The following is a 56,707-nucleotide window of genomic DNA, read 5'->3' as shown; positions in this document are numbered from 1 at the left end:
ACGGGGGCCGGACGGTCGGCGTCGCGCTCCGGCTCGCCCCGCGCGGCCCCGGCGCCCGGCACGGCTCGATGTGCTCGATCTGCCTGACCACCCACCCCGCGTCCGGGGTCGCGCTGATGACGGCCCGCCGGGCCGGGCGGACCGGCGGCGACGGGTACGCCTCGGCCGGCGAGTACTTCTGCGGCGACCTGGCCTGCTCGCTGTACGTGCGCGGCCTCAAGCGGGCCGGGGCGGGCGGCTTCCGGATGCGGGAGAGCCTGGGCCCCGAGGAGAAGGCGGCCCGGGCGCGGGCCAACCTGGCCGGCTTCCTGGCCCGCGTCCTGCGTCCCTGACGGCCCGGCGGACGACGGTCGGGTCCGGCCCCGGGGGGCCCGGGCCGGGGGTCTAGCCCTGCGCCGGGGCGGTGCGCGGCCAGCTCTCCAGGAGGCGGTGCAGGCCGGCGGTGATGCGCTGCCAGGAGTCGGCGGCGGGGCGCGGGTGCTGGAAGCCGCCGGCCGCCTCGATGGTGGCGAAGCCGTGCAGGGTGGCGCGCAGCAGGCGGGCGGCGTCGGTCAGGTCGGGCTCGTCGAGGCGGTAGTGGCGCAGCACCGCGCAGGTCAGTTCGACGCTCCGGGCGAACACCTCGGTGTCGGTGAACTCGGCCGGTTCGAGCGGGAGTTGGGTGGCGGCGTAGCGGCCGGGGCAGGTCAGCGCATAGTCCCGGTAGGCGTCGGCGAAGGCGGTCAGCGCCTCTGCGCCGGAGCGGCCGGCGATGGCGGTGGCGAGGCTCCGGTTGAGTTCGTCGGAGGCGAGCAGGGCGACCCGGATGCGGATCTCGCGCAGGCTCTTGACGTGCGAGTAGAGGCTGGCGTCCTTGACCCCGAGGCGGCGGGCCAGGGCGGAGGCGGTGACCTTCTCGATGCCGACCTCGTCGGCGAGGTCGGCCGCGGACCGGGTGATCCGGTCGACCGTCAAACCTGCGTGCGCAGCCATGGTCCCTGTTCCGTGCGGTGGCCCCTGCCGGGCGGGGCACCAGCCTAGCCGTCGCCCCGGGACCGCCGCGGGGGTCGGGGCAGGAGGGTGGCGAGGCCGTCGGCGAGGCGGTGCAGGCCGAATTCGAAGCGGGTGTCCATGTCGGGGTCGGTGAGGTCCTCGGCGAGGGCGACCAGGTTGGGGTAGGTGGCGGCCGGGAGGGCGCGGAAGCTGCGGCCGGCGGCACGGGCGACGTCGCCGCGGCCGGCCCCGGCGGCCTCGGCGGCGGAGAGCGGCGACTGCTCCTGGAGGACGAAGCCCTGGACGTAGGCGGAGAGCAGGTAGGCGGCCATCGCGGCGTCGGCGTCGGCGAAGCCGGCGGCGCGCAGCCGGTCGAGCTGGTCCTCCAGGACGGCGAGGACGGTGGGGCCGGTGGTGAGGCGGCCGGCGACGATCCGGGCCGCGTCGCGGCGGGCGAGCAGCAGGGCGCGGTAGCGGCGGCCGTACTCGAGGTACTGGGCGCGCCAGTCGCCCTCGCGGGGCGGGGCCTCGCCCTCGGCGACGATCGCGTCGACCAGCAGGTCGAGGAGGTCCTCCTTGCTGCGGACGTGCCAGTACAGCGAGGCGGCCTTGACGCCGAGTTCGGCGGCGACCTTGCGCATGGAGAGTCCGGCGAGGCCGTCGCGTTCGAGGACGAGCAGGGCGGCGGCGGTCAGGGACTCCCTGGTCACGGCAGGAGCAGGAGCAGGCGCAGGCGCAGATGCGGGGACGGGGACGGGGACGGGGGCGTCGGCCATGGGGCTCCTGTCCAAAGCTGCCGGGCGGATCTCGCTTGCAATCTAACACCGTTAGGGGCACGCTGGGGGCGCACCGGCGCCCCCTAACACTGTTAGGGAGCGCTCGACGTGCCCGTTCGACGTACCCGGAGGGGGAAGCGGTGGAAGCCGTGCAGGACCGGTACAGGTGGCAGGCGCTCGGCACGCTCTGCCTGGCGATGTTCATGGCCATGCTGGACAACGTCGTCGTCAACCTGGCGCTGCCGCGGATCGGCCGCGACCTGGACGCGGGGGTCAGTGGCCTGCAGTGGGTGGCCGAGGGCTACAGCCTGGTGTACGCGGCGCTGCTGCTCACCGGCGGCGCGCTGGGCGACCGGTACGGCCGGACCGGGGTGTTCCGGCTCGGGCTGGCGCTGTTCACGGCCGGGTCGGCGGCCGCCGCGCTGGCGGGCGGCATCGGGGCGCTGGTCGCGGCCCGGATGCTGCAGGGCGTCGGCGCGGCGCTGCTGACGCCGGGGAGCCTGGCGATCCTGCGGCACGTGTTCACGGACGAGCGGGAGCGGGCCAGGACGATCGGGCTGTGGTCGGGGGTGTCGGCGCTCGGCCTGTCGGTCGGGCCGGTGGTCGGCGGCCCGGTGGTGGACGCGTTCGGCTGGGCCGGGGTGTTCTGGATCAACGTCCCGGTGGGCGTGCTCGCGCTGGTGGCGGCCGGCCGGGTGCTGCCCGCGCTGCCGGGGCGGGCGCGGCGGATCGACCTGGCGGGCCTGGCACTGTCCGCCGCCGGGTTCGGGGCGCTGGTGTACGGGCTGGTCGAGGGGCCGGGCCGGGGCTGGACGTCCGCCCCGGTGCTGGGCTGCGGGGTCGCGGCGGCCGTGCTGCTCGGGGCCCTGGTCCGGGTCGAACTGCGGCTCGCCGAACCGATGCTGGAGCTGCGGCTGTTCCGCGACCGGACGCTCGCGGGGGCGCTGCTGAGCGGTCTGATGGTGAGCTTCGGGATGTTCGGGGCGATGTTCTTCCTGCCGCTGATGATGCAGGGCGTGATGGGCTGGGCGCCGAGCGACGCGGGGTACGCGGGGCTGCCGATGACCGCGACGATCGTGCTGGCGGCGCCGCTGTCCGGGTGGCTGACGAGCCGTCACGGGCCGCGCCCGCCGCTGGTGCTGGGGATCGCGCTGTGCGCGGCCGGGCTCGGCGGACTGTCGCTGTACTCGGGCCAGGCGCACTACTGGTCGTACCTGTGGACGCTGGTGGTGCTCGGCCTCGGCATGGGCCTGACCTTCACGCCGGTGTCGATCGCGGTGCTGCGGCGGGTCGCCCCGGAGCGGACCGGCACGGCCTCGGCGACCGTCAACACGCTGCGCGAACTCGGCGGCGTGCTGGGCATCGCGGTCCTCGGCGCCGTCCTGACCGGCCGGCTGGGGTCGGCGCTGGCCACCGCGTTCCACCGCCTCGGCCTGCCCGCCGACGGCGTCGGGCACGCGGTCGCCGCGCTGACCGGCCGCACCGCCCCCGGCGCGGCGCCCGCCCCGCCGGCCGTCCGGGCCGCCGTGGACGGTGCCTTCGTCGACGCGCTGCACCTGGCGCTGCGCTCCGGCGCGGCCGCCCTCGCGGTCACCGCGGTGCTGGTCGCCGTCCTGCTCCGCCCGGCCCCCGGGGCCGGTTCCGGTAAAGGGGAGCCAAAGGAGACGCCAAGCGAAGTCTTCGGGAGCGGCGTGCGAATCCGGTGAACGGGTGGGGTCGCGCCGTTCCGGTTCGCTAGCATGACCCGCTCAAGCGGTCGGAGCGACACCGGTACGGGGGAATGGCGTGCGGAGTGTGGAGCCAGGCGGGAGCGGCGGCGGATTCCGGGTCGCGCCCGAGGAGTTGGACGGGGCCGGGCAGACCGCCGGCCGCCTCGCCGAGCAGGTGCCCGGGGAGACCTCGCGGGTGCTCGGCGCCTCCGACGGGGCCGAGGCCGGACTGCGCGGGTGGCTGACGGGCAGCGAATTGAATTCCTGCACCGACGAGTGGAAGCGCCTGCTGGACGAGCTGTCCGCCGAGATGGACAAGCAGGGCGACAACCTGAAGCAGACCGCGGCGAACTACCGCCGCGCCGAGCAGGAGGCGGCCCGCGGCCTGGCTGCCCCGGCGGGGAGGTGAGCATGGACGTCCCCACCCTGCGCGACGCGGACCCGAACCGGCTGTTCGAGGCCGCCGACGCGTACGGCACGCTGGCGACGGCCTTCGGCGGGCACGCCGACGGTTGGCGCGACGGCGTCGACAACCGGGTCCGCAACTCCGGCTGGACCGGCTCCGCGGCCGACGGCGCCCAGCAGTCGCTGTCCCGGACCACCGGCAAACTCGCCGCCGCCCAGATGGAGTTGGCGCGGATCGCGCCCGTCCTGCGGGAGGGCGCGGAGGCGTTCGTGCTGGCCCAGGCGAAGCTCCGGGCCGCGCTCGCCGACGCCTCCGCGAACGGCTTCCAGGTCGCCGACGACGGCGGCGTGTCCTGGCCGCCGCCGAGCGCCGCCGAGCGGCACGACCCGGACGCGCCGGACCGCTCCCGGCAGGGCACCGAGATCCGCGACCGGATCGGGGACGCGCTGACCGAGGCCGCGCACGCCGACCAGGTCACCGCCGAGCGGCTGCGGCAGTACACCACCGACGCCCGCACCGGCGCCGGGCTGGACCCGGCGACCGCCGCGATGCGGCTCAACAGCGCGGTCATGGACGCGATCAACCCGTTCGGCGGCCCCGAGGACCTGGTCCGGGCCGGGATGCCCGGCAAGGACGCCCCGCCGACCGAGGTCAACGCCTGGTGGAAGGCGCTGCCCGCGGACGAGCAGCAGCGCCTGATCAAGGAGTACCCGGCCGAACTCGGCAGCCGCGACGGCCTGCCGACGCCCGCCCGCGACCAGGCCAACCGGATCAACCTGGACCGGCTGGTGGACGACCTGTCGTCCCGTCAGGACCTCTCCGACCAGGAGAAGAAGAAGCTGGAGGGCTTCCGCTCGATCCAGCACCGGCTGAACGAGGACCAGGGCAAGCAGCCCCCCGCGTACCTGATGCTGATCGGCGACCAGGGGCAGGGCCGGGCCGCGATCGCCTACGGCAACCCGGACACCGCGGACGACGTGGTGGCGTACGTGCCGGGCCTGAACACCGAGGTCAAGAACATGGGCGGCGGCGACGCCGACCGGGCCCGCGACCTGTGGCAGTCCGCGCACGACACCGACCCGAGCCGGTCCACCGCCTCGATCGCCTGGCTGGGCTACGACACCCCGCAGGCCAAGGGGATCAGCCCGGACGCGCTGGCGGTGGCCGGCGACGCCCGGGCCAAGCAGGGCGGCGAGGCGTACCAGGGCTTCCTGCAGGGCCTGCGGGCCTCGCACGAGGGCCAGCCCGCGCACCTCACCGCGCTCGGCCACTCCTACGGCTCGTTCACCGTCGGCCAGGCCGCGCAGCGCCCCGGCGGCATCCCCGCCGACGACATCATCCTGGTCGGCTCGCCCGGCACCGGCGCCCAGCAGGCGTCCCAACTCGGCGTCGGCGCCGACCACGTGTGGGTGGGCGCGGCCGAGCACGACCCGGTCTCGCACCTGCCGAGCAAGGGCGAGGCCAAGGGCATCGGCATCGGCGCGGGCGTCGGCGGCCTGCTCGGCGGCCCGCTCGGCGCCGTCGCCGGCGGCTTCATCGGCGACAAGATCGCCGGACACGGCGACCCGCACGAGCTGTGGTTCGGGCAGGACCCGGCGAGCACCGAGTTCGGGGCGCACCGCTTCGACGTCGCGGACGGCCCGCTGGGCTTCGAGTCGCACTCCGACTACTGGAACCAGGGCGAGGGCCGGGACGGCCACTCGCTGCGCAACATGGGCCTGATCGTCTCCGGTCACGGTGACCGGGTGTTCGGGCAGGAGGGCCGATGAACGACCACACCGCGGCGGAGCACCGCCCGATCGACCTGCTGACGGCGCGGGCCGCGCTGGACGAGCTGCTGGACGCCGGACCGGCCGCGCTCTCCCCCGCCGGGGTCTGGGCCGACGGCCCGTACCTGGCCGTGGAGCACGAGCACGCCTACACCCGGGAGCCGGACGGCACCGCGCACCTGGAGAAGCGCCGGTACCTGCTGACGGCGCTGGCCGCGCACCGCTACCCCGAACTGCTCGGCCAACTGGACCGGGCCTGGCGGGCCCGCGGCTGGGCGGTCTCCGGCGAGGACGACCCGCAACTGCCGGTGCTGCGGGCCCGCTCCGCGTACGGGACGGTCGAGTTCCGGATCGGCTTCGCGGGCAACGGCACCCTGCTCGGCCGGGTCGACGGGCTGGCGGCGACCGGCACGTCGTACCCGTTCGGCGGGGACAGCACCGTCCCGGTCGGCCCGGACGGGACGATGGACACGATGCCCCGGCACCGGGACGCGTTCTGGTCCGTCTAGGGCCGCCCGGGCCGTCCGGGGCCGTCGGCGCGAGGAGAGGGAGTCGGGGATGAGGGTGCGGGTGGCGGGCGCGGTCGCGGCGCTGCTGCTGGGCGTCGGCGCGGCGGGCTGCGGCTCGTCGGGCGGGTCGGACGGGGCGGGGCGCTCCGACCGGCCGGTGCTCGCGGCGGACCGGGCCCGGACGCAGTTGCAGGAGCTGGTGGACGGCACCACCGGGGCGCTGACCCCGGCGGTGCGGTCCGCCGACGACGCGTTCCGGTCCGTCCCGCACGAGGGCGGGCTGAGCCGGAAGAACGACGGCACCGCGCAGCTGACGCTCCGCCGGTACGTGCTGACGAAGATCGCCGCCGGGAAGCAGCCGCAGCTGCTGTCCCAGCTGCGGGCGTACTGGAAGGGCCGCGGCTACACCCTCTCCGACGAGTCATCCGGCACCGTCGCGGGCGCCCGCACTCCCGACGGCCTGGGCGTCTCGGTCACCATCGGCGTCCCCGGCAACGTCACCGTGGTCGCCGACGCCCTGGTCAAGGACCCCGGCAGCACCGAACCGTTCGGCCCCGCCCCCAGCCCGCTGCCCACCGGCAAGGACGGCGGCCCGGACGCCCTGCCCCGGTTCGAGGACCCGGCCTGGTCCTGACCCCCGTCCGTCCCGGCATTCGGGACGGGGGTGCTCTGGGCTGTCGTGGCCATGATGGCTATAGTCGGAATGATCTAGCCGGAACGGCGGCCGGCCGAGGGGTGCTCCCTCGGTATTGCCATGCCGCCGTTCCGTCGCCATGTTGCCGTGCCGTCCGCCGCCCTCGGGCCGTCGTGTTCCGCGTCGACCACGGGGAGAGACGACCATGGCTCAGTTGGCCGGGCGGGGGCGCACCGCGCTCGTCGCCGTCATCGGCGGGGCGCTGCTGCTCAGCGGCTGCGGCATCGGCGGTTCCGGGCGGGCGAAGGACGACCTGCACGCGCTGCTGCCGGAGTCGGTCCGCAAGGCGGGGGTGCTGACGGTCGGCGCCTCGTTCACCGCCGCGCCGGTGGTGTACCGCAACGACCGCAACGAGCCGGACGGGCTGGACCCGCACCTGGCCGAGCGGCTGGGCCAAGTACTGGGCGTGCAGCTGCAGTTCCAGGACGCCGGGCAGTTCGCCAACGTGCTGCCCGGGCTGCTGGCCGGCAAGTACGACATCGCGATGTCCGGGATCACCGACACCCGGGAGCGCGAGGAGGGCCTCGACAAGGACGGCAAGCAGGCCAACCCGGGCGTGGACTTCGTCGACTACTTCATGGCCGGCATCGGCATCGCCGTCGACAAGGGCAACCCGAAGGGCATCGTCGACATCGACCACCTCTGCGGGCACACCGTCACGGTCAAGAAGGGCACCACGCACGACGACCTGGTGCTCCGTCAGAAGCCGGTCTGCGAGCACGCGGGCAAGGCGCTGACCGTGCTGGAGACCGACTCCGACAACGCCTCGCTGGACAACCTCAAGGGCCCGGCCGACGCGTTCGTCACCGACTACCCCAAGGCCCAGTACGCGGCGCAGACCGCCGGCAACGGCAACCTGTTCGAGATCGGCGGCCCGCAGCTGCAGCCCCGCCCGTACGGCATCGCGCTGCGCAAGGGCGACCAGGCGCTGCGCGACGTGCTGATGCGGGCGATGAACCGGCTGATCACCGAGGGCGGCTACGACGACGTGCTGAACGACCACGGCCTGGCGGTCGGCGCGATCCAGAACTCGGTGATCAACGGCTCGTAGCGGGAACGGGACCGGCACCGGGAGCGGGAGCGGGGCGCGCCGGGGCCGCCCGGTCGGCGGCGAGGGCCAGCACGGCGATGTCGTCGGTGAGCGGCCCGGCGTGGCGCCGCACGTCCCGGTCGAGGAAGGCGACCAGCCCGTCCGGGTCGGTGGCGGCCAGCGTGGCGAGCCGGGCCGCGAGCGGGTAGAACGCGCCGGACCGGTCGCGGGCCTCGGTGACGCCGTCGGTGTGCAGCAGCAGGGTCCGGCCGGGCGGCAGGTCGAGCCCGGCCGGCGGTTCGGCGCCGCCCGGGGCCAGGTGGCCGAGCCCGAGCGGCAGGTCCTCGGCGCAGCGGACCGGCCGGACGCTGCCAGGCCCGACCAGCAGCGGCGCCAGGTGCCCCCGGTTCACCACCTCCAGCCGGCCGGTGTCCGCGCGGTGCTGCACCAGCACCGCGGTGACGAACAGCTCGCCGTCCCCGGAGTGCTCCGCGTCCCGGCGCACCTGCCGGTCCAGCTGGTCGGCCAGCTCGCCGAGTCCGGCGGTCTCGTGGGCGGCGACCCGGAACGCCCCGACCACGTCGGCGACGGTGCGGACGGCGTCCAGCCCCTTGCCGCGGACGTCGCCGAGCAGCACCCGGGTGCCCCAGCGGGTCTCCGCCACCTCGTACAGGTCGCCGCCCACCCCGACGTCGGCCTGCGCCGGGTGGTACAGCCCGGCGGCCCGCAGCCCGCCGGCCCGGGCCGGGACCGGGCGCAGCACGGTGTGCTGCAGGGTCTCCGCGACGGCCCGCACCCGGACCAGGTCGCGGGCCTGCCGGCGGCGCTGGCGGGCCAGCCCGACGCCGACCGCGCCGGCCAGCAGGGTGGCCAGGTACGTCCAGACGTGGTGCTGCTCGGTCAGGTGCCCGACCCGCAGGGCGAGCAGCGCCTGCAGCGCGACCGTCCCCGCCGTCGAGACCGCGACCGGGACCGGCCCGGCGCCGAACGCGACCACCACGGGGACGACGGTGAGCAGCACGCCCGCCGCGACCGAGCTCGGCAGCGACCACTCCAGGGCCAGGTCGACGACCAGCAGCAGCACCGGCAGCAGCCGCACCCAGGCGGGGGTGCGCAGCGCCTGCGCCATCGCGGCCGCCCACCGGTCGCCGGGCCGGTCGCGGCCGGGAGCGGCGGGCCCGGGGGCGGCGGGGGCTGCTGTCGTTGCCACTGCTGCGGACGCGGCCATCCGGACCTCCTCGGCGACGGGCGCGGCCACGGATGCGGCTACGGGCGCGACTGCGGTTCTCCCCCATCGTCGTCCCCGGCCCGGTCGGCCCACTGCGTACCGAAGTCCCGACGGCCGGGGACCTTCGGCCCGTTCCGCCCCGCCGCCGGGCGTGCCGTGAGCTGCGTCACCGCCCGGCGGCGAGGGTGACGGGCAGGCGGCGCGGCCCGCGCAGCACCAGCCGTCCGCCGGGTGCCACCGGGCCGGCCTGGGCGAGCCCGGGGAAGCGGCGCAGCAGCGCGGGCAGCGCGGTGACGGCCTCCAGCCGGGCGAGCTGGGCGCCCAGGCAGTAGTGCGGGCCGCTGCCGAAGCTGAGCGCCCGCGCGGGGGCGGGGCGGCCGGTGCCGGGGTCGGCGCCGGTGCCGGGAGCGGCGGGGCCGGGGGCGAAGCGGGCGGGGTCGAACCGTCCGGGGTCGGCGAAGCGGCGCGGGTCGCGGTTGGCGGCGCCGAGCAGCAGCAGGACGTCGGTGTGCCGGTCGACCGGCCGCCCGGCGACAGTGCGGCCGTCCGCCAGGGCGACCCGCGAGGTGAGCTGCACGGGCGAGTCGTGCCGCAGCACCTCCTCGGTGAACGGGGCCGGGTCGAGCGCGCCGGTGCGCAGCGCCTCGGCGGTGGCGGGTTCGGCGAGCAGCCGGACGAGCGCGTTGCCGATCAGGTTGCCGGTGGTCTCGAAGCCCGCGATCAGCAGCAGGGCGAGGTTGGCGACCAGCTCGCGCGGCGAGAGCCGGCCCGGGTCGGCGTCCGCGACCGCGACCAGCGCGCTGACCAGGTCGTCCCGCGGGTCGGCGCGCCGCTCGGCGGTCAACCGGTCGAAGTACTCGGCGAGCCGGACGGCCGCGCGGTCGGCGGCGGCCAGTTCGCTGTCCCCGTACATGGTCTCCAGGGTGACGGTCAGGTCGGCGGCCAGCGGCCGGAACAGGTGCCGGTCGGCCGCCGGGACGCCGAGCAGTTCGCAGATCACCCCGATCGGCAGCCGGAACGCGAACGCCTCCAGCAGGTCGACCGGCCGCCCCGGGTCGGCGGCGGCCGACGCGTCGAGCCGGTCGAGCAGGTCCTCGACGGCGGCGGTCACGGCGGGCGCGAGCGCGGCGACCCGGCGGGGCGTGAACACCGAGGCGATCGGCGCGCGCATCCGGCCGTGGTCGGGCGCGTTGCGCTGCAGCACGGACGGGGCCAGCAGGTGCTTGCCCGGGTGGTCGAGGAAGTCCGGTTCCAGCTCGGCCCGCAGCCGGGCGTCCGCCACCCCGAACCCCGGATCGCGCAGCACCTCGTCCGCCTCCTGGTACCCCGTCACCAGCAGCAGCGACCCGTCCACCGGCACCACCGGCCCGAACGCGCGCAGCCGCTCGTACAGCGGGTACGGGTCGCGCCGCCCCGCCGTCCCCAGCAGTTCCCCGACGACCTCGGCCAGGTCCATTCCGCTCCCCCTCGGTTCCCGTTCCGTCCCCTCCGCCCCGGCAACGGCCCGGCGGCGCGCCCGGGTTCCCGACGGACGGGCGCCCGTTAGGGTGGCCGGTCATGGAGATCTGGATCAACCCGCGGTGCAGCAAGTGCCGTACCGCGCAGCACGAACTCGACGCGGCGGGGGTGGAGTACACCGTGCGCCGCTACCTGGACGACCCGCCGACCGCCGCCGAACTCACCGAGGTCCTCGGCCGGCTGGGCCTGGAACCGTGGGACGTCGCCCGCCTCGACGAGCCGGTCGCCGGGGAGCTCGGCCTGCGCGAGTGGTCCCGCGACCCGGCCGACCGCCCCCGCTGGACGGAGGCCATGGCCGCCCACCCGGTCCTGATCCAACGCCCGATCATCACCGCCGACGACGGCTACACCGTGATCGGCCGCACCGAACAGGCCCTCCGCGACGTCCTGGACGACCACGTCTGAGGCACTTGCCCGGGCCCTCCGAGCCCGCTGGGCTTCGCTTCTCCGGGCCCGCCGGGCCCCTGATTCCCGTGTGCCGAAAAGGTCTTCCTTGGTAGGTTCCGCCGGTGACGAGTCTTCTGCACCCCCCGCTGCTGGAGCGCCTGCTGGGCGCCGAGCGGATTCTGATCGCCGGGGCCGGCGGCGGGTTCGACGTGTACGCGGGCCTGCCGATCGCGTTGGCGCTGCGGGCGGCCGGGCGGGAGGTGCACCTGGCGAACCTCTCGTTCAGCAACCTGTACGGGCTGGACCGGGAGGTCTGGTTCGCGCCGGACCTGGCCCGGATCACGCCGGACGTGCGGTCGGCGGAGCGGTACTTCCCGGAGCGGTCGCTGGCCCGCTGGCTGCGCGGGCGTCGACTGCCGGACACCGTCTGGGCGTTCCCGGGGACGGGGGTGCAGCCGCTGCGGGCCGCGTACCGGGAGCTGGTCGCGCACCTGGGGGTGGACGCGATCCTGCTGGTGGACGGCGGGACGGACATCCTGCTGCGCGGTGACGAGGCCGGGCTCGGCACCCCGGAGGAGGACATGGCCTCGCTGGCGGCGGTCGCGGGGCTGGACGAGGTCCCGGTCCGGCTGGTGGCCTGCCTGGGCTTCGGCGTGGACGCGTACCACGGGGTGAGCCACAGCCTGGTGCTGGAGAACCTGGCGGCACTGCAGCGCGAGGGCGGCTACCTCGGCGCGTTCTCGATCCCCGCCGACTCCCCCGAGGCCGCCGCCTACCTCGACGCCGTCGCCCACGCCCGGACGGAGTGCCCGGAGCACCCCAGCATCGTGAACGGTTCGATCGGCGCCGCCCTGGAGGGCCGTTTCGGCGACGCCCGGTTCACCGAACGCACCGGCGACAGCGCCCTGTTCATCAACCCGCTGATGACGCTGTACTTCGGCGCCACCGTCCGGGCCCTGGCCGCCCGCCACCTCTACCTGGACCGGCTGGAGCCCACCGTCCTGCTCGGCCAGGTGGCCTCGGCGATCGGCCGCTTCCAGGACGGCCTCCCCCGTCAGCGCCCGCCCCGGGCCTTCCCGCACTGACCCGACGTCAGCGGGCGGGCGGGCAAGCCGGTCGGCCGGTCGGGAAAACCCCTGCGGGAACGGCCCGCGCCGCTGCTACCGTCCGCCCCGATGACCACGAACCTGCTGCAACCACCGCTGCTCACCCGCCTGCTGGCCGCCGAGCGGATTCTGATCGCCGGGGCCGGCGGCGGCCACGACGTGTACGCGGGGCTGCCGATCGCCCTGGCGCTGCGGGCGGCCGGGCGGGAGGTGCACCTGGCGAACCTCTCGTTCGGCCACCGCTACGGGCTGGAGTCGGGCGCCTGGGTGGGCCCGCACCTGGCCCGGATCACGCCGGAGACCCGGGCCGCCGAGCCGGCGTTCCCGGAGCGGTCGCTGGCGCACTGGCTGCGCGAGCACCGACTGCCGGACACCGTCTGGGCGTTCGCCTCCGTCGGGGTGAAGCCGCTGCGGGCCGCGTACCGGACGCTGGTGCGGCGGCTCGGGGTGGACGCGATCCTGCTGGTGGACGGCGGGACGGACATCCTGCTGCGCGGGGACGAGGCCGGGCTCGGCACCCCGGAGGAGGACATGGCCTCGCTGGCGGCCGTCTCCGGGCTGACCTCCGTCCCGATCCGGCTGGTGGCCTGCCTGGGCTTCGGCGTGGACGCCCACCACGGCGTCAGCCACAGCCTGGTGCTGGAGAACCTGGCCGCGCTGCAGCGCGAGGGCGGCTACCTCGGCGCGTTCTCGATCCCCGCCGACTCCCCCGAGGCCGCCGCCTACCTCGACGCCGTCGCCCACGCCCGCGCGGCCGACCCGGCCGGGGCCAGCATCGTGCAGGGGTCGGTCGCGGCGGCGCTGCGCGGGGAGCCGGACGGCGCCTCGCTCGCCGAACGCACCGGCGGCGGCGGACTGTTCGTCAATCCGCTGATGGCGCTGTACTTCGGCGCCACCGTCCGGGACCTGGCTGCCCGGAACCTCTACCTGGACCGGTTGGAGGGCACCACCACCGTCCGGGAGATCGCCTCGGTGATCTCGGATTTCCGCGAGGAACTGCCCCGCCTGCGCCCGGCCCGGGCCTTCCCGCACTGACCCGACGTCAGCCGGCGTCAGCGGGCGAGCCGGGCCCGGGCGGCGGGGGTCGCCGGGGCGAAGAAGTTGACCAGGGTGCCGTCCGGGTCGCGGACCAGCAGGGAGCGGTTGCCCCAGGGCAGGGTGGCCGGGCCGCTGACGGGGGTGACGCCGGCGGCGGTCAGCCGGGCGGCCAGCAGGTCGACGTCCTCGACCAGGAACTCGACGATCGCGCTGCGGTTGGCGGCGGGTTCGGCCGCGCCGGGGGCGAACAGCGGCACGGTGCGGACGCTGCCGATCGCCAACGTCCCGGTGGGGGTGCGGAGTTCGGCGAAGTCGGGGGTGGGATGGTCGGCGGTCAGGCCGGTGGCGTGCTGGTAGAAGGCGACCAGGCGGTCGACGTCGGCGGTGATCAGGCGGACGGAGACGAGCTGCATGGCGGGGGCTCCCCTGGGGTGGTTCCGGTGCGGTCGGGTCCGACGCTAGGCGCGATACCGGACGGAATCCGCCCGGTATTCGCCCCGGGTCGGGGGAGAATGGCGCCATGACCCGCCCCGCGAGCCGCCTGCTGACCCTGCTGGAGCTGCTGCAGTCCGGCGGCGTCCGCACCGTCGCCGAGCTGGCCGGGCGGCTGGACGTGGACGGCCGGACCGTCCGCCGGTACGTCGCGCAACTGGTCGAACTGGACCTGCCGGTGGAGTCGGTGCGCGGCCGGCACGGCGGCTACCGGCTCGCGCCGGGGCACCGGATGCCGCCGCTGATGCTCACCGACGAGGAGGCGCTGGCCGCGCTGTTCGGGCTGGCGGCCGCGCACCGGGCGGGACTGTCGGCGGCCTCGGGGACGGCGGGCGGGACGGCCGCCGCGAAGATCCGGCGCGTCCTGCCCCGGCGGCTCGCCGACCGGCTGGAGACCCTGCTGGAGACGGTGGCGTTCACCGCCGCGCCCGCGCCCGCCCCGGCCCCCGACCCGGAGGCGCTGCTGACCGTCGCCGACGCGGTGCGCCACCGCCGCCCGCTGGCCTTCCGCTACACCTCCGCCGACGGGCGCGGCGGCGAGCGCTCGCTGCTGCCGTACGGGCTGGTCGCGCACGCGGGCCGCTGGTACCTGACGGGGTGGGACACCGCCGCGGGGGCCGAGCGGCTGTTCCGGCTGGACCGGCTGGCCGCGCCGCGCCCGCTGCCGGGCACCTTCGCCGCGCCCGGCGGGCCCGCGCCGGCGGCCCGGGTGCTGCGCGCGCTCGCGGACGCGCCGCACCGCCACCGGGTGCGGCTGCGCGTCCGGGCCGACGCCGAGCGGATCGGCGCGCACGTCCCGGCGGGGCTGGCCCTGGTCTCCGCGCCGGACGCCGGGGGCTGGCGCACCGTCGAACTGCGGGTCGCCGAACTCGACTGGCTCCCGGGGGTGCTGGCCGCCCTGGACCGGCCGTTCCGGATCGAGGAGCCTCCCGAACTACGGAGACTGGTGCGCGAGTTGGCCGAGCGTCTGGCCGGTTCGGCGGCAGAGCCGGAAAGTTGACGAGGCGTCAGTTCTTGCGGGCCGCCGCGACGATCTTGGCCGTGGTGTGGAAGAACCGCGAAGTCGCCTGCCCCCGGTAGGACTTGGGGAAGGCGGTGGCCGGGTTCCCGTTCAGCCGCCCGTTGCGCAGGTGCATCACCACGAACGCGGCGTCCGCCGTGGCGCCGACCATCTCCCAGTCGCCCTTCGGCGAGGCGGCGGGCAGCTCGACCTCCGCGGGCAGCGGCTCGGAGAGGAACAGCACGCACAGCCGCTTGTCCTCGCCGGGCTCGACCCCGGCGAACGGGTCCAGCGCGAGCAGCGCCTCGACCTCCTCGACGGTCCGCAGCATCACCGGCACCGGCCAGCCCAGCCCCTCCGCGAGCGCGGCCTCGATCCGGCCGGCCAGCGCCGCCCGGTCGGCCCCCGCCTCCGCCCGGAAGAAGACGTTCCCGCTCTGGATGTACGTCCGCACGTCCGCCAGCCCCAGCCCGGCGAACAGCTCCCGCAGCCGCTCCATCCGCACCGTCCGGCCGCCGACGTTGACCGCGCGCAGGAAGGCGATGTAGGTCTCCATGCCGGCGAGTGTAGGACGGCCGGGGCGTCCCGGTGGACGGCCGGCCCGGGTCGTGCTGCTCACGTCCCGGACCGGCCTGCTGTGGGGCCTACTGCGCGGACGGGCCCCACAGCAGGTCGGTGCAGCGGGCGTAGGTGTCGCGCCAGTGCGGCCAGTGCCGGGCGGTCTCGTCGTCGCAGTCGGCGAGCAGCCGCTCGACCTGGGCCGGGTCGACGCCCTCCAGCAGCCACACCAGGGCGTCGGAGGGGGCCGGGCCGTCGGCGAAGCGGAGCAGGTCGAGCAGCTCGGGCAGGGTGCCGATCCGCGAGCCGGGCTGGAAAACGCCCGCCATCCGGGGCAGCAGCTGGCGCTCCTCGATCCGCAGGTGGGTCTCGACCCGGGCGGCGAGCTCCTCGACCGCGTAGGAGACCGGCCAGGCGCTGGCGGGGTCGCGAGTGGCGATGCCGACCAGGGTGGTGGTGCGGGTGAAGCACTGGTCGAGGTTGTGGTGGTCGGACTCCAGCCAGTTGAGCAGCAGCCGCAGTTCGGGCGCGAAGCGGCGCAGCACCGGCCAGAGCCGGGTGTCCTGCTGCTCGTGGTGGCAGGTGACCATGGCGGTGACGAAGTCCCAGTGCCGCTTGAGCGCCTGGGCGGACTCGAAGTCGTCGGGCTGGAGCAGCCGCAGGGCCTGCGGGATGCGGGCGAGATCGCGCCGGACGGCGGCATGCACCAGGCGCAGTCCGGCGAACGGGATCGGCTCGACCGCCGGGACGGTGGGCTCGACGGCCCGCTGGGCGGGGATCGCGGGGGCTACGGGCAGCAGGTGACGGGACATGGCGCTCTCTTCGGGACAGGCTGGGGCTGGCCGGAGCGGGGGCCGCGGCGCGGCACCCCGGTCCTCTGCTCCGGTTCACGGCTCCAGGGTGACCACAGTCCATCAGGGGCGAATGAACGACCGATTGATGCGCAGGTCAGCGCGTTTCGGCCCTGATCACGACCACTTTCCGAAGATCACCGGCGACCGTCCGTGATCAGTCGGCCTCGGGCCCGGCGGTGTTGGCGGAGAGCCACTCCAGGGTGTTCGGGATCATCTTCTTGAAGTCCGAGGTGAGGTGCTTGCCGCCGGGCTGCTCGTAGTACTCGACGGTGGTGGGGGCCTTCGCCTTGGCCACCCAGTTCTTCACCAGCTTGATCTCGTACGGGTTGGCGCCGCCCGCGGTGGCCAGCATCTTCACGTCGGCGGTGCCGGCCCCGACCAGCTGGTCGGGGCTGTTGGCCAGGCGCTCCTGCTCGTGGCCCTTCCAGAGCGGCGAGTCGGGGTTCCAGTAGCCGTCGATCGGCACCGCGGCCCGGAACACGTCGGGGTGCTGGAGGGCGAGCTTGGCGCTGCAGAACGCGCCGGTGGAGGCGCCCATCACGGACCAGCCGTCGCGGCCCTTGACGGTGCGGAAGTTGGCGCGGACGAAGTCCGGGATGTCCTGGGACATCCAGGTGCCGATCTTCGGCTGGCCGGGGATGTCGGCGCACTCCAGCGCCTTGGCCTCGTTGGAGTCCAGGTTCTGCACCGGCATGATCATGATGAACGGGTGGGCCTTGCCCTCGGCCACCAGCTGCTGGTTCGCCTCCTGGATCGGCAGCTGGTTGTCGGTCCAGGTGTTGTAGCCGGCGCTCTGCCCGCCCGCGTACAGGGTGAGCACCGGGAAGCCGGTCTTCGCGTACTTCGGGTCGTTGTACTGCGGCGGCAGCCAGACCCAGACCTTGCCGCTCACCCCGGACTTCGGACCGGCCACGGTGGTGACCAGGATCGGCCCGGCGCCGGTGTCGCGGGCCTTGCCGAACTGGGCGGCCGGGCCGGTCGGCATCAGCACCTTGGACGGCTTGGACGGGGACGGCGGCGCCGACGGGCTGCCGCTCGCCGGGGCGGAGCCGCCGCCCTGGCCGGTGGAGATCGCCGCCCTGGCGTCGTTCGCGCTGCCGCCGGAACCACCGCACGCGGCGAGCGGGACGGCGAGGGCGAGCAGGGCGGCGGCCGCCAGCGGGCGGCGGGCGGCGGCGGATCGGGGCTGCGGCAGCACGGTCGGTCTCTCCGGGCGGGAGCCGGTCCGGCGGCCGGGCCCGGGCTCTGTTCGGTGGCGGTCCGGGGCGGCCTCGCTCTGGTCACCGGCTGCCCCGGGATCGGCCCTCCGTCGCGCGGTGTGCGAACGTCCGGCCATCCGGGATCTTACGACGTGCGGGAGTCTCCCCCGGTTGCGGCGGGGCCCGGTATCCGCCGGTCGGCGGGGGCGCTCCGGCCGACCGGCGGGGGTGGCCGCCGGGCGCGCGCGCCGGAGCGGCCGCCGGGCCGGACCCGATGGGGGCGGGTCCGGTCCGACGGCCGCGGCGGCGGGGCCGGTGGGGCTGCCGGGCGTCAGTTGCGCCAGGTGTCGTTCAGCGCGACCTTGCCGCTCGCCGGGACGGTCGCGGTCCGGTTGGCGCCGCTCTCCCAGGTGACGGCCCCGGCGGCGTCCTTGCGGATGTACTTGTACTGGATCGCGGTGCCGGCCCCGATCGCCACGTCCAGCTTCCAGACGGGGTAGGCGGCCGAGGAGAGCGGCAGCGCCTTCGAGGTGTCCCAGCCGCCGAGCGCGGCGGCGTCGCCGACCACGTAGATGTTCTGGCCGACCGCGGTGGTGGCGTTGACCGCGAAGGAGGCCCCGGCGGCGGCGGGGGTCGCGGTGGCGGTCGGGGTCGGGCTCGGGCTCGCGGTGGCGGTGGCGCACGGGTCGCCGCTGCCGACCACGCCGTCCTTGACGGTCACGTTGCCGGTGCCGAGGGCGTAGTTGGCGCTGTTGTTGTTGTCCCAGGTGCCGCTGCCGTTGTTGAAGGTGGCGGCGAGCCCGGTCGCGGTGCCGAGGTCGACGGTCTTCTTCACCCAGCCGGTGCAGGCCGCGCCCATCGCCACGCCGGGGGCGGTGGTCCAGCTGCCGCCGGTGGGCGCCCAGTGCAGGTCGTAGGCCGACCAGTTCTTGTCGGTCGAGTAGAAGACGGTGGCGCTGTTGCCGCCCGCCGGGGAGGTCGGCGTCGGCGTCGGGGTCGGGGTGGGCGTCGGGGTGGCGGTGCTGCCGCCGCCCGCGCCGACGTAGAGCGCCACGGCCTCGCCGGAGGCGACGGTGGCGGTGAACTTCCCGTCCGCGCCGACGGTGTAGGTCGGGCCGGTGCAGCCGCCGTTCACCGGGTCGCCGTGCTGGACGTCGCAGTAGGAGCCGGCCGGCAGCGAGGTCTGGAAGGTCTGGGTGATCGCGCCGGACTCCCGGTTGATCGCCACGTAGCCCTTGCCGCCGCGGCCGAAGCCGATCGCGTTGTTGCCGTTGGACCACCAGTTGGTCAGGCCGGTGCCGGAGACCGCGTTGCGGAAGCCGACCATGTTGGCGACCTGCCGCCAGGCGTGGGTGCAGTTCCAGCCGTCCTGGTAGCAGGCGTTGACGGTGCCGCCGTTCGGCGGGCCGTCGTCGTTGGAGCCGAACGCGTAGCCGGAGTAGACGTTCGGCGAGCCGTACGGGTTCGCCAGCATGAAGACGTTGGCCAGCGTGTAGGCCGAGCCGTACTTGTAGTTGAGGGTGGAGCCGTTGCGCTCGGTGTCCCAGTTGTCGACGAAGGTGCGGGCCTGGGCGGAGCCGAGCAGGCCGCTGCCCCAGCTCTGCAGGTCGGCGAGCTTGCCGCCGTTGAAGGCGCTCTTCAGCCAGGTCCCGGAGCGGAACTCGTCCACGTCGCCGTTGCCGGTGTACTCGGAGGGCTGGATCGGCTCGCCCGCGCCGTAGATCACCTCCTGCACCCAGTACGCGTGGGGGTTGCTCATCTTCGCCTTGATGGCGCCGAGTTCGCCCGCGTCGATGTGCTTGGCGGCGTCGATCCGGAAGCCGTCGACGCCGAGCGAGAGCAGGTCGCTGAGGTAGTTGGCGATGGTCTGCTGGACGTACGCGGAGCCGGTGTTGAGGTCCGCGAGGTTGACCAGTTCGCAGTTCTGCACGTTGGAGCGGTCGGCGTAGTTGCTGATCGCGCTCCGGCAGGAGTGGAAGTCCTGGTCCTGGTAGTAGCCGGGGTAGTTGTACTTGGTGTAGTTGGTGCCGCCGGTGCCGGTGCCGCTGCCCGCGGTCATGTGGTTGATCACCGAGTCGGCGATCACCTTGACGCCGGCCGCGTGGCAGGTGGCGACCATGCTCTGGAACGAGGCGCGGTCGCCGAGCCGGCCGGCGATCTTGTAGCTGACGGGCTGGTAGGAGGTCCACCACTGGGCGCCCTGGATGTGCTCCTGGGGCGGGGAGACCTCGACGAAGCCGTAGCCCTTGGGGCCGAGGGTGTCGGTGCAGGCCCTGGCCACCGAGTCGAACTTCCACTCGAAGAGGGTGGCGGTGACGTCCTTGGCGCCGGGCGGGGTGGCGGTGGCCGTCGGGGCGAGGGTCAGGCCCGCGCCGATCGAGAGTCCGAGCGCGGCGAGCGCGGTGCTGGCGGCGGCGAGGCGCCGTCCGGGGGCGGAGACGGGCAAGGGGGCACTCCTGGGGGAAGCCCGGACCGCGGGCGCAGGGCGCGGAACGGGGGGCGGCGGGGTGGGGGGCCGCGACGGCGTGGGGTGGTGCCGTCAGCGCGACGGGGGGAGGGTCGCTGCTGCAAAGTCCTGCAAAGACGTTGAAACTTGCTGGAAACTTGCAGTGGCATGACCATAGGGTCCGCCCGGGCACCCGTCAAGGGTTCCGGAGCCGGGCACGGCAACGGCCCCCGCCCCGGGGAGGGGCGGGGGCCGCAGCGGCCTTGACGGCCTTGACGGGGGGTCAGACGGCGTCGGGGCCGCGCTCCCCGGTGCGCACCCGGACGATGGTGTCCACCGGCACGGCCCAGACCTTGCCGTCGCCGATCTTGCCGGTGCGGGCGGCGGCCACGATCGCCTCCATCACCCGCTCGGCGTCCTCGTCCTCGACCACGACCTCGATCCGCACCTTCGGCACCAGGTCGATCCGGTACTCCGCGCCCCGGTAGACCTCGGTGTGCCCGTGCTGCCGCCCGTAGCCGCTGGCCTCGGTGACGGTCAGTCCGTGCACGCCGAGTTCCTGCAGCGCGGTCTTGACCTCGTCCAGCTTGAACGGCTTGACGACGGCGGTGATCAGCTTCATGCGGGGCGGGTCCTGTCGGAGGCGGGCGCACCGTGCGGGTGCACGCTGGCGTGGGCGGTGGCGGAGCCGAGGCCCAGGACGCCGTGATCGTACGCGGTCTCGGCGTGCACGGCGAGGTCCAGTCCGGTGCGCTCGTGCTCGGGGGCGGCCCGGAAGCCCATCACCCGGTCGATCGCCCGGCCGATGCCGTAGGTCATGCCGAAGGCGTACCCGGCCACCACCAGCACGGCGACCAGCTGCTTGCCGCTCTGGGCGAGTCCGCCGCCGTGCAGCAGCCCGGCGGGGCCGCCGGTCATCACGGCGGTGGCGAACACGCCGATCAGCAGGGTGCCGATCACGCCGGCCACGAAGTGCACGCCCACCACGTCCAGCGAGTCGTCGTAGCCGAAGCGGAACTTCCAGCTGACGGCGTAGCAGCAGACCACGCCCGCGGCCAGGCCGATCACCAGCGCGCCGAGCAGGTCGACGCTGCCGCAGGAGGGGGTGATGGCGACCAGTCCGGCGACCGCGCCGGAGGCGGCGCCGAGCGTGGTGGCGTGGCCGTCGCGCTTCTTCTCCACCACCAGCCAGCCGAGCAGGCCCGCGCAGCCGGCCGCCTGGGTGTTGAGGACCGCGGCGGCGGCCAGGCCGTTGGCGCCCAGCGCGGAGCCGCCGTTGAAGCCGAACCAGCCGAACCAGAGCAGGCCCGCGCCGAGCAGCACCAGCGGCAGGTTGTGCGGGCGCATCGCCTCCTTCCGGAAGCCGAGCCGCGGGCCGAGCAGCAGGGCCAGGGCGAGGCCGCTGGCGCCGCAGTTGACCTCGACGACGGTGCCGCCGGCGAAGTCGAGCGCGCCGAGGTGCTTGAGGATCCAGCCGTCGGGGGCGAACACCCAGTGCGCGACCGGCACGTAGACCAGCAGCGTCCAGACCGCGGTGAAGGCCACCCAGGAGCCGAACCTGGCCCGGTCCGCGATGGCGCCGGAGATCAGCGCGGCGGTGATGATCGCGAAGGTCAGCTGGAAGGTGGCGAACAGCAGGGTGGGGACGTGCCCGGTGAGGCTGTGCGGGGTGATGCCGGCCATCCCGAGGTGGTCGAGCGAGCCGATCAGGCCCCAGCCGGCGTCGGGGGCGAACGCCAGGCTGTAGCCGGCCAGCAGCCAGACCACGGTGACCACGGCGATCGAGACGAAGCTCATCATGATCATGTTGAGCACGCTCTTGGTGCGCACCATGCCGCCGTAGAACAGCGCGAGGCCCGGGGTCATCAGCAGGACGAGCGCGGTGCAGGCCAGCAGCCAGGCGGTGTCGCCGCTGTCCGGGGTGGGTGGGGAGTCAGCGAGGAGCATGCGGGGAGTGTCGCCGGGCCGGATTTCGCTCCGCCGACGCCGGTGTTTCCGGGGTGTTTCGTGTTGCCCGCGCGTTTCCGGGATCTCACCGTCCGGACACCCGCGCCCGGCTCCGGCCGCCCGCGGCCCGGCCCCGGACGTGCCGGGGCCCGGCAGCCGGATCGGCTGCCGGGCCCGGGCCCTGAGGGTGGGTCAGCTGGTCTGGACCGCGGTGTCGTCGATCACGAAGGAGGTCTGCAGCGAGGAGTCCTCGACCGCGTTGAACTTCACCGTGACGGTCTGGCCCGCGTAGGCCGACAGGTCGACGGTCTTCTGGGCGTAGCCGGTGGCGGCGTTGACGTTCGAGTACGTGGCGACCGAGGTGCCGTTGACGGTCACGGTCAGCTTGTCGTACGCGGTGCTGCCCGTCTCGGCGGTGTCGATGTGCAGCCAGTAGCTCAGGGTCGCCTTGCAGCCGGCCGGGATGGTGACGGTCTGCGAGATGCTGTCGGTGTGGGCGGAGCCGTAGCCGTCCATCCACGCCTTCCAGGTGCCGGAGTGCGCGGCCTGGGAGGAGGAGCTGTCGACGACGCCGGAGGTGGCGGTCCACGGGCTGGCGGAGCCGGTCTCGAAGCCGGGGTTGCCGAGCAGGTTGGTCGGGGTGCAGCCGCCGCCGCCACCGGAGGTGACGGTCCAGGTGAAGGAGGCGGTGCCGGTCTTGTTGGCGGCGTCCTTCGCGGTGACGGTCACGTTGTAGGTGCCGGCCGTGGTGGCGGTGCCGGTGATCTTGCCGGTGGAGGCGTTGATCGACAGGCCGGTGGGCAGGCCGGTGGCCGAGTAGCTGAGCGGCGCGGTGCCGCCGGTGGCCGCGATCTGCAGGTTGACCGTGCCGTTCAGCGCGGTCGACTGGTTGCCGGGGCTGGTGACGGTCGGGCCGCCGGTGTTGGGCAGCGAGCCGACGTTGACGGCCGCCCAGGCGGTCGCGGTGGCGTTGTACTCGGCCGAGTTGGCCCCGTACAGGTCGGTCGCGGCGGAGAGCATGCCGGCCCGGGCGCTGGCGTAGTTGGTGGTGGAGGTCCAGTAGGTGGTCAGCGCGCGGTACCAGATCGCGGCGGCCTTGTCCCGGCCGATGCCGGTGACGGTGATGCTGTTGGCGGTCGGCGAGTTGTAGCTGACGCCGTTGATCACCTTGGCGCCGCTGCCCTCGGACAGCAGGTAGAAGAGGTGGTTGCCGACGCCGGACGAGTAGTGCACGTCCAGGTTGCCGACGCCGCTGTACCAGGAGTCGGCCGAGGAGCCGTCCTTGGAGGGCTTGTCCATGTAGCGCAGCGGCGTGCCGTCGCCGTTGATGTTGATCAGCTCGCCGATCAGGTAGTCCGGGTTGTCCTTGGGCAGGTTCGCGTAGAACTCGACCATGGTGCCGAACACGTCCGAGGTGGACTCGTTCAGGCCGCCGGACTCGCCCGAGTAGTTCAGGCCGGCGGTGTTGGAGGTGACGCCGTGCGTCATCTCGTGGCCCGCGACGTCCAGTTCGGTCAGCGGGTGGGTGTTGGAGGCGCCGTCGCCGTAGGTCATGCAGAAGCAGGTGTCGTCCCAGAAGGCGTTGACGTAGTTGCTGCCGTAGTGGACCCGGCTGTACGCGCCGTTGCCGTCGTTGCGGATGCCGTTGCGGCCGAAGGTGTTCTTGTAGTAGTCCCAGGTCATCGAGACGCCGTAGTGGGCGTCGACGGCCGCGGACTCCTTGTTGGAGACGGTGCCGTCGCCCCAGCTGTCGGTCGACTTGGTGAACAGGGTGCCGTTGCCGCTGGTGCCGTTGTTCAGGTTGGTGGTGTACATGTTGCCGCGGGTCGGGTCCTTCATCTGGTACGTCGACCCGGACAGCGAGGTGCCGATGGTGACGTTGCCGACGAAGACGCCGTTGCCGGTGCCGGTCTGCACGCCCTCGACCTTCTGGATCACGTCGCCGGTGGTGGCGTCGGTGATCACGTGCAGCTTGCTCGGGGTGCCGTCCTCCTTGGTGCTGGAGACGACGGTCTCCCAGGCCAGCCGGGGGCTGTTGTCGGCGGCCCAGACCACCAGGCGGGGCGCGGTCTCCAGGGCGGAGCCGGCCTCGGCGGCGAGCGCGCTCGACTGGCCCTTGGCGGCGGCCAGCTTCGGGGTGGTGGACAGGCCGGTCAGCGAGGCCGTGGAGGCCCGGTCGACGCCCTTGGTGGTGCCGTTGGCGGCCTGGTGGACGACCAGGTCGCCACCGAGGACGGGGAGTCCGTTGTAGGTGCGCTCGTACCGGAAGTGCTGGGTGCCGTCGGCGTCCTTGAACGCGTCCTTCACGACCAGCTTCTCGGCGGAGCCCAGGCCCAGGTTCTGCGCGAACTGCGCGGAACGCGTGCCCGCGTCGGAGATCAGCTGGGCGTGCCCGGCGGCAGCCTGCTGGTCGGCGACCTGGGCACCGGCGGCGGGCGCGGCGGGGGCGGCCTGGGCCACCGCCACCGGGATCGCGGTGACCAGCAGGGCGGTGGTGGCGGCCAGGGCGGCCATGCTCACGCGGGCATGCGTGTAGCGAGACATGCGGGACTCCTTTACCGACCGTCGCGGGGTCACGAGCGGTGGAGAGAATCTGGCCGCGGTTGCGGCGCAGCGGGGGCCCCTTGCCGCCGGTTCGCGGCGCGGGGTGCGGTGCACGTGCGCGGTTCAGGGCTGCGGGCTGCCGGTGGCCTGGGGAGGGCTCCACCGGCGGGTGTTGGGGCTACCTGTCCGTCCGCAACCGGGGGAATCCTGGCAGCAAAGGCCGCACGAATGACAGATGCATGCCACCGAATGACCGATTAACGACCGCGCCACGACTTGGCCAACAGGTGTTCAACCGCCGCTCATGGTCCGGCATGTGGGACGCCGTCGAGGAGGTCTCCACCACTGTCCGGCCGCGAGGGGCGATTTTCGGCCAACACGGCAAGGGGCCCCACCCGGAGGTGAGGCCCCTGTTACCGCGGGGAAACCATCAGTTCTGGACGTACACCGCCACCGTCCGGCCCGGCACCGTGAAGGTGCCCGTGGCCGGGTCGAAGGCCGCCTGCTTCACCACCGGGTCGGCGCCCTTCGCCTGCACCCGGTGCAGCTCCTGGCGGGTGCCGCGGAGCCCCGCCACGGTCTGGGTCTGCGCGGTCGGCGTGGCGTTGAAGACCACCGTCAGGCCCTTCTCGGCGCCCTTGAGGCCGGTGCCGTCCAGGTGCATGGTGATCACGCCCGGGTTCTCCCCCGCGCTGCCGGACAGCGGGAAGGACAGCCGGCGCTGCACCTCCGCCGCGCTCGACAGCGCGAACAGCGGCGAGGACTGACGGATCCTCAGGAACTGCTGGTAGATCGCGGTCGAGCTGCCGGTCTCGTTGCAGCCCATCCGCAGCTTCGGGTCGGCCAGCAGTTGCTTGGCCCGGTCCCACATCGCCTTGTTGTCGGCGGCCATCGGCAGGCCGCGGCCCCAGCCGTTGCCCTGCTTGCAGTCCCAGCCGATCGCGTTGAACCAGTCGCCGGAGTCGAAGGAGTTGGCGTCCAGCGACTTGGAGCGCAGCAGGTCGCTGCCGGCCTGGGCGAAGCCCGGGCCCTGGCCCAGCGCGGTCAGCGACAGGCCGAGCGCCTGCATCCGGGCCCGGTCGGCGGGCGAGGTGCCCTGCGGCAGCTTGTAGGCCAGCGCGTCGTACAGGTCGGCGTTGTCGTGCGCGTCCAGGTACTCGACGGCCTCGCCGGGGTTGGCGGCGTAGCCGGTCGGCGCGCCGTTGTAGTCGACGCCGGCGCCGGTGACGGCCTTGCCGGTGGCGTCGGTGAACCGGTAGCCGGCCAGGTTGCCGGTCAGGCCGACCTTGATCTGGTCCATCTGGTGCAGCAGCCGGGCCTTCTGCTCGGCCGGGGTGCCGTTGTCCGCCGAGCCGTTCGGGTCGGTGAACAGGCCGGAGGCGAAACCCTGCTGCGGGGCCGAGGAGAGCATGAAGTTGCCGCCCCGCCCGGCGTCCCTGATCCGGTCGTTGAAGGTGGCGATGCCGGTTCCGGCCATGTTGGCCTGGGTGGCCTGGACGAACCGGGCGTCGTTGGCGACGGTGCCGAAGTTCCAGCCCTCGCCGTACAGGAAGACGTCCTTGCCGCTGACGCCGTCCTTCTCCGGGGTCAGCGCGCGCAGCGCGGACTGCACGTCCAGCATGGTCGACTTCGGGTCCAGGCCCATCAGGTCGAACCGGAAGCCGTCCACCCGGTACTGCTTGGCCCAGCCGACCACCGAGTCGACGACCAGCTTGTTCATCATGGCGTGCTCGGGCGCGGTGTCGGCGCAGCAGGAGTCGGTGGTGACCTTCCCGCTGTCGCTCAGCCGCTGGTAGTAGCCCGGGACCACCTTGTCCAGCACCGACCTGTCGTCCTGCCCGGCGGCCGCGGTGTGGTTGTAGACCACGTCGAGCACCACCCGCAGGCCCGCCTCGTGCATGGCCTGCACCATCTCGCGGAACTGCACGGTCCGCGCCGTGCCGTTCGGGTCGGTGGCGTAGGAGCCCTCGGGGACGTTGTAGTGCAGCGGGTCGTAGCCCCAGTTGTAGGCGTCGTCGGCCTGCACCGCGGCCACGCACTCCTGCTGCTTGTCCGAGTCCGCGGGCAGCGCGGCCAGGTCGCAGGCGGGGAGCTTCTGGTCGGCCCGGTTCTCCCGGATGGTGGCGATGTCGAAGGTCGGCAGCAGGTGGACGGTCGTCACCCCGGCCTTGGCCAGCTCCTTCAGGTGCTGCATGCCCGCGGACTTCGACTGCGTGAACGCCAGGTAGGTGCCGCGCTCGTCGGCGGGGACGGTGGCGTCGGACGCCGAGAAGTCCCGCACGTGCAGTTCCTGGATCTGCTGCTTCACCGCCGGGATCGCCTCCGGGCTGCGGTGCCGGTCCCAGCCCTTGGGCTTGGTCGCGTCGGCGGACAGGTCCGCCACCAGGCTGCGCTTCGAGTCGGTCGACAGCGCGGTCGAGTACGGGTCGGTGACGGTGTTCACCACGTTCTGCCCGACGCTGGGCGCCCAGACCTTCACCTGGTACAGGTAGTACTTGCCGTCCAGTTCCTCGGCGTCCTTCGTCAGCGACCAGACCCCGGACGCCTCGTCACGCTTCAGCGGGACGGTCCGCGGGCTGCCGCCGGTGGCCTTGTCGAACAGTTGCACCGACACCTCGGTCGCGGTCGGCGCCCAGAGCGAGAGCGTCACCTTGCGCCGGTCGCGGTCGAACCAGCCGTGGCCCTTCTGCACCGAGTACACCGGGCCGAGTTGGGCGGCGGCGGCCTTCGCCGCGTAGAGGTCGTCCAGGACGCCGGGGATCTGCACGCCGGTGGCGGCCAGCGCGGCGCCGTTGGGCAGGTGCTCGGTGAAGACCAGCTGGCTGCGGAGCGCGGCGGTGGTCCGGCCGGCGTCGCGCGGGTCGACGGTGAACGCCCGGTACCCGGCCAGGTGCGGGAACTTCGCCTTCTGCGCGTCGGTCAGCCCGGCGGCCGGGTTCAGCCGGAGCCAGTGGCCGGGCTTGGACAGCACGCCCTTGTCGACGGTCAGCCCGCCCGCGGGGTCGTAGATCAGCTGGGCGCTGGTGCCGCCCTTCAACTGGGCTTCCCCGGCACCGTAGTTGGCCGGAACCACGACGGTCTTCGCGTCGATCCACTGGGCCTTGGCCGAGCCCAGGTCGAGCTGCGAGGAGGTGCCGCCGGCCTGCGGCAGCAGGTGGCCCTCCTGGCCGCCGACGATCCAGATCTCCCGGCCGGAGGTGGCGAAGTCCAGCGACTGGTCCTGCGGCAGGTCCTTGTCGCCGCCGTTGTGGATGATGTAGCTGAGGCTGGTCGCGCCCGCGGCCAGCGGCACCTCGAAGACCGCGCCGAACGCGTCCTGCCGGGCCGGCATCAGCGGGTTGCCCCAGTCGGTGGGCGTCGCCGCGCCCGTCCAGTCGTGCAGGCCCCAGCCGGTGTAGTTCCCGTCGGCCCGCCGGTAGTGGATGACCGCCTTCCCGGCCGGCACCGGCTGCGCCCCGTCCGGGTTCGCGGTCCGGACGGCGGCGTCGCCCTCCTTGATCCACACCTCGCCGGTGGCGGAGATGTCGATGTGCCGGTCCTGGTCGACGTCCTTGGCGCCGTTCTTCTCCACCACGAACCCGACGTCGGACGCGCCGCCCTTCAACTTCACGTACGCGAACGCGCCGTAGGCGTCCCGCCCGACGAAGCCGTGCCCGTCCGGCCAGGTGGTCGCCTCGCCGTCGGCGATGTCGCCCCAGGTGTACAGGTTCCAGCCGTCGTAGTCGTTGTCCTTGCGCTGGTAGTGCACCACCGCGTAGGGCCGCGACACCGCGCTCGGCGCGGGGGTGGCGGGCTGCTGCCCGGTGGTGAACTGCCCGGTGGCGGAGGCCAGTCGGCCCGCCGAGTCCTCGACCACGGCCTTGAACCGCACCACCGTGCCGGGCGCGGCCCCGCCGAGGTCCTGGGTCACCTTGTCCACGCCGTTGTCGGCGGTGCCCAGGGTCTGCCACGGCCCGTTGCCGACCTGCGCGGCGAAGGTCACCCGGTGGAAGCCGCCGCCGGGCACGTTCGCGCCCAGCGCCACCGTGCCGTACGAGCCGTCGGCCGGCGCGCTGACGGTGATCGACGGGCCGTCAGCGGGCTTGGCCAGCTTGTGCGCCGCCTTCAGCACCACCGAGGACATCGCCGGGACGGTGACGGTCACCTTGCCGTCCGCGCCGCTGGTGAGCTTCCCGCCGATCCCGTACAGGCCGGTGAAGTCCATGCCCGCGGAGAAGGTGTCCAGCGCGACGGTCTTCGGCTCGGCGGCGTTGTTCACCGCCGCCAGGTACTCGACCTGCTCCTTGGCGTCGATCCGGGAGAACGCGTACACGCCCGGCCCGTCCGCCGCGTACCGCTCCACCTGCGCGCCGTCGGCCAGCGCCGGGTGGTCCTTGCGCAGCTTCGCCAGGCCCGCGATCCCCTGGTACAGGGCGCCGTCGGTGCCGTACCGGTCCTTCGACCCGGCCGTGCCGCCGATCACCGCGTCGGTGTTGTACGACGGGGTCTTCGAGGCGAACATGTCCTGCCGGGCGTCCTTGTCACCGCCCGCGCCGGTGAAGCCCTGCTCGTCGCCGTAGTACACCACCGGCTGACCGCGCGTCAGGAACTGCAGCTCGTTGGCCAGTCGGTCCTTCCGCAGCAGCGCCTCGTTCGACGCGCCCGGGTTGTCGCTCTGCAGGAACGACCCGAACCGGCCCATGTCGTGGTTGCCGAGGAAGGTCGGCAGCTCGTACGCGTCGGTGTCGGCCGTGGTGTACCGGTAGTCCTGCGCGTACAGCTCGGACAGCGCCTTCGCCGAGCCGTTCTGCGACACGTACTTCCGGGCCGCCTCCTGGAACGCGAAGTCCAGGGTGGCCTGCAGCTTGCCCTTGGTGACGTACGGGGAGGTGATCGCCGGGTCGCCCGAGTACACCTCGCCGAACATGAAGAACTTCTTGTTCCCCTGCTGCGCCGCGAACTGCTTGAGCGCGGGCGCCCACTGCTCCCAGAACGCCAGGTTGACGTGCTTCACGGTGTCGATCCGGAAGCCGTCGACGCCGGTGTCGGCCACCCACTTCTGGTAGATCTTCTCCATCCCCGCGACGACCTTGGGGTTCTGGGTGTCCAGGTCGTCCAGGCCGGAGAAGTCGCCCTCGGTCGCGGACTCGCCGACGAAGGTCGAGTTGCCCCGGTTGTGGTACAGCGACGGGTCGTTGAGCCAGGACGGCGTCTTGGCCGTCGCGCCCGCCGGGTCGCGGAACACCGGGGTGTAGGGGAAGGAGTCCTTGCCGATGCTCGGCCACTGCGCCCGGGCGTCGGCGACCGCGGTCTCGTCCACCGGGTTGCCGTCCGCGTCCAGGGTCGGGTAGGCGCCCTCGGAGCGGTAGTCGTACGTCTTCTCCGCGTAGTCGACGATGTCCGCGGTGTGGTTGGTGATGACGTCGAAGAAGACCTTGATGCCGCGCTTGTGCGCCTTGTCGATCAGCTCCTTGAGCTGCGCGTTGGTGCCGAAGTGCGGGTCGACCTGGGTGAAGTCGGTGATCCAGTAGCCGTGGTAGCCGGCCGAGGCGTCCGCACCCGCGCCCTGCACCGGCCGGTTCTTGAAGATCGGCGCCATCCAGATCGCGGTGGTGCCGAGGTCCTGGACGTAGTCCAGCTTGTCGATCAGGCCCTGCAGGTCGCCGCCGTGGTAGAAGCCCTTGTCGGCCGGGTCGAGGCCGTTGTCCAGCCGCCCGCCGGTGATGCCGCCGGTGTCGTTGCCGGTGTCGCCGTTGGCGAAGCGGTCCGGCAGCACGAAGTAGAACTGCTCCCTGGTCAGGTCGTGCCGGGCCGCGGTGGCCGCCAGCGCCTTGTCGGAGGGCGGGGCGGGCGGGGTCGCGGGCGCGGCCGCCGCCAGCGGGACGGCGCCCAGGGCGGCGGCGATCAGCGAGGCGGCCACCAGGACGGAGGCGCGTCCGGGGCGGCGGTAGGGGGTGGTGCGGCGCGGGGTTCGGGACTGGGCGTCGGCCACGGCTGGGCTCTCCCTAGGGGCGCTCGGGCAGGGGTGGGTGGCGTGGAACCTAGCGCCCTGCAAGATGTTTCAGCAAGATGCGCAAGCCGTTTCGGGCGCGAGTCGTACCGAGTCGTGACCTGGCCGCCCGAAACGCCCCGTTCGTTCGCCCGCCCGCCCCCCGATGCTTCGCCCGCGCACCGTGCGGGCACGAACCGGACCCCGGTTCGACCCCTGGTAACCCGCGGGCCACAATGGAGCGCATGCGCCCCGACGACCGCCCTGCCCCTACCCCCGTAGGGGGACGGCCGGTGAAGAATCCCCGACCACAGGATGAGCAGGCGACCACATCCGGTCTGGCAGACTCTTCGTCCATGGGGGAACCGACCGAGATCCAGACCGCCGGCGCCGACCGCGCCGACCGGACCGCCCGCGACGGTTCCGACCCGGGCACGGACCACACCGCCCGTACGCCCGGCGGAGCCACCCGCGCCGCCCGCTCCCGGAGCGCCGCGCTCCGCGGCCGCGTCCGCGAGCAGCGGCGCACACCGCGCCGCCCGCGCCTGGTCTTCGAGCTCGCCCTGATCGGCCTCAGCTACTGGCTGTACTCGCTGGTGCGCAACGCCGTCCCCGAGCAGGCCGCGATCGCCCAGAAGCACGCGAGCTGGGTCTGGGACTTCGAGCACGCCCTCGGCATCGCCGTCGAGCGCTCGATCAACCACGGCGTCAACTCGGTCACCTGGCTGATCGTCGGGATGAACTACTACTACGCGACGCTGCACTTCATCGTCACCATCGGCGTCCTGGTCTGGCTCTACCGCTCCCACCCCGGCCGGTACGCCGCCGCCCGCACCGTGCTCTTCGTCACCACCGGCATCGCCCTGGTCGGCTTCTACTGCTTCCCGCTGGCCCCGCCCCGCCTGATGCACGACGGCGGCTTCATCGACACCGTCTCGGTCCACCACACCTGGGGCTCGATGGCCTCCGGCGCCGGCGCGCAGGTCTCCAACCAGTTCGCCGCCATGCCGTCCATGCACATCGGCTGGTCGATGTGGTGCGGCCTGACGATCTTCTTCCTGGCCCGCCGCCCCTGGGTCCGCGCCCTCGGCCTGGCCTACCCCCTGGTCACCCTCAGCGTGATCATCTCCACCGCCAACCACTTCTGGCTGGACGCCGTCGGCGGCGAGATCTGCCTGGCCGTCGGCTTCCTCGCCGCCCGCCTGATCTACCACACCTGGACGTACCGCCTCCCCCGCCAACCCGGCGGCCCGGCCGAGCGGGAGCTCACCGTCCCCGTCCAGTGGGACACCAAGGTCAGCGCGTAGCGCGCGGGCGCGACGAACCGCGCGGAGCGGAGGGGCCCGCCCGGAAGCTCGCGGGACGGTGCGGCCTCCGTCCTGCGCGGCGGTCCTGCGGTGCGTGCTCGCCCGGCCGTGCAGGTCCCCGCCCCCGGTTCCGCGCCCGCGGCCTACTCGCCGCCGTAGAACAGCCGCTCCACCACCGCCCGGGCCCGGCGGGTGGTGCGCCGGTACTCGTCGACCAGCTCGCCCGAGTGCCCCACCCCGTAGCCGAGGTAGCGCGCCACGCCCGCGAGCTCCCGGGCGTCGCCGGGGAAGGAGTCGCCGGCCCGGCCGCGGACCAGCATGACCGCGGCCCGGACCCGGGAGGCCAGTACCCAGGCCGCGTCCAGCACCTCGGCGTCCTCCCGGTCGACCAGCCCGGCCGCCGCGGCGGCCGCCAGCGCGGCCCTGGTCCGGGTGGTGCGCAGCCCCGGCACCCGGTGGCCGTGCCGCAGCTGGATCAGCTGCACCGTCCACTCGACGTCCGCCAGCCCGCCGCGGCCGATCTTGGTGTGGGTGGTGGGGTCGGCGCCGCGCGGCAGCCGCTCGGCCTCGATCCGGGCCTTGATCCGGCGGATCTCCAGCAGGTCCCGCTCCGGGACGCCCTCCCCGGGGTACCGCAGCGGATCGACCAGCTGCCGGAACCGCTCCCCCAGCCCGGCGTCCCCGGCCATCGGCTCGGCCCGCAGCAGCGCCTGGCTCTCCCAGGCGTGCGACCAGCGCGCGTAGTAGGCGGCGTACGAGGCCAGGGTGCGCACCAGCGGGCCGTTGCGGCCCTCCGGCCGGAGGTCGGCGTCGACCTCCAGCGGGGGTTCCACCGAGGGCGCGGCCAGCTGGGTGCGCAGCTCGTGGATCACCTCCCGGGCGGCCTTCGCGGCCTCCTCGTCCAGCACGCCGAGCAGCGGCTCGTGGACGAACAGCACGTCCGCGTCCGAGCCGTAGCCGAGTTCGCGGCCGCCGAACCGGCCCATCCCGACGACCGCGATCCGGGTGGGCAGCTCACCGTTGCGGGCCTCCCAACCGTTGACGGCGGCCCGCAGCGCGCCCTGCAGGGCGGCGGCGGTGATCGCGGTCAGCGCCTCGCCCGCGGCGTCCAGCGCCTCGGCGGGGTCGTCGCCGAGCCGGCCGAGCACGTCGGCGGCGGCGGTCCGGAACAGCTCCCGGCGGCGGACGGACCGGACCGCGGCGATGCCCGCGGCGGAGCTGCCGGCCCGGCCGACGGCGGCCAGCACCTCCGCCTCCAGGGCGGCCCGGCCGCGCGGGACCAGCCCGTTCGGGTCACCGAGCATGGCGACCGCCTCGGGGGCGCGCAGCAGCAGGTCGGGGGCGAGCCGGCCGGCCGAGAGCACCCGGGCGAGCTGCTCGGCGGCCGCGCCCTCGTCCCGCAGCAGCCGCAGGTACCAGGGGGTGCGGCCGAGCGCGTCGGAGACCTGGCGGAAGTTCAGCAGCCCGGCGTCGGGGTCGGCGGAGTCGGCGAACCGGCCGAGCAGCACCGGCAGCAGGGTGCGCTGGATGGCGGCCTTCCGGCTGACCCCGGAGGCCAGCGCCGAGATGTGCCGCAGCGCGGCGGCCGGGTCGGCGAAGCCGAGCGCGGCCAGCCGCTGCTTGGCGGCCCCGGCGGAGAGCCCGGCGGCCCCGGCCCCGGTCACCCGCAGCTCGGCGACCGGGAGTTCGGCGACCGAGTCCAGCAGCGGCCGGTAGAACAGCCGCTCGTGCAGCCGGCGCACCTCGACGGCGTGCCGCTTCCACTCCCGCTGCAGGGCCGCGACCGGGTCGTCCTTGGTGTCGCCGCTGATCAGCGCGGACATGCTGCGGGCGAGCCGGCGCAGGTCGGCCGGGTCGGTGGGCATCAGGTGGGTGCGACGCAGCCGCTGCAGCTGGATGCGGTGTTCGAGGGTGCGCAGGAAGCGGTAGGCGGCGTCCAGCGAGGCGGCGTCGGCCCGGCCGACGTAGCCCCCGGCGCTGAGCGCGGCCAGCGCCTCCAGGGTGTTGCCGCTGCGCAGCGACTCGTCGGTGCGGCCGTGCACGAGCTGCAGCAGCTGGACGGCGAACTCGACGTCGCGCAGGCCGCCGGGGCCGAGCTTCAGCTGCCGGTCGACCTCGCCGGCCGGGATCGCGTCGACCACCCGGCGGCGCATCTGCTGCACGTCGGCGACGAAGTTCTCCCGGGCGGCGGCCTCCCACACCAGCGGGGCGATCGCCTCGGCGTAGGCGCGGCCGAGCTCGGCGTCGCCGGCGATCGGGCGGGCCTTCAGCAGGGCCTGGAACTCCCAGGTCTTGGCCCAGCGCCGGTAGTAGGCGAGGTGGCTGGCCAGGGTGCGCACCAGCGGGCCGTTGCGGCCCTCCGGGCGGAGGTTGGCGTCGACCGGCCAGATGGTGCCCTCGCCGGTGGTGTCCGAGCACAGCCGCATGGCGTGCGCGGCGAGCCGGGTGGCGGCCTGCACGGCCCGGTGCTCCTCGGCGCCCTCCCGGGCCTCGGCGACGAAGATCACGTCGACGTCCGAGACGTAGTTGAGCTCCCGGCCGCCGCACTTGCCCATCCCGACGACCGCGAGCCGGCAGGCCGCGGCGGCCTCCGGGTCCTGTTCGGCGGCGAGGTCGAGGGCGGTCTGCAGGGTGGCGCCGGCCAGGTCGGCGAGCTCGGCGGCGGCCTGCGGCAGGTCGGTGGTGCCGGACAGGTCGCGGGCGGCGATGGCGAGCAGGCAGCGCCGGTAGGCGACCCGCAGCGCGTCGGCCCGGTCGGCGTCCGGCTCCGAGCGGACCCGGCGGGCGAGTTCGCCGAGGAACTCGCCGCGGCCGGGGTGGATGTCGCGCACCTCGAACGCGACCAGCGCGTGCCAGTCCCGGGGGTGCCGGGCCAGGTGGTCGGCGAGCGCCCCGGACGCGCCGAGCACCCCGAGCAACCGGTCCCGCAGCGGCTTGGACGTCGTCAGCGTGTCACGCAGGGTGTGCCGCTCGTGCGGATCGAGCGCCTCCAGCAACCGGGCCAGCCCGAACAGCGCCTGGTCCGGATCGGCGGCCGCCCCGAGCGCGTCCAGCAGCACCGGATCGGCCGCGAGCCCGTGCAGCGCGGGCTCGTCCAACAACCGCACCGCCTGATCGGGATCGGAGAACCCCCGCCGCACCAGACGCGTCTCCAACCGACTGGTCCGACTCCCGGCCCGTTCCTCCACCGCTGCCCGCCTCCCGTCGCTCGCCCCCCTTGCCCCGAAGAGTACGTTCCCACCCGCCCCGCGCCCCGTCACCCCGCGCGCCCGGCCCCTCCACGGCGTGACGTTGCGCCGTCCGGGGCCGTTGACCACGGGGTGACCCCCTCCCGACTGCCCTCCCTGACCGGCCTGCGCTTCCTCGCCGCCCTGCTGGTCGTCTGCTACCACCTCTCCCGCCAGGTCGGACCGCTGCCGGTGCTCAGCCCGCTGGCCTGGTACGGGCGCTCGGGCGTGACGTTCTTCTTCGTGCTGTCCGGTTTCGTCCTGGCCTGGACGTACGCCGGCTCCCCCGTCCCGGCGCTGCGCTTCCAGCGCCGCCGCCTCGCCCGGATCTGGCCGCTGCACGCCCTGACCACCGGGGCCTCGCTGGCGGTGTACGCGGCGATCGGCGCGGCCGTGCCGGTCACGGCCGCCCTGTGGTCGCTGCCGCTGCTGCACCCGTGGGGGCGCGGCACCGTGATGGGCGGCAACCCGGCGGGCTGGTCGCTCGGCGACGAAGCCTGGTTCTACCTGCTGTTCCCGCTCCTGCTGCGCTGCCGCCCCGGGCTGCGCACGGCCGCCCTGTGCTGCGCCTCCGGCCCGCTGCTCTGGCTGGCGGGCTCCGCCGTCGCCGACCCCGGCCTGCGCAGCTGGCTCCTCGACTACCTGCCGCTGACCCGCACCCCGCAGTTCCTGCTCGGCGTCGCCCTCGGCCTGGCCCTCCGGCGCGCTCGGCTGCCCGCCCTGCCGCTGCTCCCGACCGCCCTCGCCGTCGCCGCCTTCCACCTGGCCCTGGTCCCGTGGCACCGCGCCGTCCCCGACACCCTCTGGTACGGCCCGTACAGCGCCTCCCAGCTCCTCTCCGCCCCGCTGTTCGCCGCCCTGATCACCGCCGCCGCCCAGGCCGACCTGCACGGCCGGGGCCTCCTGGGGCGCCCCGTCCTCGTCCGGCTCGGCGAGTGGTCCTTCGCCTGGTACCTGATCCACGAGATCGGCTTCCGCTGCTGGCTCCACCGCTACGGCCACCCCGCCCCCGGCCTCCCCACCGCCGCCGCCTGGCTCCTCCTCGCGGCCGGCTCCCTCCTCCTCGCGGCCGCCCTCCACCGCCGGGTCGAACGCCCCCTGGAACGCCTCCTGCGCGACCGCCCGCCGTCCGCGCGGGTGGCACCACCCCGACGCCCGTCACAGCCGCGGTCGAAGTCGTTGCGGTGACCCGGGAACCCGCGGGCCGCCGACGGCCCCCGGTTCCGGGCGTACAGCACCTTCGGCCGGCCCCACCGGAAACCCGTCCGCCCCACCGGCTCGGCCCCCGAAAACGACGGCGGCCCCGGTCGGGCTCAGCAGCTCGACCGGAGCCCGACGACCACTCGGAACTCCCCGCTACAGCACCTGGAGGACCTTGCGGAGCTCGAACGGGGTGACCTCGGAGCGGTACTCCTCCCACTCCTGGCGCTTGTTGCGGAGGAAGAAGTCGAAGACGTGCTCGCCGAGGGTTTCGGCGACGAGTTCGCTGCGCTGCATGAGGTCGATGGCTTCGCCGAGGTTCTGGGGCATGGGCTGGATGCCGAGGGCGCGGCGTTCGGCGTCGGTGAGGGCCCAGACGTCGTCGTCGGCGCCGGGGGGGAGTTCGAGGTTGTCCTCGATGCCCTTGAGGCCGGCGGCGAGGGTGACGGCGTAGGCGAGGTAGGGGTTGCAGCCGGTGTCGAGGGAGCGGATCTCGATCCGGGTGGAGCCCTGCTTGCCGGGCTTGTACATGGGGACGCGGATCAGGGCGGAGCGGTTGTTGTGGCCCCAGCAGATGTAGGAGGGGGCTTCGCCGCCGGCGCCGGCGGTGCGCTGGGAGCCGCCCCAGATGCGCTTGTAGGAGTTGACCCACTGGTTGGTGACGGCGGCGGTCTCGGCGGCGTACTTGAGCAGGCCGGCGATGAAGGAGCGGCCGACCTTGGAGAGCTGGTACTCGGCGCCGGACTCGTGGAACGCGTTGCGGTCGCCCTCGAACAGCGAGACGTGGGTGTGCATGCCGGAGCCGGGGAAGTTGGAGAACGGCTTCGGCATGAAGGAGGCGTGGACGCCCTGTTCGAGCGCGACCTCCTTCATGACCAGGCGGAAGGTCATGATGTTGTCGGCGGTGGAGAGGGCGTCGGCGTAGCGGAGGTCGATCTCCTGCTGGCCGGGCGCGCCCTCGTGGTGGCTGAACTCGACCGAGATGCCCATGGATTCGAGCATGGTGATGGCCTGGCGGCGGAAGTCGTGGCCGATGCCGCGGGGCGTGTGGTCGAAGTAGCCGGACTGGTCGGCGGGGGTCGGCGGGGTGCCGTCCGAGGGGAGGTCCTTGAGCAGGAAGAACTCGATCTCGGGGTGGGTGTAGAAGGTGAAGCCCTGCGCGGAGGCCTTCTCCAGGGTGCGCTTGAGGACGTAGCGCGGGTCCGCGTAGGAGGGGGAGCCGTCGGGCATCAGGATGTCGCAGAACATCCGGGCGGTGCCGGGGGTCTCGGAGCGCCACGGCAGTATCTGGAAGGTGGTCGGGTCCGGCTTGGCGATCATGTCGGACTCGTAGACCCGGGCGAAGCCCTCGATCGCGGAGCCGTCGAAGCCGATGCCTTCCTCGAAGGCCTGTTCCAGTTCGGCCGGGGCCACCGCCACCGACTTGAGGAACCCGAGGACGTCGGTGAACCACAGTCGGACGAACCGGATGTCACGCTCTTCCAGCGTGCGAAGCACGAACTCCTGCTGCTTGCCCATGGGGACAGTCTCACCTCTGCTCTTTACGCCCGTGTTACGCCGCCCGCACCGGCCGGCCCGGCCCGGTGAGCACTTCGACCGGGCCGCGTGGCCCCATCATGGCCGATCTCCGTCCGGTTGCCGACCCCGGACCTCGCCGGACCCCGCCGGACGGACCGTCATCGGGCCGCCACCGGGCCGCCACCCGGCTCTCGGGGGGCACCCCCCGCGACATAGCGTCAGTTAGACGATTACACTCGGGGGCATGCCGAATCTGCGTCTCGCCCTGTGCCAGATCGACCCCTGGGTCGGTGACCTCGCCCGCAACAGCGAGGAGGTGCTGCGCTGGTCCAAGCGGGCCGCCGAGTCCGGCGCGGACCTGATCGCGTTCCCCGAGATGGTGCTCACCGGCTACCCGGTCGAGGACCTCGCCTTCCGCGGCTCGTTCGTCGAGTCCTCCCGGCAGACCCTGGTCGAACTGGCCGCGAAGCTGGCCGCCGAGGGCCTGGGCGACGTCCCGGTGCTGGTCGGCTACCTGGGCCGGGCCGAGCCGGGGACGAAGCACGCGGGCAAGCCGCAGAACTGCGCGGCGGTGCTGCGCGGCGGCGAGGTGGTGACCAGGTTCGCCAAGCACTTCCTGCCGAACTACGGCGTGTTCGACGAGTACCGCTACTTCGTGCCGGGCGACCAGCTGACGGTGCTGCGGCTGCACGGCGTGGACGTCGCGCTGGCGATCTGCGAGGACATCTGGCAGGAGGGCGGCCGGGTCGCCGCCACCGCCCAGGTCGGGGCGGGGCTGCTGCTGTCGGTCAACGGCTCGCCGTACGAGCGCGACAAGGACGACGTCCGGCTGGAGCTGGTGAAGCGCCGCGCCGCCGAGGCCGGCTGCCCGCTGGTGTACCTGAACATGGTCGGCGCGCAGGACGAGCTGGTCTTCGACGGCGAGTCGATGGTGGTCACCGAAACGGGTGAACTACTGTCCCGCGGGCCGCAGTTCGCGGAGGCGCTGCTGGTCGTCGACCTGGACCTGCCGGCCGCGGAGGAGGACGGGCTGCCGGACGGCGCCGTGCTCGCCGACGGCCTGCGGCTGACCCGGGTCGACCTGGGCGGTGCCCCGAAGGAGCGGGCGGAGCCGATCGTCCCGGAGGTCGCCGAGCGGCTCGACGACGAGGCCGAGGTGTACGCGGCGCTGGTCGAGGGCACCCGGGCGTACGTCCGCAAGAACGGCCTGCGCTCGGTGCTGATCGGCCTGTCCGGCGGCATCGACTCGGCGCTGGTGGCGGCGATCGCGGTGGACGCGATCGGCGCGGAGCACGTGTACGGCGTCTCGATGCCGTCCCGGTACTCCTCGCAGCACTCCCGGGACGACGCGGCCGAGCTGGCCCGCCGCACCGGCCTGCACTTCCGCACCGTGTCGATCGCCCCGATGTTCGACGCCTACATGGGCGCCACCGAGCTGACCGGCCTGGCCGAGGAGAACCTGCAGTCCCGGCTGCGCGGCACCCTGCTGATGGCGATCTCCAACCAGGAGGGGCAGATCGTCCTGGCGCCCGGCAACAAGAGCGAGCTGGCGGTCGGCTACTCGACGCTGTACGGCGACTCGGTGGGCGCGTACGGGCCGATCAAGGACGTCTACAAGACGCTGGTCTTCAAGCTGGCGCGCTGGCGCAACGCGCAGGCCGAGGCCCGCGGCGAGGTGCCGCCGATCCCGGAGAACACCATCTCCAAGCCGCCGTCCGCCGAGCTGCGGCCGGACCAGGTGGACACCGACTCGCTGCCCGACTACGACCTGCTGGACGCCGTCCTGGCCAGGTACGTGGAGGGCGACGAGGGCCGGGACGCGATCGTCGCGGCCGGCTACCCGGCCGAGGTGGTGGACCGGGTGGTGCGGCTGGTCGACACCGCCGAGTACAAGCGCCGGCAGTACCCGCCGGGCCCGAAGGTCTCGCCGAAGAACTTCGGCCGCGACCGCCGGCTGCCGATCACCAACCGGTGGCGGCGCGGCTGACGGACCGGCCGCCGACGGGCCGGACGCCGGTCAGTAGCGGTAGTCGGCGGCCACCGCGCGGTGGTCGCTGGCGTCCGCCGGCAGGGTGCGCGAGTCGGTGGGGGTCAGCCCCTTGCTGAGGATCTGGTCGATCCTGGCCAGCGGGAACGCGGCCGGCCAGGAGAAGCCGAAGCCGTCGCCGGCCGCGCCCTGCGCGGAGCGCATCTGCGAGGTGATCGGGGCCAGGCTGCGGTCGTTCATGGTGCCGTTGAGGTCGCCGAGCAGCAGCACCCTGCCCAGCGGCTCGTGCGCGATGGCGTCGCCGAGCAGCCGGGCGCTGACGTCCCGCCGGCCGGCGGTGAAGCCGGTGTCGAAGGTGACCCGGACCGAGGGCAGGTGGGCGACGTACACCGCGACCGGGCCCTTCGGGGTGGTGACCTCGGCGCGGAACGCCCTGGTCCAGCCCATCCTGATGTCGACCACCGAGACCCCGTCGATGGGGTAGGTCGACCAGAGGCCGACGGTGCCCTCGACCGCGTGGTACGGGTAGGCCGCGGCCAGGCCCGCGCTGTACGTCCGGGCGGCGTCGGCGGACACCTCCTCCAGGGCGACGATCTGCGCGCCCGAGGCGGTCAGCATCCGGACGGTGCCCTGCGGGTCGTCGTTGGCGGCGGCCACGTTGTGGGTGAGCACGGTGAAGTCGCCGGGGCCGCTGCTCTTGTCGACCAGCAGCGCGCCGAACAGGTTCAGCCAGACCGCGGCGGGCAGCAGCGCGGCGAGCACCGCGATCCCGGCCCGCCGCCGGAGCGCGAGGGCCAGCAGTACCGGGACGGCCAGGCCCAGCCAGGGCAGGAAGGTCTCCAGCAGGCTGCCCAGGTTGCCGACGCCGTTGGGCACCTGGGCGTGGCACACCAGCAGCAGGGTGAGCAGCAGGCCGAGCACGGTGAGCACCCGACCGCGCCGCCAGGAGAACCAGCGGCGCGCCGCGCCCCGGCCGTCCCCGGTCCGCTCGTCCGCCAGTACCACCGGGCCGTCCGCCCGCACCATGCCCGCTCCTCGCCGCCGTACCCGGTCGGCTGCCGCCGACCCCGTCCCCGACCTGCTCCGATCCGATTCTCGGCTCAGCCTATGACGGGATGGACGCGACAAACCGCCCGCGGAGTTCCCGCCCTGGGCCGGACGGGGAGCCCGCAGGACGGCTCGGCCTAGTTGCGGGCCCGGTCGGCGGCGATGCCCTGGAGCGCGGCGTCGACCATCTGCCGGGGCAGGTCGGGGTCGTCCAGCGGCGCGTCGTCCCACAGCACGGTGCGGACCAGGATCGGCCCGATCAGCAGCTCGCAGAGCAGCTCGACGTCCACGTCGGCGCGGAGTTCGCCCGCCGCGACGCCGCGCCGGACGATCTCGCGGATCATCGCGCGGCGCGGGTGGACCACTCGTTCGTGGTAGACCTGCTTGAGTTCCGGCCAGGTGTTCATCTGCCCCAGCGCGGACTTGACGACCCATCGGGTGCGCTTGATCAGGCCGCGGCGGCGCATGTAGTCGACCGCGTTGATCAGGTCGTCCCGGTAGGTCGGTCCGGCCGGCGGGGGCATCGGCTCCTCCAGCCGGGCCACCACGTCGACCAGCAGGGCCTCCTTGTTGGGCCAGCGCCGGTAGATGGTGGCCTTGCCGACGCCCGCCTCGGCGGCGATCCGCTCGATCGACAGCTCGGACAGGCCGAGGCCGTCCTCCATCAGCTTCTCGACCGCGCCGTAGATCGCCTGCTCGGCGGCCTCGCTGCGCGGGCGGCCCCGCCGCGGAGCGTCCTGCTCCGCGGCGGGGCCGTGGCACGGCCGGAGGGGGGTGTCGGCGCTCGTCATGGCCCCATTCTCCACCTCGGCCACCGCCTTCCGGATCACACCTTGGCGGGGTTCGCGCCGGCGTCGGCCAGGCCCGGGGCGCCCGCCCCGGGGCTGCCGGGGGCACCGGGGCCGCCCGGGCCGCCGGGCGCGGCGACCTTGCCGGGCAGCAGGAGCAGGGCCAGCACCGCGCCCAGCACGGTGACGCCGGCCGAGACGCCGGAGACCACGTGCATGGCGGTGATGAAGGCGTCCTTGGCCGGGTCGACCAGGCCGGGCAGGTGCAGCTTCTCGGCCACCCCGAGGGTGGACTCGATCGACTCGCCCGCCCGGTCCCGGACCGGGGCCGGGACGGTGGACAGGTGGTCCTCCATGCCGTTGCGGTAGACCGTGGACAGCAGCGCGCCGAGCACCGCGATGCCGAGCGAGCCGCCGACCTGGCGGAAGGTGTTGTTCAGCGCGGAGCCCGCGCCGGCCTTCTCGCGCGGCAGCGCGCCCATGATGGCGACCGTCACCGGCGGCATCACGTGCGCCATGCCGGTGCCCATCACGAAGCCGAGCACGATCAGCAGCCAGATCGGGCTGGTCGCGGTGAGGAAGGCGTAGCCGAGGAAGCCGAGGGTGACCAGCAGCATGCCGCCGGCGCAGGTCAGCCGGACGCCGATCCGGTCGACCACCAGCCGGGCCCGCGGGGCGAAGAGCAGCTGGGCGACGGCCAGCGGCAGCATCAGCTCGCCGGCCTGCAGGGCGCTGTAGCCGCGCACGCTCTGGATGTAGAAGACGCCGAAGAAGGAGACGCCCATCAGCGCGAAGAACACGATGCCGACCACGCCGATGGAGGCGGAGAACACCTTGTTGCGGAACCAGGTGACGTCCAGCGCGGGGTGGCTGGTGCGCTTCTCGAACAGCACGAAGGCGACCAGCGCGAGCACGCCGACCAGGGTCGGCACCCAGGCCTGCGGGTCGGCGAAGTCGGCCAGCTCGCCGCCCTTGATGATGCCGTAGATCAGCGCCACCAGGCCGACGATGGAGAGCAGCACGCCGACCGGGTCGAGCCGGCCCGGGTTGGGGTCCTTGGAGTTCGGGACCAGCCAGCCCATCAGGCCGAGCGCGGCCACCACGATCGGGACGTTGACCAGGAAGACCGAGCCCCACCAGAAGTGCTCGATCAGCAGGCCGCCGGTGATCGGGCCGATCGCGATGGCCAGGCCGACGGCGCCGGCCCAGATGCCGATCGCCTTGGGCTGCTCGGAGCGCTCGAAGACGTTCATGATGATGGCCAGCGTGGCGGGCATCACGAAGGCGCCGCCGAGGCCCATCACGGCGCGGAAGGCGATCAGTTCGCCGGGGCTGCCGGCGAACGCGGAGAGCAGCGAGCCGAGGCCGAAGACCAGCATGCCGGCCAGCAGCGTCCACTTGCGGCCGAACCGGTCGCCGAGCAGGCCGGCGGTGAACAGCAGGCCGGCGAAGACCAGGGTGTACGAGTTGATCGCCCATTCCAGGTCGCTCTGGCTCGCGCCGAGGCCCACCGGGGCGGGGGTGGCGATGGTCTTCATCGCCACGTTGAGGATCGAGTTGTCGAGGACGACGACGAGCAGGGCGAGCACCAGGGTGCCCAGGATCCACCAGCGTCGGCGGTGCACGGACTCCGGCACCCGGGGGGCCTGGAGGGAGGGCGAGGTCATGGGGACAGCCTAGCCCCCTTTTCGATACGAGACGGTTCCGTATCGTAACGGTACGAGCAAGGATCGGCAAAGACCTCCCCAAGGACTCGCCCGACCCGGCGGACCCCCGGACGGCGCCCGGCTCCCGACGCGCGTCCCCGCACGCGTCCCCGCACGCGTCTTTGCGCGCGGCCCGCGGCGTGCAAGCATGGAGCCAGATCCGGGGACGCCGCACGGCGCCACGAGACGACACACACCAGGAGTCTGTTCGATGAACGCCTCTCCGCTTCAGCCTGCCCAGCCGCAGGACGCGCCCGCCCAGGCCCTCTACGGCGGGGTCACCAACCGCCGGGTGACGGTCCGGGACCTCGCCAAGGCCAAGCGCCAGGGCGAACGCTGGGCGATGCTCACCGCCTACGACGCGCTCACCGCCGGGGTCTTCGACGAGGCCGGCATCCCCGTCCTGCTGGTCGGCGACTCGGCCGGCAACTGCCACCTCGGCTACGAGACCACCGTGCCGGTGACCATGGACCAGATGGTGATGCTCTCCGCCGCCGTGGTCCGCGGCACCAGGCGCGCCCTGGTGGTGGCCGACCTGCCGTTCGGCTCGTACCAGGAGTCCCCGGCCCAGGCCATGCACAACGCCGCCCGGCTGATGAAGGAGGCCGGCGTCCAGGCCGTCAAGCTGGAGGGCGGCGAGCGCAGCGCCCGCACCATCGAGCTGCTGGTCGAGGCCGGCATCCCGGTGATGGCGCACATCGGCCTCACCCCGCAGTCCGTGCACGCCTTCGGCGGCTACCCCGTCCAGGGCCGCGGCGACGAGGCCGCCCACCAGCTGCTGCGCGACGCCAAGGCGGTCCAGCAGGCCGGCGCCTTCGCCGTCGTGCTGGAGGCCGTCCCCGCCGAGCTGGCCGCCCAGGTCACCGAGCACTCCGCGATCCCCACCGTCGGCATCGGCGGCGGCAACGGCACCGACGCCCAGGTGCTGGTCTGGACCGACTTCGCGGGCATGACGGCCGGCCGGGTGCCGAAGTTCGTCAAGCAGTACGCGAACCTGCGCGCCACCCTGGCGCAGGCCGCCACCGCGTTCGCCGCCGACGTCCGCGACGGCTCGTTCCCCGGCCCGGAGCACAGCTTCGAGTAGCCGCCGCCGGCCCGCTGTCACCGCCGTCACCGCCCCGCCCGGGGCTGACAGCGGCGTGACAGCGGGCTGACAGCCGGGCCCGGCACGGTGTCCCCATGACACGAATCGAGCGGAACGCCGTGGAGGTCCACGGCATCGTGAAGCACTACGGGGAGACCAAGGCCCTCGACGGCGTCGACCTGACGGTCCGCGAGGGGACGGTGCTGGGGCTGCTCGGCCCGAACGGGGCCGGCAAGACCACCCTGGTCCGGGTCCTGTCCACCCTGATCAAGCCGGACGCGGGCTCCGCCTTCGTCGGCGGCTACGACGTGCTGCGCCAGCCCAAGCAGCTGCGCCGCACCATCGGCCTGACCGGCCAGTACGCCTCGGTGGACGAACTGCTGTCCGGCTACGAGAACCTGTACCTGATCGGCCGCCTGCTGGACCTGTCCGCCAAGGAGGCCAAGGCCCGCGCCGCCGAGCTGCTGGAGCGCTTCTCGCTCACCGACGCGGCCCGGCGCCCCGCCAAGGGCTACTCCGGCGGCATGCGCCGCCGCCTCGACCTGGCGGCCTCGATGATCGGCCGCCCCAAGGTGCTCTACCTGGACGAGCCCACCACCGGCCTGGACCCGCGCACCCGCAACGAGGTCTGGGACGAGGTGCAGCGGATGGTCGGCGAGGGCTCGACGGTGCTGCTGACCACCCAGTACATGGAGGAGGCGGAGCAGCTCGCCGACGCGCTGACCGTCATCGACAAGGGCCGGGTGATCGCCAACGGCGGCATCCAGGAGCTGAAGACCCGGGTCGGCGGGCAGAGCCTGCAGGTCCGCCCGCAGGACCCGGCGGACCTCCCGGAGATGGTGCGGGCGCTGCGCGCGGCCGGGATCGCCGCCACCACCTCCCCCGAGACCGAGCTGCTCTCGGTCCACCTGACCGACGACGCCCAACTGACCGCCGTGATCGGGGTGCTGGGCGCCCGCGGCTTCGGCGTGGCCGGCATCGACACCGTGCTGCCCAGCCTGGACGAGGTCTTCCTGACCATCACCGCCAAGTCCGCCGTCCCCGCCCCCGCCCGCGCCAAGGAGCCGGTCGCATGAGTGAGCGAAGCGAACGAATCATCAAGAGGCGCGTATGGGCGAATGCCCCTGCCGAGCGAAGCGAGGCGGGCGCATGAGTACCGCAACCCTCACCGCGGCCCCCGCGGCCCCCGCCGACGACACCCGGATCGGGCTGCGCGCCAACCTGCGCCACCTGGGCGCGCTGACCCGCCGGAACCTGATGCGGATCAAGGCCGACCCGGAGTCGATGCTGGACGCGCTGCTGGTCCCGGTCATCATGATCGTGCTGTTCGTGTACGTGTTCGGCGGCGCGATGGCCACCGACCAGCACACCTACATGCAGTACATGGTGCCCGGCCTGCTCGGCACCACCGGCCTGAACCTGGCGATGGCGCTGGGCACCGGCCTGAACACGGACTTCCAGACCGGCGTGATGGACCGCTTCCGCACCCTGCCGATCGGGCGCTCCGCGGTGCTGCTGTCGAAGATGATCGCCGAGACGCTGCGGGTGGTCGTCGCCTTCGTGGTGCTGATCGGCTTCTCGATGGTCCTCGGCATGGACATCACCGGCGGGCCGCTGAAGCTGCTGGCCGCGGTCGGCCTGTCGCTGGTGTTCGGCGCCTCGCTGATGTGGGTGTCGATGCTGCTGGGCATGTCGCTGCGGAGCGCCCAGGCGGTGCAGGGCATGTCGATGCTGGTGATGATGCCGCTGCAGTTCGGCAGCTCGATCTTCGCCAACCCGAGCACCATGCCGGGCTGGCTGCAGGCCTTCACCAAGCACAACCCGCTGTCGGCGCTGGCCGACGCCTGCCGGGCGCTGATCAACGACCAGCCGGTGGGCAACTCGGTGGTGACGGTGCTGATCTGGTCGGCCGCCATCACCGTGGTGACCGCGCCGCTGGCGGTGGCCCGCTTCCGCAAGCGCACCTGACGGTGCGCCGGCCGGCGGACCGTCAGCCGGGGAGGGGGTCGAACGAACCCGGATCGTTCATCAGGGCGGACGCCTCGCGCATCGTGAGGCGTCCGCCCCGTGCGTACGCGGCCGCGTACGCGTCGGGGCCGAGCAGTCCGCGGGCCAGCCCGGTGCAGCGCTCGTACTCGGCGCGCTCCATGAACGAGCCCGGGGTGCCGCTGATCCCGTGGTGGGCGCCGAGCAGCTCGGCCGCCCGGCGGGCCGCGGCGGGCTCGTCGTGGGCCCGGGCGTACTCCAGCAGGGTTCCGGCGATCGGGGTCATCAGCATCATCGCCATGTGCTCGACGAAGATGGTCGCGCCGCCCTCGACCTCGGTCATCGCGCGCCGCCCCGCGCGCATCAGCTCCAGGCCGGCCCGGGGTTCGCCGGAGCGGGCCAGCACCCAGCCCCTGATGCAGGTGACGATGCCGCCGAAGACCGAGGGGACCGGGCCGCGCCCGGCCGGTTCGGCGGGCAGCTCGTCCAGCAGGGCGAGGGCCCGGGCATGGTCGCCGCGCCGGACCGCCAGGTTGCAGAGCACCAGCCGCCCGTACAGCCGGGCGCCCTCGGCGTCGGTGCTGCCGGACGAGGAGGCCGCGACCGCCTCGCGGACCATCCGCTCGCCGGCCTCCGGGTCGCGCTCGGCCAGCACCTCGCCGAGCCGGGCCCGCAGCATCGGGACCTCCTGGTGCGCGCCGAGCTGCACGGAGAGCTCGATGGCCTGCCGGAAGGCCGCCTCGGCCTGGTCGGCGTCGCCGGACTTGGTGGCGTTCTCGGCCTTGCCGGAGAGCGCGTCGGACATGCCCCAGCGGTCGCCCAGCGCGGTGTAGAGGGCGAGCGCCTCCTCGCTGTCGGCGACCGCCTGGTCCAGGGCGCCGGCCAGGTCGTTCAGCAGCCGGGCGCGCAGCTGCAGAGCGAAGGCCAGGTCGAGCGGCCCGCCGTGCACCCGGGCGCCGGCCACCGCGTCGTCCATCACCTCGCGGGTGCGCCGCATCTCGCCGGTCAGGAAGACGGTGAACACCCGGCTGAGGACCGGCTGCCGGTAGGACTGCGGCAGCTCCGGCGTGTAGGTCTCCAGGATGCGCCGGGCGGTGGTCAGCGCCCCGGTGTCGTGCAGCAGGCTCATGTCGCCGGAGAACTGGCCGATCAGCCGGTGCAGGCCGAGCTGGCGGCGGGCCTCGTCGAGCTGCTCGGGCGGCAGCGGGAACGGCACCTCCAGCGGGCCGCGGTCCAGCGGGACCGGCGGCGGCGCGTCCTCGGCGTACGGGTCGGGGCCGAGCCCGGCCACCGCCGCGTACCAGGCGTTGGACTCGGCCCGGTAGTCGCGCAGCATCCAGTAGCCGGACATCGACAGCACCAGCACCAGGGCGTCCTGCTCGCGGCCGGTGTCGACGGCCCGGCGCAGCGCGGCCCGGACGTTCTCCTGCTCGCGGTCCAGCCGGGCGAGTTCGTCCAGCTGCCCGGGGCCGTGCAGGTTCAGGTTGGCGGTGCGGGCCAGCTCCCGGTAGTACCGGGTGTGCCGGTGGCCGATCCCGGTCTCGGCGGCCTCGGCGAGGCGTTCGGCGGCGTACTCGTGGATGGTCTCCAGCATCCAGTACCGGGGCTGCTCGCCCAGGCCGGCCACCAGCAGGGACTTGTCGACCAGCGAGAGCAGCAGGTCGGCGACCTCGGCGCGGGGCACCGGCCCGTCGTCGGCGAGGACCTGCTCGGCGGCCTCCAGGGTGCAGCCGCCGGCGAACACCGACAGGCGGCGCAGCACGGCGCGCTCGCGCGGGCCGAGCAGCTCCCAGGACCAGTCGACCACGGCGCGCAGGGTCTGCTGGCGCGGCAGCAGCGTCCGCGAGCCGGCCGTGAGCAGGGCGAACCGGGAGTCCAGCCGGTCGGCGAGCTGGCGCGGCGTCAGGCCGCGGAGCCGGGCGGCGGCGAGTTCGATGGCCAGCGGCAGGCCGTCCAGGCGGCGGCACAGTTCGGCGCAGGCCGCCGGGTCCTGGTCGGTGCGGAAGCCGGGGCGGGCGGCGGCGCCGCGCTCGGCGAGCAGCCGCAGCGCGGCCGGGTCGGGCAGCGGCTCGACCGGCAGCACCGCCTCGCCGGGCACGCCGAGCGGTTCGCGGCTGGTGGCCAGCACGGTGACGCCCGGGCAGTCGGCGAGCAGCCGGTCGGCGAGGTCGGCGGCGGCCTGGATGACGTGCTCGCAGTTGTCGAGCAGCAGCAGGACGCGGCGCCGGCCGAGGTGGTCGACCAGCCGGGACACCGGGTCCTTGCGGCCGCCCTCCAGCGCCTCGGCGACGCTGCCGGTGCCGGTGTGCAGCACGGTCTCCCGGAGGCCGAGCGCGGAGGCCACCGCGTCGGGGACGGCCGCCGGGTCCTCCAGCGGGGCGAGTTCGATCTGCCAGACCCCGCCGGGCCAGCGCGCGGCGTCCTGCTCGCGGCGGCCGGCCTCGACCGACAGCCGGGTCTTGCCGGAGCCGCCGGGGCCGGTCAGCGTGGTCAGCCGACTCTCCGTCAACGCGCCAGCCACGGTGGCGAGTTCGCTGTCGCGGCCGACGAAGCTGGTCCGGCCGGGGCGGAGGTTGCCGTCGGTCGGGGCGGCGGACCGGGCCGGGGGCACCGCCGGGGCGGGGCCGGGCGCGGGCACGGCGGGCGCGGACACAGCGGGCACGGCGGGCGCGGACACAGCGGGCACGGGTGCGGCGGGCACGGGTGCGGAGGTCAGCAACTCCTGGTGCAGGGCGCGCAGTTCGGGACCCGGGTCGGCTCCCAGCTGCTCGGCCAGGGTGCGCCGGATCTCCTCGTAGCCGTTCAGCGCCTCGGCGGTCCGGCCGGCCGCCCGCAGCGCCCGCAGCCGCAGCGCCTGGAGCTGCTCGTCCAGCGGGTGCTCGCGGCACAGCCCGGCGAGTTCGGCGGTGACCTCGGCGGCCCGGCCGAGGGCGAGTTCGGCGGTCAGCCGGTGCCGGCGGGCCTCGGCGTGCCGGCTCTCCAGCCGGGCGGCGGGGCCGGTCCGGTCCGGCAGGTCGGCGAGCGCCGGGCCGCGCCACAGCGCGAGCGCGCCGGCCAGCTGCTCGGCGGCGGTGCCGGGGTCGCCGGCCGCCAGTGCCCGGGCGCCCTCGGCGGCCAGCCGCCGGAACTCGGCGACGTCGGTGCGCGGGGCGGTCAGCCAGTACCCGGCCGGGCCGGAGCCGATCTCGGCCCGGCCGACGGTCCGGCGGAGCCGGCCGACCAGGGTCTGCAGCGCGGCGGCGGCGTCCTGCGGCGGCTCGTCCGCCCACACCTCGTCGACGAGCAGCTCGGCCGGGACCGGCCGCCCCTCGCGCAGCGCCAGCGCGGCCAGCAGGGCGCGCAGCCGGGCGCCGCCCAGCGCGACCTGGGTCCCGTCGTCGTGGTGGGCCGTGGTGGTGCCGAGGATGCCGTAGTGCACCCGCCCATTCTGCGGGACGCGCCGGGCGGGCCGTGCCCACCCGTGCGGAACGCCCGGTCGGTCCCGTACGTTCATCCGGGGCCGCTTGTCCGCCGCACCCCGCGGGCGGCATGATCGACGCCTGCCCCGCCCCTCCCACCTTCCCGGAGCCCCAGCCCCATGACCTTCGCCACCACCGACCGGCGCAGCGCGGAGAACCAGGTCAGCCCGATCTTCCTGGTGCTGGCCGCCGCTTTCGTCGCCGCCGGCTTCGCCCTGGGCTCCGGCTGGGGCAACGACCGGGTCGGCGTCTTCCTGTTCGTGGTCGCGGGCTGGATGGTCTCGCTCTGCCTGCACGAGTTCGCGCACGCCCGCACCGCGCTGGCGGGCGGCGACATCACGATCGGCTCCAAGGGCTACCTGACCCTGAACCCGCTCAAGTACGGGCACGTGCTGCTGAGCTTCGTGCTGCCGGTGATCTTCGTGATCATGGGCGGCATCGGCCTGCCCGGCGGCGCGGTCTACATCGAGCGGGACCGGATCTCCGGCCGCCTCAAGCACAGCCTGATCTCGGCGGCCGGTCCGCTGGTGAACGTGGTGTTCGCGGTGGTGCTGCTGGTGCTGGTCGGCGGCGGCTGGTTCGAGAACCCGGAGCTGCCGGCCACCGCGGGCGAGGACACCGTGTACGTGCACTCGGCGCTGCCGTCCGCCCTCGCCTTCCTCGCCTACCTGCAGGTGACGGCGGCGATCCTGAACCTGCTGCCGGTGCCCGGCCTGGACGGCTACGGCATCGTCGAGCCCTGGCTGTCGTACAAGACCCGGCGGGCGATCGCCCCGTTCGCGCCGTACGGCATGCTGCTGCTGTTCGCGCTGGTCTGGCAGAGCCAGGTCGGGCAGCTGCTGTTCGACCTGACGATGCGGATCTTCGACCTGTTCGGGGTGGACGGCCGCTACATGGGGATCGGCTACGAGATGTTCCGGTTCTGGAACTGACCCCGGCGGGGCCCGCTCAGCCCTGTTCGGCGGCGGCGGCCCGGGCGCGCTGCTCGGCCCGCTGCTTGCGCAGGTGGTACCAGGCGATGTTGCTGGCCACACCGGCCATCAGGACCCACACCACGCCGAGCCAGTTGCCCTCGGCGAAGGAGACCACCGCGGCGACCACCGCCAGGACGAGGACGATCACGGCGTACAGGGCGTTGCGGGGCATGGCGGGGGCTCCTCGGGACGGACGGTGTGCCCCACCATTCTCGCCGACCGAACACCCCTCCCCCGCCGGGGGTGTCCGGATCGGCCGCCGCCCCGGGGGACGTCCGGGCCGGGGCGTGGCTCAGACGTCGGTGATCCGCAGGCCCGCGTGCGCCTTGTAGCGGCGGTTGACCGAGATCAGGTTGGCGACCAGCGCCTCCACCTGGTGGGCGTTGCGCAGCCGGCCGGCGAAGATCCCGCGCATGCCGGGGATCACCGAGGCCAGCGCCTGGACGGTCTCGGCGGCGGCCCGGTCCTCGCCGAGCACCATCACGTCGGTGTCGATGGTCTCCACCGACTCGTCCTGGAGCAGCACCGCCGACAGGTGGTGGAAGGCCGCGGTGACGGTGGAGTCGGGCAGCAGCGCGGCGGCCTGCTGGGCGGCCGAGCCCTCGGGGACCCGCAGCGGGTAGGCGCCCTGCTTGTCGAAGCCCAGCGGGTTGACGCAGTCGACCACGATCTTCCCGGCGAGTTCGGCGCGCAGCGCGGTGAGCGTCTCGGCGTGGCCCTCCCACGGCACCGCGACGATCACCACGTCGCTGTCGGCGGCGCAGGCCGCGTTGTCGGCGCCGCGGATGCCGAGGCCCAGTTCGGCGGCGCAGGCCGCGGCGCGCCCGGCGTCGCGGGAGCCGATCACCACCTGCTGCCCGGCCCGGGCCAGCCGGTAGGCCAGGCCGCGGCCCTGGTCGCCGGTGCCGCCGAGGACACCCACCACCAGGTGGGAGACGTCGGGCAGGTTCCGGCCGGGTCCGGCCGTCGCGTTCACTGATTCGGGTTGCGTCATGGCCAAGATCCTGCCAAAAGGGTCGCCCGGGCAGCATGCTGTCGCGCATGGACGCGGTGAGAGTTTCCGCACTCCGGCAGTCGCTGGCCGGCACCGGCTGGCCCGAGCGCGCGGGCGAGTTCGCCGGGGCGCTGCGCGGCTCGGTGACCAGGCGCAGCGCCACCGGCCTGCTGCTGGTCGGCACCCCGCAGTACGAGCCCTGGCACCTGGCGGCGCACCTGAGCGACGAGGCCGCGTACGGCGGCCTGCCCGGTCTGGCGCCGACGCTGCTGCGGCACACCGTGCCGCCGGGCGCGCCGAAGCACCTGGCCTGCGGGCTGCCCCGGCTCGCCGAGGCGCGCGCGGGCGCGACGGTGCTGCTGGTCGCCCCCTCGCCCGCCGACGCGCCGCTGCTGGAGCGGCTGGACGACGCCCGCCGGGCCGGGGCGGTGCTGCTCGCCCTGGACGACGGCGACCCGGAGCTGTCCGGCCTGGCGCACGAGCGGCTGACGGTGCCCGCCCCGGAGCCGGAGCCCTTCGAGCTGGTCCAGCACCTGGTCAGCTCGGCCACCGCGACGGCGCCGCCGCGCTCCCGGCTGGCGAAGCTGGCCGAGCGGCTCACCGCCTCGCCGGTGCTGCGCTGGTGACCTCCGGCCCGGGCCGCGGCTGAGGCAGCGCCCGGGGCCCGCCCCGCCGACCTGCGGAAAAACCCGTTGCCCCGGGGCGTCCCGTGGCGGACCATCTGGCCATGTGACAGGTACCGCCCCTTTCGTTCGCAGGCTCCTCCCGGATCTCACGCCCTGGCGTGCCTCCCGGGACTTCCGCCTGCTCTGGCTGTCCGGCTGCGTGACGGGCTTCGGCAGCTTCCTGACGTTCGTGGCGCTGCCGATCCAGATCAAGCAGCTGACGAACTCCACCCTCGCGGTCGGCCTGATCGGCGCGTTCGAGCTGGTGCCGCTGGTGGTGTTCGGCCTCTGGGGCGGCGCACTGGCCGACGCGCTGGACCGCCGCCGCCTGGTGCTGCTCAGCGAGGCCGGGCTGGCCGTGCTGACGGCGCTGATGCTGGTCAACTCGCTGCTGCCGCACCCGCTGCTGTGGCCGATCTACCTGGTCGCGGCGCTGGTCGCCGCGCTGGACGGCCTGCAGCGCCCGGCGCTGGACTCGATGACCCCGCGGGTGGTCGCGCACGACCAGCTGCCCGCCGCGTTCGCCCTCAACTCGCTGTACCGGAACGTCGCCTCGGTGGCCGGCCCGCCGATCGCGGGCGTGGTGGTCGTGGTGGCGGGCGCCGGTTTCGCCTACGCGGTGGACCTGCTGACCTTCCTGGTCTCGCTGGCGCTGATCGCCCGGATGCGCCCGGTGCCGCCGAGCGGGAGCGCCGGGGCGCCCTCGCTGCGCAGCATCGGGCAGGGCCTGGGCTACGCCTGGAGCCGCAAGGACCTGCTGGGCACCTACGCGATCGACCTGGTGGCGATGCTGTTCGCCTACCCGGTGGCGCTCTTCCCGTTCCTCGCGGCGGAGCTGCACGCCGACTGGGCGCTCGGCCTGCTGTACGCGGCGACGGCGGTCGGCGCGCTGCTGGTCGCCGCCACCGGCGGCTGGACGTCCCGGGTGCACCGGCACGGCCGGATGCTGCTGTTCGCGGCGCTCGGCTGGGGCGTGGCGATGACGCTGGCCGGCCTGTTCGGGAACGTCTGGCTGGTGCTGCTGTTCCTGGCGCTGGCGGGCGGAGCCGACCAGATCAGCGGGGTGGCCCGGTCGACGCTCTGGAACCAGTCCATCCCCGACGAGCTGCGCGGCCGCCTCGCCGGGGTGGAGCTGCTGTCGTACTCGGTGGGCCCGCAGCTCGGCCAGGTCCGGGCCGGTGCGATGGCGAAGCCGCTCGGCACCCGGGGCTCGGTCTGGGCCGGCGGCGCGCTCTGCGTGCTGGGCGTGCTGGCCCTGACGGCCGCGATCCCGCGCCTGCTGGCCTGGGACTCGCGCACCGACCCGAACGCGCTGGCCGTCCGCGAGCAGCACGAGCGCCGGGCGGCCGCCGAGGCCGCGGCGGCCGCTGCGGCGGCCGGGACCGGGGCCGCCGGGGTGCCCGCCTAGGACTCCTCGGGCTCGTCGTCGTTCCAGCGCGGGTCCCCGCGCCACTCCTGGTTGCGCTCGGCGGCGGTCTCCAGGGCGTGCGCGGCCTCCTCACGGGTGGCGTACGGGCCGAGCCGGTCCTTGGCCGGGCACTCCGGCCCCTCCTCGACCTTGCCGTGCTTGATGCAGTAGAACCACTCCCCCGGCTGCCCGGTGGGCTTGCGGCCGAACGCCATCGTCTGGTCTCCCGTCCTGGTGCGCCGCGGCCCGGGCCGCGGCGGTCTGTGCCGATCCTCACTGATCCTTTCCCGGCGCCCGGGTCGTACACGCGGGCGGGGGCGGCCGGGCGGCGGCGGATAGACTCGCCGTCATGGCTCTGGTACCCGGCACGCAGTCCCCCACCCGCAAGGTCCCCGCGCACATCGCGCGTCCGGAGTACGTCGGCAAGCCCGCGCCGACCCCGTACACCGGCCCCGAGGTGCAGGACGCCGAGACGGTCGAGAAGATGCGGATCGCCGGCCGGATCGCGGCCCGGGCGATGGCGGAGGCGGCGAAGCTGATCGCCCCCGGCGTCACCACCGACGAGCTGGACGCCGTCGCGCACGCGTACATGTGCGACCACGGGGCCTACCCGTCCGACCTGGGCTACCGGGGCTTCCCGAAGTCGATCTGCACCTCGGTCAACGAGGTGATCTGCCACGGCATCCCGGACTCGACGGTGCTGCGGGACGGCGACATCGTCAACATCGACGCCACCGCCTTCATCCACGGCGTGCACGGCGACCTGAACGCCACCTACCTGTGCGGCGAGGTGGACGAGGAGTCCCGGCTGCTGGTCGAGCGCACCGAGGAGTCGCTGAACCGGGCGATCAAGGCGGTCCGGCCGGGGCGGCAGATCAACGTGATCGGCCGGGTGATCGAGTCCTACGCCAAGCGGTTCGACTACGGGGTGGTCCGCGACTTCACCGGTCACGGCATCAACACCTCGTTCCACTCCGGGCTGATCGTCCCGCACTACGACAGCGAGCGGGCCACCCAGGTGATCAAGCCCGGCATGACCTTCACCATCGAGCCGATGCTCACCCTGGGCACCTACGACTACGAGATCTGGCCGGACGGCTGGACGGTGGTCACCAAGGACCGCAAGCGCACCGCCCAGTTCGAGCACACCCTGGTGGTCACGGCGGACGGCGCCGAGATCCTCACCCTGCCCTGACCCGCCCCTCCGGCGGACGCCGACGGCCCGTCACCCCCCGGTCCTCTCCGGCGGGGTGACGGGCCGTCGTTCCTGCGGTTCCGTACCGCGCGATCGTTTCTGCACCGCGCGGCGGGTCGGGCGCCTCAGCCGATCAGCCACTGCTCCTGGGCGACCGCGCCGACCTCGGTGCAGGCGTCGGTCAGCACGTCCAGCACCCGCAGCGGGTCCGGCAGCGGCTGCTCGGGGCCGCGCAGCCAGCGCACCCGGGAGCCGTCCGGCAGCGAGGCCGGCGGGACCAGGGTGTACGAGCCGCGGCAGTGCCAGCGCAGGCCGGGGTGCTCGGAGACGGTGTCGGGGGTGGAGTCCAGCGCGCTGGTCCACCACTCGTCCTCGTCCTGCGGGGTGCCGCGGGTGGCGGTGAAGAAGAGGTACCGGTCCTCGCCGACCGCGGCGACCGGGCCGCCCACGCCCAGCGCGTCCAGCCGCCGCAGCGCGAGCTCGCCGGCCTCGGTCGGGACGTCCAGCACGTCGTGCGCGCGGCCGGTCGCGGTGACGAAGTTCGCCTCCGGGTCCCGGGACAGCCAGCGCGTCAACTGCTCGGCGTCGGTGGTGGCCTGGGACTGCCAGGCGAAGGAGACCGGGTGCTGGGCCGGGGCCGGACAGCCGACCCGGTCGCAGGAGCACCGGTACCCGGCCGGGTGCGCCGCCGGCGCCACCGGGAACCCCGCCCGGACCGCCCCCAGCAGCAGGTCCAGCCTCGCGGCCGCGTCCCCTCCGGTCCCGGGACCCTCGTCCCGCCCGCCCCGCCGCCACCAGGACGTCCACCTGCTGCTGGTTTCCATCTGGCCCCTTCCGCACGCACCTGCCCGAACCGGCCTGCCGGGTACGGCACGGCCACCGACGCAACATCGGACGCCAACGCACCGGACCGCCCGCTGCTTCCCGAACAGGTGCACCACGCGCGGAGGCGTCTTGCCGTCGACCGGAGCCGGGTTCTTCCGGGCGGCCGACGTCCGGGGGCGGGTACGGAGAACGAGAGTCGCGCTCGGCGGGCAGGCGCACCTCGGCGCACCCCACCCGCCCCGTACGGGCCCGCGGACCCGGGTGAACCCCGGGGGCGTACGTAGCAGGATAAGGCTCCCGGGAGGCTCCGAATGACCGCGGGCGATGCCTCCCCCGTCACACCCGCCCCGCACCGGTCCCGCACCCGCCGTCACACCCGCTCCACACCGCCACTGCCGGACGGTCACACCCGCCGGCCCGGAACGCGCGCGGCCCCGCCTACCCTGGTCGGGTGAAGAGCGCCGACACCGAGTTCATCGGGGGCCCGCTGGACGGCCGGGTCCTGCCCGTCCTGCTGGGCATGACGCACAGCGTCCCCAAGGTCTACCGGGTGCCCGTCCCCGCGCACGGGGACACCCCCGCCGCCACGCTGGTCTACCGGCGGGCCAAGGAGTACGACGCGAAGGGCCGGTTCCGCTGGCGCTACGAGTACGACGACCCGGCCGCGCCCTCCCCCGCCGCCGACTCCCCGCTCTCCCGGCTCCCGTTCCGCGTCCCCTTCGGCCGCCGCTCGGCCTGACCGGATCCTGACCCGGGCCTGGCTGGTCTGTCCCGACGGGGGCTCAGGCCTCCTCGGCCAGGATCAGGTACAGCTTCTTCTTCGCCTCGGCCAGCACGGCGAGGCCCTTGGCCCGCTGCTCCTCGGTGCCGGTCATCATGACCTGCCGCACCGCGTGGTCCACCGCCGCGAGCGCGGCGCCGACCTCCTGCACGGCCTCCCAGTCGTCCCGCCGGCCGGCCTCGTCCCACGGGGACTCGGCGCCCTGCTCGGCCTCGGCCCGGCCCTGCTCGGTCAGCTCGAACAGCTTCTTGCCGGACTCCTCGTTGGCCTTGACCAGCCCCTCCTCCTCCAGCAACTGGAGCGTCGGGTAGACCGAGCCCGGGCTGGGGCGCCAGACCCCGCCGGTCCGCTCACCGATCTCGGTGATCATCTCGTAGCCGTGCATCGGCCGCTCCCGCAGCAGCGCG

Annotated in this window: 46 protein-coding genes (2 of these 46 only partly in view); 22 read left to right on the top strand and 24 right to left on the bottom strand. The window is 74.1% G+C overall.

Annotation, left to right across the window (positions count from 1 at the left end; translation table 11 throughout):
* Nucleotides 1-332 carry the 3' portion of an FBP domain-containing protein gene (locus tag ACIQBJ_RS20995; protein WP_400712378.1) on the top strand. 172 nt of this gene lie to the left of the window's left edge, so the window shows 332 of its 504 coding nt (coding positions 173-504); its start codon lies off the left edge, out of view; the stop codon is at nt 330-332.
* Between the two features lie 52 nt (nt 333-384).
* Here the strand turns inward: ACIQBJ_RS20995 and ACIQBJ_RS20990 are convergent, their stop codons facing one another.
* Together ACIQBJ_RS20990 and ACIQBJ_RS20985 are read right to left on the bottom strand one after the other, a co-directional pair.
* Nucleotides 385-972: a TetR/AcrR family transcriptional regulator gene (locus tag ACIQBJ_RS20990; protein WP_400712375.1), complete on the bottom strand. Its 588-nt coding sequence runs from the start codon at nt 970-972 to the stop codon at nt 385-387.
* Between the two features lie 44 nt (nt 973-1,016).
* Nucleotides 1,017-1,682 (bottom strand): TetR/AcrR family transcriptional regulator C-terminal domain-containing protein, encoded by a 666-nt coding sequence (locus ACIQBJ_RS20985; RefSeq protein ID WP_400712372.1) that lies wholly within the window; start codon nt 1,680-1,682, stop codon nt 1,017-1,019.
* A gap of 206 nt (nt 1,683-1,888) precedes the next feature.
* On the opposite strand from ACIQBJ_RS20985, the gene ACIQBJ_RS20980 reads away from it, so the two are divergent.
* The 6 genes from ACIQBJ_RS20980 (at nt 1,889) to ACIQBJ_RS20955 (ending at nt 7,886) form a co-directional block, all read left to right on the top strand.
* On the top strand, nt 1,889-3,454 hold the full coding sequence (locus tag ACIQBJ_RS20980) for an MFS transporter (RefSeq protein WP_400712369.1): 1,566 nt from the start codon (nt 1,889-1,891) through the stop codon (nt 3,452-3,454).
* An 88-nt stretch (nt 3,455-3,542) separates the two neighbouring features.
* A complete protein-coding gene (locus ACIQBJ_RS20975; RefSeq protein ID WP_400712366.1) occupies nt 3,543-3,866 on the top strand; it encodes a type VII secretion target in 324 nt (107 codons plus the stop codon).
* 2 nt (nt 3,867-3,868) lie between these two features.
* Nucleotides 3,869-5,632: an alpha/beta hydrolase gene (locus ACIQBJ_RS20970; protein WP_400712363.1), complete on the top strand. Its 1,764-nt coding sequence runs from the start codon at nt 3,869-3,871 to the stop codon at nt 5,630-5,632.
* Nucleotides 5,629-6,141 (top strand): hypothetical protein, encoded by a 513-nt coding sequence (locus ACIQBJ_RS20965; RefSeq protein WP_400712360.1) that lies wholly within the window; start codon nt 5,629-5,631, stop codon nt 6,139-6,141. The genes ACIQBJ_RS20970 and ACIQBJ_RS20965 overlap by 4 nt, the downstream gene beginning before the upstream one ends.
* A gap of 49 nt (nt 6,142-6,190) precedes the next feature.
* Nucleotides 6,191-6,775 carry a hypothetical protein gene (locus ACIQBJ_RS20960; RefSeq protein ID WP_400712357.1) on the top strand — a complete coding sequence of 195 codons (585 nt, stop codon included), beginning with the start codon at nt 6,191-6,193 and terminating at the stop codon, nt 6,773-6,775.
* A 205-nt stretch (nt 6,776-6,980) separates the two neighbouring features.
* Nucleotides 6,981-7,886, top strand: a complete 906-nt coding sequence (locus ACIQBJ_RS20955; RefSeq protein WP_400712354.1) for an ABC transporter substrate-binding protein — start codon at nt 6,981-6,983, stop codon at nt 7,884-7,886.
* Here the strand turns inward: ACIQBJ_RS20955 and ACIQBJ_RS20950 are convergent.
* Together ACIQBJ_RS20950 and ACIQBJ_RS20945 are read right to left on the bottom strand one after the other, a co-directional pair.
* A complete protein-coding gene (locus ACIQBJ_RS20950) occupies nt 7,873-9,093 on the bottom strand; it encodes a PP2C family protein-serine/threonine phosphatase (RefSeq protein ID WP_400712351.1) in 1,221 nt (406 codons plus the stop codon). The genes ACIQBJ_RS20955 and ACIQBJ_RS20950 overlap by 14 nt on opposite strands.
* A 166-nt stretch (nt 9,094-9,259) precedes the next feature.
* Entirely contained in the window at nt 9,260-10,549 is a 1,290-nt protein-coding gene (locus tag ACIQBJ_RS20945; protein ID WP_400712348.1) for a cytochrome P450, read from the bottom strand.
* Nucleotides 10,550-10,650: 101 nt separating this feature from the next.
* On the opposite strand from ACIQBJ_RS20945, the gene ACIQBJ_RS20940 reads away from it, so the two are divergent.
* The 3 genes from ACIQBJ_RS20940 to ACIQBJ_RS20930 all read left to right on the top strand — a co-directional run bounded on the left by ACIQBJ_RS20940 (nt 10,651) and on the right by ACIQBJ_RS20930 (nt 13,139).
* Nucleotides 10,651-11,016, top strand: coding sequence for an ArsC/Spx/MgsR family protein (locus ACIQBJ_RS20940; protein WP_400712345.1), 366 nt, complete (start codon nt 10,651-10,653; stop codon nt 11,014-11,016).
* A 104-nt stretch (nt 11,017-11,120) separates the two neighbouring features.
* Complete coding sequence (locus ACIQBJ_RS20935; RefSeq protein WP_400712342.1) at nt 11,121-12,083, top strand: DUF1152 domain-containing protein; 963 nt, start codon at nt 11,121-11,123, stop codon at nt 12,081-12,083.
* A 90-nt stretch (nt 12,084-12,173) separates the two neighbouring features.
* Complete coding sequence (locus ACIQBJ_RS20930; RefSeq protein ID WP_400712339.1) at nt 12,174-13,139, top strand: DUF1152 domain-containing protein; 966 nt, start codon at nt 12,174-12,176, stop codon at nt 13,137-13,139.
* 17 nt (nt 13,140-13,156) lie between these two features.
* Here the strand turns inward: ACIQBJ_RS20930 and ACIQBJ_RS20925 are convergent, their stop codons facing one another.
* The gene (locus ACIQBJ_RS20925; protein ID WP_400712336.1) at nt 13,157-13,555 is read right to left on the bottom strand and encodes a VOC family protein; all 399 of its coding nucleotides are present in this window, start codon (nt 13,553-13,555) and stop codon (nt 13,157-13,159) included.
* A 107-nt stretch (nt 13,556-13,662) separates the two neighbouring features.
* Between ACIQBJ_RS20925 and ACIQBJ_RS20920 the strand changes: the two genes are divergently transcribed.
* Nucleotides 13,663-14,634 carry a helix-turn-helix transcriptional regulator gene (locus ACIQBJ_RS20920; RefSeq protein WP_400712333.1) on the top strand — a complete coding sequence of 324 codons (972 nt, stop codon included), beginning with the start codon at nt 13,663-13,665 and terminating at the stop codon, nt 14,632-14,634.
* 7 nt (nt 14,635-14,641) lie between these two features.
* Here the strand turns inward: ACIQBJ_RS20920 and ACIQBJ_RS20915 are convergent, their stop codons facing one another.
* The 8 genes from ACIQBJ_RS20915 to pulA all read right to left on the bottom strand — a co-directional run bounded on the left by ACIQBJ_RS20915 (nt 14,642) and on the right by pulA (nt 30,153).
* Entirely contained in the window at nt 14,642-15,190 is a 549-nt protein-coding gene (locus ACIQBJ_RS20915; RefSeq protein WP_400712330.1) for a DUF1697 domain-containing protein, read from the bottom strand.
* Between the two features lie 88 nt (nt 15,191-15,278).
* Nucleotides 15,279-16,004 (bottom strand): hemerythrin domain-containing protein, encoded by a 726-nt coding sequence (locus tag ACIQBJ_RS20910; protein ID WP_400712327.1) that lies wholly within the window; start codon nt 16,002-16,004, stop codon nt 15,279-15,281.
* A 196-nt stretch (nt 16,005-16,200) separates the two neighbouring features.
* Entirely contained in the window at nt 16,201-17,244 is a 1,044-nt protein-coding gene (locus ACIQBJ_RS20905; protein WP_400712324.1) for an alpha/beta hydrolase, read from the bottom strand.
* Nucleotides 17,245-17,576: 332 nt separating this feature from the next.
* Entirely contained in the window at nt 17,577-19,691 is a 2,115-nt protein-coding gene (locus tag ACIQBJ_RS20900) for a carbohydrate binding domain-containing protein (protein ID WP_400712321.1), read from the bottom strand.
* Between the two features lie 283 nt (nt 19,692-19,974).
* A complete protein-coding gene (locus ACIQBJ_RS20895) occupies nt 19,975-20,313 on the bottom strand; it encodes a P-II family nitrogen regulator (protein WP_400712318.1) in 339 nt (112 codons plus the stop codon).
* A complete protein-coding gene (locus ACIQBJ_RS20890) occupies nt 20,310-21,638 on the bottom strand; it encodes an ammonium transporter (RefSeq protein ID WP_400712315.1) in 1,329 nt (442 codons plus the stop codon). Before ACIQBJ_RS20890 ends, ACIQBJ_RS20895 begins: the two co-directional genes overlap by 4 nt.
* Before the next feature lie 192 nt (nt 21,639-21,830).
* Nucleotides 21,831-24,182, bottom strand: coding sequence for a M4 family metallopeptidase (locus tag ACIQBJ_RS20885; protein ID WP_400712312.1), 2,352 nt, complete (start codon nt 24,180-24,182; stop codon nt 21,831-21,833).
* A gap of 430 nt (nt 24,183-24,612) precedes the next feature.
* On the bottom strand, nt 24,613-30,153 hold the full coding sequence (pulA, locus tag ACIQBJ_RS20880; RefSeq protein ID WP_400712309.1) for a pullulanase-type alpha-1,6-glucosidase: 5,541 nt from the start codon (nt 30,151-30,153) through the stop codon (nt 24,613-24,615).
* 353 nt (nt 30,154-30,506) lie between these two features.
* Between pulA and ACIQBJ_RS20875 the strand changes: the two genes are divergently transcribed.
* Entirely contained in the window at nt 30,507-31,457 is a 951-nt protein-coding gene (locus ACIQBJ_RS20875) for a phosphatase PAP2 family protein (RefSeq protein WP_400712306.1), read from the top strand.
* A 143-nt stretch (nt 31,458-31,600) separates the two neighbouring features.
* On the opposite strand, the gene ACIQBJ_RS20870 is transcribed toward ACIQBJ_RS20875, so the two are convergent.
* Nucleotides 31,601-34,645 (bottom strand): bifunctional [glutamine synthetase] adenylyltransferase/[glutamine synthetase]-adenylyl-L-tyrosine phosphorylase, encoded by a 3,045-nt coding sequence (locus tag ACIQBJ_RS20870; RefSeq protein ID WP_400712303.1) that lies wholly within the window; start codon nt 34,643-34,645, stop codon nt 31,601-31,603.
* Nucleotides 34,646-34,777: 132 nt separating this feature from the next.
* Between ACIQBJ_RS20870 and ACIQBJ_RS20865 the strand changes: the two genes are divergently transcribed.
* Nucleotides 34,778-35,872: an acyltransferase family protein gene (locus ACIQBJ_RS20865; RefSeq protein WP_400712300.1), complete on the top strand. Its 1,095-nt coding sequence runs from the start codon at nt 34,778-34,780 to the stop codon at nt 35,870-35,872.
* 168 nt (nt 35,873-36,040) lie between these two features.
* Here ACIQBJ_RS20865 and ACIQBJ_RS20860 read toward each other — a convergent pair whose 3' ends face one another.
* Nucleotides 36,041-37,402: a glutamine synthetase family protein gene (locus tag ACIQBJ_RS20860; protein WP_400712297.1), complete on the bottom strand. Its 1,362-nt coding sequence runs from the start codon at nt 37,400-37,402 to the stop codon at nt 36,041-36,043.
* A 244-nt stretch (nt 37,403-37,646) separates the two neighbouring features.
* On the opposite strand from ACIQBJ_RS20860, the gene ACIQBJ_RS20855 reads away from it, so the two are divergent.
* A complete protein-coding gene (locus ACIQBJ_RS20855; RefSeq protein ID WP_400712294.1) occupies nt 37,647-39,389 on the top strand; it encodes an NAD+ synthase in 1,743 nt (580 codons plus the stop codon).
* Between the two features lie 30 nt (nt 39,390-39,419).
* Here the strand turns inward: ACIQBJ_RS20855 and ACIQBJ_RS20850 are convergent, their stop codons facing one another.
* The 3 genes from ACIQBJ_RS20850 to ACIQBJ_RS20840 form a co-directional block, all read right to left on the bottom strand.
* Nucleotides 39,420-40,415, bottom strand: a complete 996-nt coding sequence (locus ACIQBJ_RS20850) for an endonuclease/exonuclease/phosphatase family protein (protein WP_400712291.1) — start codon at nt 40,413-40,415, stop codon at nt 39,420-39,422.
* Nucleotides 40,416-40,573: 158 nt separating this feature from the next.
* A complete protein-coding gene (locus ACIQBJ_RS20845; RefSeq protein ID WP_400712288.1) occupies nt 40,574-41,227 on the bottom strand; it encodes a TetR/AcrR family transcriptional regulator in 654 nt (217 codons plus the stop codon).
* A 35-nt stretch (nt 41,228-41,262) separates the two neighbouring features.
* On the bottom strand, nt 41,263-42,891 hold the full coding sequence (locus ACIQBJ_RS20840) for an MFS transporter (RefSeq protein ID WP_400712285.1): 1,629 nt from the start codon (nt 42,889-42,891) through the stop codon (nt 41,263-41,265).
* Nucleotides 42,892-43,141: 250 nt separating this feature from the next.
* On the opposite strand from ACIQBJ_RS20840, the gene panB reads away from it, so the two are divergent.
* From panB to ACIQBJ_RS20825, 3 genes are all read left to right on the top strand, one after another.
* The gene (gene panB, locus ACIQBJ_RS20835) at nt 43,142-44,014 is read left to right on the top strand and encodes a 3-methyl-2-oxobutanoate hydroxymethyltransferase (protein WP_400712282.1); all 873 of its coding nucleotides are present in this window, start codon (nt 43,142-43,144) and stop codon (nt 44,012-44,014) included.
* Between the two features lie 95 nt (nt 44,015-44,109).
* Nucleotides 44,110-45,090 carry an ATP-binding cassette domain-containing protein gene (locus tag ACIQBJ_RS20830; RefSeq protein WP_400712279.1) on the top strand — a complete coding sequence of 327 codons (981 nt, stop codon included), beginning with the start codon at nt 44,110-44,112 and terminating at the stop codon, nt 45,088-45,090.
* 73 nt (nt 45,091-45,163) lie between these two features.
* Entirely contained in the window at nt 45,164-45,982 is an 819-nt protein-coding gene (locus ACIQBJ_RS20825) for an ABC transporter permease (RefSeq protein WP_400712276.1), read from the top strand.
* Nucleotides 45,983-46,004: 22 nt separating this feature from the next.
* Here the strand turns inward: ACIQBJ_RS20825 and ACIQBJ_RS20820 are convergent, their stop codons facing one another.
* Entirely contained in the window at nt 46,005-49,418 is a 3,414-nt protein-coding gene (locus tag ACIQBJ_RS20820; protein WP_400712273.1) for an ATP-binding protein, read from the bottom strand.
* A 159-nt stretch (nt 49,419-49,577) separates the two neighbouring features.
* Here ACIQBJ_RS20820 and ACIQBJ_RS20815 point away from each other — a divergent pair, with 159 nt between their 5' ends.
* A complete protein-coding gene (locus ACIQBJ_RS20815; RefSeq protein WP_400712270.1) occupies nt 49,578-50,390 on the top strand; it encodes a site-2 protease family protein in 813 nt (270 codons plus the stop codon).
* 16 nt (nt 50,391-50,406) lie between these two features.
* Here the strand turns inward: ACIQBJ_RS20815 and ACIQBJ_RS20810 are convergent, their stop codons facing one another.
* A complete protein-coding gene (locus ACIQBJ_RS20810) occupies nt 50,407-50,604 on the bottom strand; it encodes a hypothetical protein (RefSeq protein ID WP_400712268.1) in 198 nt (65 codons plus the stop codon).
* Nucleotides 50,605-50,724: 120 nt separating this feature from the next.
* Nucleotides 50,725-51,426: an NADPH-dependent F420 reductase gene (gene npdG / locus ACIQBJ_RS20805; protein WP_400712265.1), complete on the bottom strand. Its 702-nt coding sequence runs from the start codon at nt 51,424-51,426 to the stop codon at nt 50,725-50,727.
* A gap of 47 nt (nt 51,427-51,473) precedes the next feature.
* Between npdG and ACIQBJ_RS20800 the strand changes: the two genes are divergently transcribed.
* Nucleotides 51,474-52,052 (top strand): hypothetical protein, encoded by a 579-nt coding sequence (locus tag ACIQBJ_RS20800; RefSeq protein WP_400712262.1) that lies wholly within the window; start codon nt 51,474-51,476, stop codon nt 52,050-52,052.
* A gap of 103 nt (nt 52,053-52,155) precedes the next feature.
* A complete protein-coding gene (locus ACIQBJ_RS20795; protein WP_400712259.1) occupies nt 52,156-53,499 on the top strand; it encodes an MFS transporter in 1,344 nt (447 codons plus the stop codon).
* On the opposite strand, the gene ACIQBJ_RS20790 is transcribed toward ACIQBJ_RS20795, so the two are convergent.
* On the bottom strand, nt 53,496-53,714 hold the full coding sequence (locus ACIQBJ_RS20790; protein WP_400712256.1) for a hypothetical protein: 219 nt from the start codon (nt 53,712-53,714) through the stop codon (nt 53,496-53,498). The two genes, ACIQBJ_RS20795 and ACIQBJ_RS20790, sit on opposite strands and share 4 nt — an antisense overlap.
* A 134-nt stretch (nt 53,715-53,848) precedes the next feature.
* Here ACIQBJ_RS20790 and map point away from each other — a divergent pair, with 134 nt between their 5' ends.
* Complete coding sequence (gene map / locus ACIQBJ_RS20785) at nt 53,849-54,694, top strand: type I methionyl aminopeptidase (protein WP_400712253.1); 846 nt, start codon at nt 53,849-53,851, stop codon at nt 54,692-54,694.
* A gap of 125 nt (nt 54,695-54,819) precedes the next feature.
* On the opposite strand, the gene ACIQBJ_RS20780 is transcribed toward map, so the two are convergent.
* A complete protein-coding gene (locus ACIQBJ_RS20780; RefSeq protein ID WP_400712250.1) occupies nt 54,820-55,518 on the bottom strand; it encodes a bifunctional DNA primase/polymerase in 699 nt (232 codons plus the stop codon).
* A 452-nt stretch (nt 55,519-55,970) separates the two neighbouring features.
* Here ACIQBJ_RS20780 and ACIQBJ_RS20775 point away from each other — a divergent pair, with 452 nt between their 5' ends.
* Nucleotides 55,971-56,258 (top strand): hypothetical protein, encoded by a 288-nt coding sequence (locus ACIQBJ_RS20775; RefSeq protein ID WP_400712247.1) that lies wholly within the window; start codon nt 55,971-55,973, stop codon nt 56,256-56,258.
* A gap of 43 nt (nt 56,259-56,301) precedes the next feature.
* On the opposite strand, the gene ACIQBJ_RS20770 is transcribed toward ACIQBJ_RS20775, so the two are convergent.
* A protein-coding gene (locus tag ACIQBJ_RS20770) for a PadR family transcriptional regulator (RefSeq protein ID WP_400712244.1) crosses the window boundary here: on the bottom strand, nt 56,302-56,707 show its 3' portion. It continues 278 nt past the right edge of the window; the window shows 406 of its 684 coding nt (coding positions 279-684); its start codon lies beyond the right edge, outside the window; its stop codon occupies nt 56,302-56,304.

Origin of the sequence: Kitasatospora sp. NPDC088391 (genome assembly GCF_044753345.1) — a bacterium.
GTDB lineage: Bacteria > Actinomycetota > Actinomycetes > Streptomycetales > Streptomycetaceae > Kitasatospora.
The sequence above is the reverse complement of the archived record's forward strand: the minus strand, read 5'-3'. Positions and strand labels throughout refer to the sequence as shown.

Coding starts and splice junctions, on each gene's coding strand:
- ACIQBJ_RS20885 (WP_400712312.1), bottom strand. CDS start 24,182: ATGTCTCGCTACACGCATGCCCGCGTGAGCATGGCCGCCCTGGCCGCC.
- panB (WP_400712282.1), top strand. CDS start 43,142: ATGAACGCCTCTCCGCTTCAGCCTGCCCAGCCGCAGGACGCGCCCGCC.
- ACIQBJ_RS20940 (WP_400712345.1), top strand. CDS start 10,651: ATGGAGATCTGGATCAACCCGCGGTGCAGCAAGTGCCGTACCGCGCAG.
- ACIQBJ_RS20810 (WP_400712268.1), bottom strand. CDS start 50,604: ATGCCCCGCAACGCCCTGTACGCCGTGATCGTCCTCGTCCTGGCGGTG.
- ACIQBJ_RS20890 (WP_400712315.1), bottom strand. CDS start 21,638: ATGCTCCTCGCTGACTCCCCACCCACCCCGGACAGCGGCGACACCGCC.
- ACIQBJ_RS20990 (WP_400712375.1), bottom strand. CDS start 972: ATGGCTGCGCACGCAGGTTTGACGGTCGACCGGATCACCCGGTCCGCG.
- ACIQBJ_RS20855 (WP_400712294.1), top strand. CDS start 37,647: ATGCCGAATCTGCGTCTCGCCCTGTGCCAGATCGACCCCTGGGTCGGT.
- ACIQBJ_RS20780 (WP_400712250.1), bottom strand. CDS start 55,518: ATGGAAACCAGCAGCAGGTGGACGTCCTGGTGGCGGCGGGGCGGGCGG.
- ACIQBJ_RS20845 (WP_400712288.1), bottom strand. CDS start 41,227: ATGACGAGCGCCGACACCCCCCTCCGGCCGTGCCACGGCCCCGCCGCG.
- ACIQBJ_RS20895 (WP_400712318.1), bottom strand. CDS start 20,313: ATGAAGCTGATCACCGCCGTCGTCAAGCCGTTCAAGCTGGACGAGGTC.
- ACIQBJ_RS20970 (WP_400712363.1), top strand. CDS start 3,869: ATGGACGTCCCCACCCTGCGCGACGCGGACCCGAACCGGCTGTTCGAG.
- ACIQBJ_RS20860 (WP_400712297.1), bottom strand. CDS start 37,402: ATGGGCAAGCAGCAGGAGTTCGTGCTTCGCACGCTGGAAGAGCGTGAC.
- ACIQBJ_RS20840 (WP_400712285.1), bottom strand. CDS start 42,891: ATGACCTCGCCCTCCCTCCAGGCCCCCCGGGTGCCGGAGTCCGTGCAC.
- ACIQBJ_RS20875 (WP_400712306.1), top strand. CDS start 30,507: ATGGGGGAACCGACCGAGATCCAGACCGCCGGCGCCGACCGCGCCGAC.
- ACIQBJ_RS20920 (WP_400712333.1), top strand. CDS start 13,663: ATGACCCGCCCCGCGAGCCGCCTGCTGACCCTGCTGGAGCTGCTGCAG.
- ACIQBJ_RS20930 (WP_400712339.1), top strand. CDS start 12,174: ATGACCACGAACCTGCTGCAACCACCGCTGCTCACCCGCCTGCTGGCC.
- ACIQBJ_RS20960 (WP_400712357.1), top strand. CDS start 6,191: ATGAGGGTGCGGGTGGCGGGCGCGGTCGCGGCGCTGCTGCTGGGCGTC.
- ACIQBJ_RS20950 (WP_400712351.1), bottom strand. CDS start 9,093: ATGGCCGCGTCCGCAGCAGTGGCAACGACAGCAGCCCCCGCCGCCCCC.
- ACIQBJ_RS20800 (WP_400712262.1), top strand. CDS start 51,474: ATGGACGCGGTGAGAGTTTCCGCACTCCGGCAGTCGCTGGCCGGCACC.
- ACIQBJ_RS20790 (WP_400712256.1), bottom strand. CDS start 53,714: ATGGCGTTCGGCCGCAAGCCCACCGGGCAGCCGGGGGAGTGGTTCTAC.
- ACIQBJ_RS20850 (WP_400712291.1), bottom strand. CDS start 40,415: ATGGTGCGGGCGGACGGCCCGGTGGTACTGGCGGACGAGCGGACCGGG.
- ACIQBJ_RS20825 (WP_400712276.1), top strand. CDS start 45,164: ATGAGTACCGCAACCCTCACCGCGGCCCCCGCGGCCCCCGCCGACGAC.
- ACIQBJ_RS20815 (WP_400712270.1), top strand. CDS start 49,578: ATGACCTTCGCCACCACCGACCGGCGCAGCGCGGAGAACCAGGTCAGC.
- ACIQBJ_RS20945 (WP_400712348.1), bottom strand. CDS start 10,549: ATGGACCTGGCCGAGGTCGTCGGGGAACTGCTGGGGACGGCGGGGCGG.
- ACIQBJ_RS20915 (WP_400712330.1), bottom strand. CDS start 15,190: ATGGAGACCTACATCGCCTTCCTGCGCGCGGTCAACGTCGGCGGCCGG.
- map (WP_400712253.1), top strand. CDS start 53,849: ATGGCTCTGGTACCCGGCACGCAGTCCCCCACCCGCAAGGTCCCCGCG.
- ACIQBJ_RS20925 (WP_400712336.1), bottom strand. CDS start 13,555: ATGCAGCTCGTCTCCGTCCGCCTGATCACCGCCGACGTCGACCGCCTG.
- ACIQBJ_RS20910 (WP_400712327.1), bottom strand. CDS start 16,004: ATGTCCCGTCACCTGCTGCCCGTAGCCCCCGCGATCCCCGCCCAGCGG.
- ACIQBJ_RS20965 (WP_400712360.1), top strand. CDS start 5,629: ATGAACGACCACACCGCGGCGGAGCACCGCCCGATCGACCTGCTGACG.
- ACIQBJ_RS20955 (WP_400712354.1), top strand. CDS start 6,981: ATGGCTCAGTTGGCCGGGCGGGGGCGCACCGCGCTCGTCGCCGTCATC.
- ACIQBJ_RS20830 (WP_400712279.1), top strand. CDS start 44,110: ATGACACGAATCGAGCGGAACGCCGTGGAGGTCCACGGCATCGTGAAG.
- npdG (WP_400712265.1), bottom strand. CDS start 51,426: ATGACGCAACCCGAATCAGTGAACGCGACGGCCGGACCCGGCCGGAAC.